At 50.2% G+C, this 51,522-nt stretch carries 39 protein-coding genes and 10 tRNA genes; 43 read left to right on the forward strand and 6 right to left on the reverse strand.

Annotation, left to right across the window (positions count from 1 at the left end):
- The first annotated feature begins 54 nt into the window (after window positions 1-54).
- The 17 genes from ACI48K_RS24430 (at window position 55) to glmS (ending at window position 12,073) form a co-directional block, all read left to right on the forward strand.
- Window positions 55-127 (forward strand) — tRNA-Thr (locus ACI48K_RS24430).
- A 9-nt stretch (window positions 128-136) separates the two neighbouring features.
- Window positions 137-211, forward strand: a tRNA-Glu gene (locus ACI48K_RS24435).
- Window positions 212-218: 7 nt separating this feature from the next.
- Window positions 219-294 (forward strand) — tRNA-Val (locus ACI48K_RS24440).
- Window positions 295-310: 16 nt separating this feature from the next.
- Window positions 311-385, forward strand: a tRNA-Gln gene (locus tag ACI48K_RS24445).
- 9 nt (window positions 386-394) lie between these two features.
- Window positions 395-470, forward strand: a tRNA-Lys gene (locus tag ACI48K_RS24450).
- Window positions 471-526: 56 nt separating this feature from the next.
- Window positions 527-610: transfer RNA gene (locus tag ACI48K_RS24455), tRNA-Leu, on the forward strand.
- Between the two features lie 5 nt (window positions 611-615).
- Window positions 616-690 (forward strand) — tRNA-Gly (locus ACI48K_RS24460).
- Between the two features lie 6 nt (window positions 691-696).
- Window positions 697-773: transfer RNA gene (locus ACI48K_RS24465), tRNA-Arg, on the forward strand.
- 27 nt (window positions 774-800) lie between these two features.
- Window positions 801-874, forward strand: a tRNA-Pro gene (locus ACI48K_RS24470).
- Window positions 875-886: 12 nt separating this feature from the next.
- Window positions 887-960 (forward strand) — tRNA-Gly (locus ACI48K_RS24475).
- A gap of 434 nt (window positions 961-1,394) precedes the next feature.
- The gene (gene ppc, locus ACI48K_RS24480; RefSeq protein ID WP_475030251.1) at window positions 1,395-4,190 is read left to right on the forward strand and encodes a phosphoenolpyruvate carboxylase; all 2,796 of its coding nucleotides are present in this window, start codon (window positions 1,395-1,397) and stop codon (window positions 4,188-4,190) included.
- Window positions 4,191-4,409: 219 nt separating this feature from the next.
- On the forward strand, window positions 4,410-4,985 hold the full coding sequence (gene sigW / locus ACI48K_RS24485) for an RNA polymerase sigma factor SigW (RefSeq protein ID WP_475030286.1): 576 nt from the start codon (window positions 4,410-4,412) through the stop codon (window positions 4,983-4,985).
- A 99-nt stretch (window positions 4,986-5,084) separates the two neighbouring features.
- Window positions 5,085-5,705 (forward strand): zf-HC2 domain-containing protein, encoded by a 621-nt coding sequence (locus ACI48K_RS24490; protein WP_475030252.1) that lies wholly within the window; start codon window positions 5,085-5,087, stop codon window positions 5,703-5,705.
- A gap of 249 nt (window positions 5,706-5,954) precedes the next feature.
- Window positions 5,955-6,785, forward strand: coding sequence for a diadenylate cyclase CdaA (cdaA, locus tag ACI48K_RS24495; protein ID WP_475030253.1), 831 nt, complete (start codon window positions 5,955-5,957; stop codon window positions 6,783-6,785).
- A complete protein-coding gene (locus ACI48K_RS24500) occupies window positions 6,778-8,115 on the forward strand; it encodes a CdaR family protein (protein ID WP_475030254.1) in 1,338 nt (445 codons plus the stop codon). The genes cdaA and ACI48K_RS24500 overlap by 8 nt, the downstream gene beginning before the upstream one ends.
- A 95-nt stretch (window positions 8,116-8,210) precedes the next feature.
- Window positions 8,211-9,551: a phosphoglucosamine mutase gene (glmM, locus tag ACI48K_RS24505; protein WP_475030255.1), complete on the forward strand. Its 1,341-nt coding sequence runs from the start codon at window positions 8,211-8,213 to the stop codon at window positions 9,549-9,551.
- A 689-nt stretch (window positions 9,552-10,240) separates the two neighbouring features.
- A complete protein-coding gene (gene glmS, locus ACI48K_RS24510; protein WP_475030256.1) occupies window positions 10,241-12,073 on the forward strand; it encodes a glutamine--fructose-6-phosphate transaminase (isomerizing) in 1,833 nt (610 codons plus the stop codon).
- A gap of 279 nt (window positions 12,074-12,352) precedes the next feature.
- On the opposite strand, the gene ACI48K_RS24515 is transcribed toward glmS, so the two are convergent.
- Entirely contained in the window at window positions 12,353-12,904 is a 552-nt protein-coding gene (locus ACI48K_RS24515) for a TetR/AcrR family transcriptional regulator (RefSeq protein ID WP_475030257.1), read from the reverse strand.
- 149 nt (window positions 12,905-13,053) lie between these two features.
- Between ACI48K_RS24515 and ACI48K_RS24520 the strand changes: the two genes are divergently transcribed.
- The 5 genes from ACI48K_RS24520 to ACI48K_RS24540 all read left to right on the forward strand — a co-directional run bounded on the left by ACI48K_RS24520 (window position 13,054) and on the right by ACI48K_RS24540 (window position 18,775).
- Window positions 13,054-13,959, forward strand: coding sequence for a ketopantoate reductase family protein (locus ACI48K_RS24520; RefSeq protein WP_475030258.1), 906 nt, complete (start codon window positions 13,054-13,056; stop codon window positions 13,957-13,959).
- Between the two features lie 140 nt (window positions 13,960-14,099).
- Window positions 14,100-15,134: a hypothetical protein gene (locus tag ACI48K_RS24525; protein ID WP_475030259.1), complete on the forward strand. Its 1,035-nt coding sequence runs from the start codon at window positions 14,100-14,102 to the stop codon at window positions 15,132-15,134.
- Window positions 15,135-15,461: 327 nt separating this feature from the next.
- Entirely contained in the window at window positions 15,462-16,877 is a 1,416-nt protein-coding gene (locus ACI48K_RS24530) for an ABC transporter substrate-binding protein (protein WP_475030260.1), read from the forward strand.
- Window positions 16,878-16,941: 64 nt separating this feature from the next.
- Entirely contained in the window at window positions 16,942-17,928 is a 987-nt protein-coding gene (locus tag ACI48K_RS24535) for a carbohydrate ABC transporter permease (RefSeq protein WP_475030261.1), read from the forward strand.
- Window positions 17,921-18,775 carry a carbohydrate ABC transporter permease gene (locus ACI48K_RS24540; RefSeq protein WP_475030262.1) on the forward strand — a complete coding sequence of 285 codons (855 nt, stop codon included), beginning with the start codon at window positions 17,921-17,923 and terminating at the stop codon, window positions 18,773-18,775. Before ACI48K_RS24535 ends, ACI48K_RS24540 begins: the two co-directional genes overlap by 8 nt.
- Window positions 18,776-18,993: 218 nt before the next feature.
- Here the strand turns inward: ACI48K_RS24540 and ACI48K_RS24545 are convergent, their stop codons facing one another.
- The 3 genes from ACI48K_RS24545 to ACI48K_RS24555 form a co-directional block, all read right to left on the reverse strand.
- Window positions 18,994-19,746 carry an SDR family oxidoreductase gene (locus tag ACI48K_RS24545; protein ID WP_475030263.1) on the reverse strand — a complete coding sequence of 251 codons (753 nt, stop codon included), beginning with the start codon at window positions 19,744-19,746 and terminating at the stop codon, window positions 18,994-18,996.
- A 131-nt stretch (window positions 19,747-19,877) separates the two neighbouring features.
- Window positions 19,878-20,429: a TetR/AcrR family transcriptional regulator gene (locus tag ACI48K_RS24550; RefSeq protein WP_475030287.1), complete on the reverse strand. Its 552-nt coding sequence runs from the start codon at window positions 20,427-20,429 to the stop codon at window positions 19,878-19,880.
- A gap of 85 nt (window positions 20,430-20,514) precedes the next feature.
- Window positions 20,515-21,153 carry a TetR/AcrR family transcriptional regulator gene (locus ACI48K_RS24555; protein WP_475030264.1) on the reverse strand — a complete coding sequence of 213 codons (639 nt, stop codon included), beginning with the start codon at window positions 21,151-21,153 and terminating at the stop codon, window positions 20,515-20,517.
- Between the two features lie 163 nt (window positions 21,154-21,316).
- On the opposite strand from ACI48K_RS24555, the gene ACI48K_RS24560 reads away from it, so the two are divergent.
- Entirely contained in the window at window positions 21,317-23,995 is a 2,679-nt protein-coding gene (locus tag ACI48K_RS24560) for an MFS transporter (protein ID WP_475030265.1), read from the forward strand.
- 204 nt (window positions 23,996-24,199) lie between these two features.
- The gene (gene bioB, locus ACI48K_RS24565) at window positions 24,200-25,204 is read left to right on the forward strand and encodes a biotin synthase BioB (RefSeq protein WP_475030266.1); all 1,005 of its coding nucleotides are present in this window, start codon (window positions 24,200-24,202) and stop codon (window positions 25,202-25,204) included.
- Window positions 25,205-25,258: 54 nt separating this feature from the next.
- Here the strand turns inward: bioB and ACI48K_RS24570 are convergent, their stop codons facing one another.
- Window positions 25,259-26,155 (reverse strand): carotenoid biosynthesis protein, encoded by an 897-nt coding sequence (locus ACI48K_RS24570; protein WP_475030267.1) that lies wholly within the window; start codon window positions 26,153-26,155, stop codon window positions 25,259-25,261.
- A gap of 260 nt (window positions 26,156-26,415) precedes the next feature.
- Between ACI48K_RS24570 and ACI48K_RS24575 the strand changes: the two genes are divergently transcribed.
- On the forward strand, window positions 26,416-27,021 hold the full coding sequence (locus ACI48K_RS24575; RefSeq protein ID WP_475030268.1) for a TetR/AcrR family transcriptional regulator: 606 nt from the start codon (window positions 26,416-26,418) through the stop codon (window positions 27,019-27,021).
- A 3-nt stretch (window positions 27,022-27,024) separates the two neighbouring features.
- On the opposite strand, the gene pdxR is transcribed toward ACI48K_RS24575, so the two are convergent.
- Window positions 27,025-28,440, reverse strand: a complete 1,416-nt coding sequence (gene pdxR, locus ACI48K_RS24580; RefSeq protein ID WP_475030269.1) for a MocR-like pyridoxine biosynthesis transcription factor PdxR — start codon at window positions 28,438-28,440, stop codon at window positions 27,025-27,027.
- Between the two features lie 118 nt (window positions 28,441-28,558).
- Between pdxR and ACI48K_RS24585 the strand changes: the two genes are divergently transcribed.
- The 18 genes from ACI48K_RS24585 to ACI48K_RS24670 all read left to right on the forward strand — a co-directional run bounded on the left by ACI48K_RS24585 (window position 28,559) and on the right by ACI48K_RS24670 (window position 51,035).
- Window positions 28,559-29,554, forward strand: coding sequence for an aldo/keto reductase (locus ACI48K_RS24585; RefSeq protein ID WP_475030270.1), 996 nt, complete (start codon window positions 28,559-28,561; stop codon window positions 29,552-29,554).
- Between the two features lie 203 nt (window positions 29,555-29,757).
- On the forward strand, window positions 29,758-30,108 hold the full coding sequence (locus ACI48K_RS24590; RefSeq protein ID WP_475030271.1) for a DUF805 domain-containing protein: 351 nt from the start codon (window positions 29,758-29,760) through the stop codon (window positions 30,106-30,108).
- A gap of 274 nt (window positions 30,109-30,382) precedes the next feature.
- Window positions 30,383-30,979 (forward strand): DUF1349 domain-containing protein, encoded by a 597-nt coding sequence (locus tag ACI48K_RS24595; protein WP_475030272.1) that lies wholly within the window; start codon window positions 30,383-30,385, stop codon window positions 30,977-30,979.
- A gap of 111 nt (window positions 30,980-31,090) precedes the next feature.
- Window positions 31,091-31,633 (forward strand): HAD family hydrolase, encoded by a 543-nt coding sequence (locus tag ACI48K_RS24600; protein ID WP_475030273.1) that lies wholly within the window; start codon window positions 31,091-31,093, stop codon window positions 31,631-31,633.
- A 197-nt stretch (window positions 31,634-31,830) separates the two neighbouring features.
- Window positions 31,831-33,552, forward strand: coding sequence for a sensor histidine kinase (locus ACI48K_RS24605; RefSeq protein WP_475030274.1), 1,722 nt, complete (start codon window positions 31,831-31,833; stop codon window positions 33,550-33,552).
- Window positions 33,545-35,167, forward strand: a complete 1,623-nt coding sequence (locus tag ACI48K_RS24610) for a response regulator transcription factor (protein ID WP_475030275.1) — start codon at window positions 33,545-33,547, stop codon at window positions 35,165-35,167. The genes ACI48K_RS24605 and ACI48K_RS24610 overlap by 8 nt, the downstream gene beginning before the upstream one ends.
- A gap of 140 nt (window positions 35,168-35,307) precedes the next feature.
- Window positions 35,308-36,930, forward strand: a complete 1,623-nt coding sequence (locus ACI48K_RS24615; RefSeq protein ID WP_475030288.1) for an extracellular solute-binding protein — start codon at window positions 35,308-35,310, stop codon at window positions 36,928-36,930.
- A gap of 120 nt (window positions 36,931-37,050) precedes the next feature.
- Window positions 37,051-37,953 (forward strand): ABC transporter permease, encoded by a 903-nt coding sequence (locus ACI48K_RS24620; RefSeq protein WP_475030276.1) that lies wholly within the window; start codon window positions 37,051-37,053, stop codon window positions 37,951-37,953.
- A gap of 12 nt (window positions 37,954-37,965) precedes the next feature.
- On the forward strand, window positions 37,966-38,832 hold the full coding sequence (locus ACI48K_RS24625; RefSeq protein WP_475030277.1) for a carbohydrate ABC transporter permease: 867 nt from the start codon (window positions 37,966-37,968) through the stop codon (window positions 38,830-38,832).
- 36 nt (window positions 38,833-38,868) lie between these two features.
- Window positions 38,869-41,457 (forward strand): glycoside hydrolase family 97 N-terminal domain-containing protein, encoded by a 2,589-nt coding sequence (locus ACI48K_RS24630; RefSeq protein ID WP_475030278.1) that lies wholly within the window; start codon window positions 38,869-38,871, stop codon window positions 41,455-41,457.
- Window positions 41,458-41,707: 250 nt separating this feature from the next.
- Window positions 41,708-42,814 carry a glycosyltransferase gene (locus ACI48K_RS24635; RefSeq protein WP_475030279.1) on the forward strand — a complete coding sequence of 369 codons (1,107 nt, stop codon included), beginning with the start codon at window positions 41,708-41,710 and terminating at the stop codon, window positions 42,812-42,814.
- Entirely contained in the window at window positions 42,811-43,449 is a 639-nt protein-coding gene (locus ACI48K_RS24640; protein ID WP_475030280.1) for a glycerol-3-phosphate acyltransferase, read from the forward strand. Before ACI48K_RS24635 ends, ACI48K_RS24640 begins: the two co-directional genes overlap by 4 nt.
- An 80-nt stretch (window positions 43,450-43,529) precedes the next feature.
- Window positions 43,530-43,703 (forward strand): hypothetical protein, encoded by a 174-nt coding sequence (locus ACI48K_RS24645; RefSeq protein ID WP_475030281.1) that lies wholly within the window; start codon window positions 43,530-43,532, stop codon window positions 43,701-43,703.
- Between the two features lie 162 nt (window positions 43,704-43,865).
- On the forward strand, window positions 43,866-45,584 hold the full coding sequence (locus ACI48K_RS24650; RefSeq protein WP_475030282.1) for a sensor histidine kinase: 1,719 nt from the start codon (window positions 43,866-43,868) through the stop codon (window positions 45,582-45,584).
- A 145-nt stretch (window positions 45,585-45,729) separates the two neighbouring features.
- Window positions 45,730-47,304, forward strand: coding sequence for a response regulator (locus tag ACI48K_RS24655; RefSeq protein ID WP_475030283.1), 1,575 nt, complete (start codon window positions 45,730-45,732; stop codon window positions 47,302-47,304).
- A 115-nt stretch (window positions 47,305-47,419) separates the two neighbouring features.
- Complete coding sequence (locus ACI48K_RS24660; protein ID WP_475030284.1) at window positions 47,420-48,340, forward strand: ABC transporter permease; 921 nt, start codon at window positions 47,420-47,422, stop codon at window positions 48,338-48,340.
- A gap of 91 nt (window positions 48,341-48,431) precedes the next feature.
- Window positions 48,432-49,376: a carbohydrate ABC transporter permease gene (locus tag ACI48K_RS24665; protein ID WP_475030289.1), complete on the forward strand. Its 945-nt coding sequence runs from the start codon at window positions 48,432-48,434 to the stop codon at window positions 49,374-49,376.
- Between the two features lie 66 nt (window positions 49,377-49,442).
- Window positions 49,443-51,035: an ABC transporter substrate-binding protein gene (locus tag ACI48K_RS24670; RefSeq protein ID WP_475030285.1), complete on the forward strand. Its 1,593-nt coding sequence runs from the start codon at window positions 49,443-49,445 to the stop codon at window positions 51,033-51,035.
- The last annotated feature ends 487 nt before the right edge of the window (window positions 51,036-51,522 follow it).

Below are 51,522 nucleotides of genomic sequence, written 5' to 3' on the forward strand. Positions count from 1 at the left end.
ACTCGACTGTTAATCGAGTTGTCACAGGTTCGAGTCCTGTTCGGGGAGCCACTTGCTCTCATAGCTCAGTAGGTAGAGTGCATCCATGGTAAGGATGAGGTCACCGGTTCGATCCCGGTTGAGAGCTTTGTATTACGGCCCGTTGGTCAAGTGGTTAAGACACCTCCCTTTCACGGAGGTAACAGGGGTTCGAGTCCCCTACGGGTCACCATACATACGGAGGCTTAGCTCAGCTGGGAGAGCATCTGCCTTACAAGCAGAGGGTCGGGGGTTCGAACCCCTCAGCCTCCACCATTGTTTCTTCCATTATTGGGGATTAGCCAAGCGGTAAGGCAACGGACTTTGACTCCGTCATCCATAGGTTCGAATCCTATATCCCCAGCCATTTTATTGAGAGCCATTAGCTCAGTTGGTAGAGCACCTGACTTTTAATCAGGGTGTCGAAGGTTCGAGTCCTTCATGGCTCACCATTTAACCTTTAGCAATTAGTTGCTTGACATTGCTTAGGTAAATGAAGTATGATTGTGCGCGTGTGGCGGAATTGGCAGACGCACTAGACTTAGGATCTAGCGTCTTTGACGTGGGGGTTCAAGTCCCTCCACGCGCACCATGTTTGCGGACGTGGCTCAGCGGTAGAGCATCGCCTTGCCAAGGCGAGGGTCGCGGGTTCGATTCCCGTCGTCCGCTCCATAATACGCGCCCTTAGCTCAGCTGGATAGAGCGTTTGACTACGAATCAAAAGGTCAGGAGTTCGAATCTCTTAGGGCGCGCCATCTTTAAATTTAAGCTTCACCTTACGTCGGGACGTAGCTCAGCTTGGTAGAGCACCTGGTTTGGGACCAGGGGGTCGCATGTTCGAATCGTGTCGTCCCGATTCTTATAAGGTGCGGGTGTAGTTCAATGGTAGAACTCCAGCCTTCCAAGCTGGTAGCGTGGGTTCGATTCCCATCACCCGCTCCATACATAACGCAACATCATCTATCCGATGATGTTTTTTGTTATAATTTTTCCTTTCTCGTTACTGCAGACGGATGTGCTTTCCAGAAAATGAGTGTGTCCGTTATTATTTTTCTTCTTGCATTTTACTGCTTCACCGTGGTAGGGTGAGAGGATAGGGATTGGCCGGTCTCCAAGCGATTTTTAGAGTGACTGCATAATTATAAGTTGAATTGTATATGTTTGTTTTGGGTTTTCGCCCTATAACGAGATTTTATTGCAGGTACCTATAATTTCTATCATACGGTGTAATGGATAATAAACCATTGGTATCCGTGGTTTTGCGGAATTTGAACTGCGATTGCTTACAAATAAAGTGAAGATTTTCAGGGAAGTTTATTGTATTATGTTAGGAAGGCTCTAGATAGACGGAACCAGGGAAGAAATGGGGGAAAAACATGACTGAATTAGCGGTAACCGCAGGCAGAAGCAATTCAAACAACCTACTTCGGCGCGACATCCGTTTTTTGGGCAATATTCTAGGAGAGGTCCTTGTCCATCAAGGCGGTAATGAGCTCTTGGATATTGTCGAGAAGATTCGTGAAGCCAGTAAGTCGCTGCGGGCTGTTTTTTTACCGGAACTGCATGAAGAGTTTAAAGATATGATTAATTCTCTTGAACCCGAGATTCGACACCAGGTTATACGTGCATTTGCCATCTATTTTCAATTGGTGAATATTGCCGAGCAGAACCACCGCATTCGCCGCAAACGGGATTATGAGCGCTCCGCCGGAGAAAGCGTCCAGGTCGGAACGATCGAAGCTTCCGTTAAGGATCTTAAGGAGCAGGGCTTCACCTATACGGAGGCTGAGGAAATCCTCCAAGGCATGTCGCTTGAGCTCGTAATGACCGCCCATCCGACGGAAGCCATGCGGCGCGCAATTTTGGATATCCATAAACGCATTGCCGACGATGTGATGCAGCTTGATAACCCGACCCTTACATTCCGCGAACGCGAGCAAATGCGTGAAAAGCTTCTGAACGAAGTGATCACACTGTGGCAAACCGACGAGCTCCGCGACCGTAAACCAACGGTACTCGATGAAGTGAGAAACGGGATGTATTATTTTCATGAGACTTTGTTTCATGTTCTGCCTGAGGTTTATCAAGAACTGGAGCGATGTTTGGCCAAATACTACCCTGAGCATCACTGGCATGTGCCGACATATCTTCGCTTTGGTTCATGGATCGGTGGGGATCGGGACGGTAATCCGTCCGTAACTTCGGATGTGACCTGGGACACGCTGCGGATGCAGCGTAAACTGGCCGTACGCGAATACCAGCGCATTTTATCCGAGCTGTTCAAGCATCTGAGCTTCAGCACGTCCATTGTGGACGTCACCGATGAGCTTAAGGCTTCAATTCAGAGGGACCGGCTGCAGGTGTCGCTGAACAAAACGCCTCAGTGGAACAATGAGAAGGAGCCTTACCGGATCAAACTGACCTATATGACGGAAAAGCTGCAAAACATGCTCGACGATTCGAAAAGAAATACGTCGCAGCGTTATAGCAGCGTTGAAAGCTTGATCGAAGATTTAAAGATCATCGACCGCAGTTTGCGCCACCATTACGCCGATTATGTAGCGGATACGCATATCAATAAGCTGATCCGGCAGGTTGAGTTGTTCGGGTTCCATACAGCGACCCTGGATATTCGGCAGCATAGCAAAGAGCATGAAAATGCAATGACGGAAATTTTGGCGAGCATGAATATCGTCTCGAATTACGCCGAGCTCCAGGAAGAGGAGAAAATCAAGCTGCTTGAGCGCCTGCTGAACGATCCTCGCCCGCTGACTTCCCCGTATCAGGAATACAGCGAGAGCACCAAAGAGTGCCTTGAGGTGTACCGCACGGTATTTCTTGCGCAAAAAGAGTACGGACCGCAGTGCATTACGAGCTACCTGATCAGTATGACGGAGGCCGCCAGCGATATTTTGGAGGTTATGGTGTTCTCCAAAGAAGTCGGTTTGTTCCGCAAAGAGATCGACGGTAAGGTCACCTGCACCTTACAATCGGTTCCGCTGTTCGAAACCATCGAGGACCTTCATGCCGCGCCGGGAATCATGCATCAGCTTTTCAGCATGCCGATCTATCGGCAGTCGGTTGCAGCGATGAATGATCTTCAGGAGATCATGCTTGGCTACTCCGATAGCAATAAGGACGGCGGCGTGGTTACCGCGAACTGGGAGCTACGCGTAGCGCTTAAGCAAATTACCGCGGCGGCCAAGCAATACGGCGTGAAGCTGAAATTTTTCCACGGCCGCGGGGGAGCGCTCGGCCGGGGCGGCATGCCGCTGAATCGCAGCATTTTGGTGCAACCTCCCGAAACGATCGGCGGCGGCATCAAAATCACCGAACAGGGTGAAGTCATTTCTTCGCGTTATTCGCTGCGAGGGATTGCTTATCGAAGCCTGGAACAAGCCACTTCCGCCTTGATTACGGCCGCGATTCACGCGAAGCTTCATCAGGACCATAATCCGGATGAAGAGAGATGGGAAGAAATCATGGCCGGCATTTCGGAAGCTTCCTTGAGGAAGTATCAGGACTTGGTATTCCGCGAACCGGACTTCCTGAAATTTTTCAGGGAATCGACGCCGCTTCTCGAAGTAGGCGAACTGAATATCGGTTCCCGTCCGTCGAAACGCAAGAATAGCGACCGCTTCGAAGACTTGCGGGCCATTCCTTGGGTTTTTGCCTGGACGCAAAGCCGTTATCTGTTCCCGGCTTGGTATGCGGCAGGAACGGGACTATTGAGTTTTTATCAGAATAAAGAGGAGAACCTGAAGGTTCTGCAGGAAATGTACCATAAATTCTCCTTTTTCCAAACGGTCATCGATACGCTGCAGTTTGCGCTCATTAAAGCCGATCTGGTCATTGCAAGGGAATACGCGAAAATGTGCTCCGATGATGGGGCCAAAAATCGCGTGTTCGGGCAGATCGAAGAGGAGTTCAATCTGACGAGGGAGCTTGTTTTGAAAATCATTGGCGTTTCGGAAATCTTTGACAATGCGCCGGCTCTTCAGGAATCGATTCGTTTGCGTAATCCTTACGTTGATCCGCTAAGCTATTTGCAGGTTCAGCTGCTCTCCGAGCTGCGTTCGATTCGCGAGAGGGATCAGGACGATCCGATTTTACTGCGGGAAGTGCTGCTTACCATTAACGGCATTGCCGCAGGGCTCCGGAATACGGGCTGATACCCTTTCGTCAATTTCATACGATTGGCATCGACAAGCCGGCCTCGCCATAGAGACCGGCTTGTCCTTGTATCTATTGCATTTTACAGAAACATGCATTAACATTTGAATGAAGTGCCTGCGGACGAAGACGGCGTTCTCCAAGCAACGAGATGAAAGCCAAAAGACCGGACAGGCAGGGTGCAAGAATGAGGCCCGTCCATGAAGCTGGGGGAAATTATGGTGGTGGATCATTTTGATGCAAGACTGGTGAAGCTGGCCCGTAAGGGTGATCAGGGTGCTTTTGCCGAACTGGTCGATTTATATAAGGATAAAATATTCCACTTGGCTTACCGGATGTTGTCCAACCGGCATGAAGCCGAGGATATCGTACAGGAAACCTTTCTGCGCGTGTACAAAAACTGGAGCCGCTATGACGATAAACAGAAATTTTCGACTTGGATTTATCGGATTGCGACCAATTTATGTATTGACCGGCTGCGGAAACGGAAGCCGAGCTATTATCTGGATGCCGAAATGAACGATCAGGACGGTATGGATGGATACACGCTGGTCCCGGGTGACGACCGAACACCGGAAACCGAATATCTCCTGTCTGAAACGCAGCAGTTGATTCATCAAGCGATCGCAGGCTTGCCGGCGAAATATAAGTCTGTCATTATTTTGAGATATTTGCAGGAAATGTCGCTGCAGGAGATTAGCGAAGTGCTTGATATGCCCGTGACGACGGTAAAGACGCGCGTGCATCGGGGACGCGAGTTCCTGCGCAAAAAACTCGAGCACAAAATGTTTTAATGAAACGCTTTGCCTCGAGGTACGTATTGTATGGTAGGATTACGATTTCGCACCGTGGATTTTCTTTTCCATAGATTGATACTGAAAGGATTGGCTGATATGGATTGCAAACAAGCCTCCACATTGATGCATGATTATTTGGACGGCGATTTGACCAGCGAACAGGCCTCTGAACTGAAACGCCATCTTCAGGAATGTCCGTCTTGCCATATGCAATTTGAACAACTGGAGCAAACGGAAATGATGCTGTTTGCCTCCATTAAACATACGACCGTATCGGCACCGGACGAATTGGTGAACCGGATTATCAGTCAAATCCCGATCAAGCCGAAGCAGCAAGCTTGGCTGCAGTGGATCAAACGCCATCCGGCTCTGACGGCGGCGGCCATGTTCCTGCTGGTTATGCTGTTCAGCGCTCTTTCTCTCTGGGATAGCGACAACCAGCTCATCGTAAAAGGCGCAAATCTGGATCAGGTCATTATCAATGGCGATACCGTGACGGTTCCCAGCGGATCCAAGATTGCCGGCAACCTGACCGTAGAGAACGGAAAAGCAGAGATCTACGGCGAGGTTCAAGGCAATCTGACGGTGATTGACGGATCCTATTATCAGGCATCGACGGCTCATATCTCCGGTGAGGTAAAGAGCATCGATCAGGCACTGGACTGGATCTGGTACCGGATCACCAATACGTTTACGGAAGTCGCCTACGGTAATTAGCGGAATGTTCGGAAGACGATAAATATGGCGCCTCCCTTCTGGGATCAGGCGCTATTTTCATTTTTTTTGCACAGGTAATTATTTCTAAGAGATACGAATGCTCCTATTTTTAACCGGGTGCTTGCATATGTCAGGTGAACGTTATAACCTATAGTTTAGGGACACTATATAGAGAGAAGCATGATTGCGGTACATAACGTTTCCGGTTAGCGGCTATTGGTCCGCCGGAGGCTTTACGGGGGTTGCAGCATGAACTATTTTACAAGCTTAACATGGCAGGATTCGATCAAGGATATCATCGATATACTTATCGTAACCTATATCGTTTACCACCTCATTTTGCTTGTGCGGGGGACAAGGGCGGTTCAACTGCTCAAAGGGATCCTTGTGCTCGTTGTGATTTGGGCGGTAAGTACCTGGTTCGATTTATATACGCTGAAGTGGCTGATGAACCAGATGTTCACCTTCGGCGTTTTGGCGATATTCATTATTTTTCAGCCGGAGCTTAGACGTGCGCTGGAGCAGCTCGGACGCGGCAAATTGTTCGGGCGGAATTCCGCCGACGAGGAAGAATTCAGCAAGGTTATCGGCGAAATCATTAAGGCGGTTAATTATTTAGCACGTAGAAAAATCGGGGCGTTAATTGTTTTTGAACGGGATACGGGTCTAAATGAGTACACCGAATCGGGTATTCCGACGCAGGCGGTGATCAGCTCGCAGCTTCTCATCAACATCTTCATTCCGAATACGCCGCTTCATGACGGCGCGGTGATTATCCAGGGGAATCGGATATCGGCGGCCGCCTGTTATTTGCCGCTGTCGGAAAATCCGTTCATTAGCAAGGAACTTGGCACAAGACACCGGGCCGCTATAGGGATTAGCGAGGTCGGCGATGCCGTATCGATCGTCGTTTCCGAAGAAACCGGGCAAATTTCACTGGCCATTGATGGACAAGTCGTTCGCGACATCAAGGAAGAGTCGCTGATTTCCAAGCTGTATGAGGAGCTTGGCCCAAATTCACGCCAGCGGGACAAACGCGGTCCTTTCTGGAAGAAGAAGGAGGCCGACAACAATGGATAAATGGCTGACTCACAACAATTTTGCCAAGGTTATCGCGCTGGTATTCAGCATCATTTTATGGGCCATGGTGCACTTGGACAGCGGAACTCCCGTTGCTCCGACTACCATGGTGAACAATAAATTTATCGACAACGTCAAAATCCAGGTTACCGGGTTTGACGACAGCAAGTATGTGCTTTATGACCTGGATCCGGATATGGTGAATCTGGAAGTGAAAGGAAAACGCACCGATATTACGACTAACTTTTCCGATTATAAAGTGAAACTGAACCTGGACAATCTGGGACCCGGAACTTATACTTTGCCGCTTACTCATGAGCTCCCGCCCGGAGTTCAACTCATTTCCATGGATCCGTCCATCGTAAAAGTAACCATAGAAGCCAAAGAAACGCGGAAGATTCCCGCGACCATCGTGACCAAAGGAGAGCCGGCGGCCGGATTGCTGATGGGGACGCCGATCATCGATGGCGACGGATTGGTTGAGGTTACTTTGCCTGCAAGCGAGTTCGCCGAACTGGATAAAGTACAGGGAACGATCGATGTCGCCGGCCTAAAAGAGTCCGTCAAAGGCAAAACCGTCAAGCTCACGGCATACGATAAAAGGGGCAAGGCAATGGAGAATGCCGAGCTGTCGCCTAACGCAGTTGATGTGGATGTGCCTATTAATGAACAGTATAAGAACGTACCGCTCGTGATTAACCAAACCGGAGCGCTGCCTTCGGGATATACGCTCGCCGGGATATCGACCGACGTTGAAGGCGTCGCTATTTATGGAAAGAAGGATGATCTTGTAGGCATCGACTCTTATCCGATCACGGTGGATTTGGGGAAATTCAACGGATCCGCGGAGTCGAAATATTCGATTGAACTCACTCCGCCGGAAGGCTCCGACAAAATCGAGCCGGCCTCGGTTACGGTTACGCTGAATGTCGAACCCGTGACGCAAAAGCTAATCGAGAAGCTTCCGATTTTGCTGATCAATGAAGATCCGGCATTTACGGTCAAGTTTATCGATCCGCCCGAACAAAGTATTTCGCTGACTTTGATCGGAGCCGCCAAGCTGCTAAACAAGCTTGCGCCGAGCGATATTACGGTTACCGCCGATATGGCGAACCTGGAACCGGGACTTCACACGATTCCGCTTGATATTAAACTGCCAACTTATGTTAAACTATCAGAGCAGGATCAGTCCCGAAGCATTGACGTCGAGATTATACAAAAGGTGAATCCGACCACGACTCAGCCGGAGAATCCGCCTGCGGACGGGGATGCGACTGCCCCGAATGACGGTACGGGAACTAAAGATGAAACAACATCCGGAGGAACCTAAGCAGGTTCCTTTCTAAAGCAATACGGTGGTCGATATGCAGAGGGGATATGCAACAAGACAGCAAAAGACCCACCAATTTTTGAAGGAGTGGAATCATGGGGAAGTATTTTGGTACAGATGGAGTAAGAGGCATCGCAAATAAAGAATTAACGGCAGAGCTTGCTTATCAAATTGGACGCTGCGGAGGATACGTGCTTGCGGGTCAAGCGCCTAAACCCAAAGTCGTCATCGGTATGGATACGAGAATTTCCGGCGTTATGCTGGAATCGGCACTGGTTGCCGGCTTGCTGTCCATCGGTGCGGATGTAATCCGGCTTGGTGTTGTGACAACGCCTGCGGTTGCTTTTCTGACTCGTCTGCTTAAGGCGGATGCCGGTGTCATGATCTCGGCTTCGCATAATCCGGTCGAGGATAATGGGATTAAATTTTTCGGCAGCGACGGGTTCAAACTGTCTGACGAAACGGAGCTGCAAATCGAAGAACTGATCGATAAAAAAGTCGACGAACTGCCGCGTCCGGTGGGCGCAGGTTTGGGCAGCGTCACGGTAGATAATGAATCTAAGCATAAATACCTGGATCATTTGAAAACGACCATTAGCGCCTCGTTTAAAGGCCTTAAAGTCGTTCTGGACTGCGCGAACGGCGCGGCCTATGAGCTTGGACCGGAATTGTTCCGCGAATTGGGTGCCGAGGTGCATACGCTTGGAGCAGAGCCCAACGGATTGAATATCAACGATCATTGCGGTTCCACGCATCCCGAGAAGTTGAAAGAGGAAGTCGTTCGTCTGGGAGCCGATCTGGGCCTCGCTTTTGACGGTGACGCGGACAGACTTATTGCCATCGACGAAAACGGAGATGAGGTTGACGGCGATTACATTCTTTGCATTTGCGGGGATGCGATGAACCGGGCCGGCAAACTGAAGGACAGCACGGTCGTCTCGACGGTGATGAGCAACTTCGGCTTCTACAAAGCGACCAAGAAGCTGGCTCTGAACACGCAGCAAACGGCGGTTGGCGACCGATACGTTATGGCGGAAATGATCCGCGGCGGGTACAACTTGGGCGGAGAACAGTCCGGCCATGTGATTTTCCTCGATTACAATACGACCGGAGACGGCATTCTTACGGCGATCCAGCTGGTGGATACCTTACTGGCTTCCGGCAAGCCGTTAAGCGAGCTGAAGAAGGTTATGAAGCAATACCCTCAGGTGCTTGTGAATGTCCGGGTGCAGGACAAGAGCAAATATGCCGGCAACACGGCTATCGAGGCCGCAGTGAAAGACGTGGAAGGCCAGTTAGGCGATAACGGCCGGGTTCTCGTGCGCCCGTCGGGAACGGAATCGCTGATTCGCGTCATGGCGGAAGGGCCGGATAAAGCGGAGCTTGAGCAGCTCGTCGGGCAGATTGTGTCCGTCGTTGAGAAAGAACTGGTGTAATCCGTTAAGCTTCACAAAGTCGTGTTAAATATCTGGGGATAGGCCGCCGGTATAGGAGAACCTGTGCCGGCGGTTTTCTTATGCACGCGGAAAAACGGCATTTTCCTTCAATCGGAGCAAGTTGATCATTGCCAAATGATGTGAAGGTGCATATAATTAAGCATATTCGAGTAAAGAAAGCGAGGGTTGTATGGTATACCTGAAGTTAAGCGCCAGAGCTTCAATTTCGCGCGAGGAGTCAAGAAGTGAAGATGTTCCGCTACGGGCTTGCAGGCAGGCTGAGCATTGGCCTGGAGTAGCCGGAGCCTATGGACCGATTCACTTAGGGACTGGACGGCAAATCGAAGCTGACGAGGTGGAGGTGTTCGAAACATGTTCGGCGGGGGCCTCCCGGTGCTGCATCGCACCGTAACCGTAATGGCAAAAGGAATGGGCGACCGTTCTCACAAACCTTACGGGCAGATGAACCAGGAAAGTCTACATCAATTCATGAGTGTACGTAAGCATGAGACGCGGAAGAGCCGCGGTGGACGGAGTATCTTGGACATTCATGAAAACATTGTTGAAAACCGTAGTGTTGGATTTTTTCATCACAATTGAATAGTTCTGTCTCTGTGTACTGCGCGAAGGATCTTCCGCTCATCTTCTTACGTCCAAACTTTAAGAAAATGAACGGGGGATATATAAATATGTGTGGTATTGTTGGATATATTGGGAAGAGAGACACGCAGACGGTATTGATCGAAGGGCTTAAGAAGCTGGAGTATCGCGGATACGATTCGGCAGGGATTGCTGTATTTACTTCTAACGGTCTTCAAATCGCCAAGTCGCTTGGACGTTTGGCCAATCTGGAATCGAAGCTGGAGGACGCTCCGCTGGTAGGTTCCGCAGGGATTGGGCATACTCGCTGGGCAACGCACGGCAAACCATCTGATGTCAATTCTCATCCGCATACCGACCACAGCCAGAAATTTTCGGTCGTTCACAACGGCATTATCGAAAATTATCTGGATTTGAAGGAAGAATTGATCGGGCAAGGATACATTTTCGTGTCCGAGACAGACACCGAAGTCATTTCTCACCTCGTGGCTCGCGAGTATAAAGGCGATATCGCCAAAGCGGTTCAAAAAGCGATCAGCTACATGCGTGGCGCTTTTGCCCTAGGCGTGTTGACCGAGTACGAACCTGAGAAACTTGTGGCCGTTCGTCAAGCCAGCCCGTTGATCATCGGCATTGGCGAAGGGGAGAACTTCATCGGCTCCGACATTCCGGCGCTTTTGAACTATACGCGGAATGTGTATATCTTGAACGACGGTGAAATGGCGGTGCTGACCAAGGATACTGTCGAATTGATGACCATTGAGGGGAATTTTATTTCTCGGGAAATGATTCGTGTCGACTGGGATGCGGTGACTGCGGAAAAAGGCGGCTTTGATCATTTTATGCTCAAAGAAATCCACGAGCAGCCAAAAGCATACCGTGATACGATGCTGGGACGGATTGACGAAAGCGGACGTAAAGTCGTGTTCCCTGGACTGAATCTGTCGAACGAGAAAATCCGCAGCATCAACGCTATCCACGTGATTGCCTGCGGTACGGCTTATAACGCCGGTCTTGTCGGCGGGACGGCGCTGGAGCAGCTGGTACGCATTCCGGTGATGAACGACGTGGCTTCGGAGTATCGCTACCGCTCGCCGCTGATTACACCGGAAACGCTCGTTATCGTTGTCAGCCAGTCCGGCGAAACGGCGGATACGCTGGCGGCGCTGCGTGAAGCTCAAGCGAACGGCGCGCATGTGCTGGCCATCACCAATGTGGTAGGCAGCTCGATTGCCCGCGACGCGGACGATGTTATCGCCACGCTGGCAGGTCCGGAAATCGCCGTTGCTTCGACCAAAGCGTATACTTCGCAATTGATCGCTTTCTATCTGCTCGGCCTGCACATGGGTCAAGTGCGCGGCGTACTGGCCGAAGACGAAGTGGCTCATATCATTGCCGCGATGCACGCTTTGCCGGAACAAGTGGAAAGCATGCTGGCACAAGCCGACGTGATCAAAAATTACGCCGAACAAATCGCCGATCGCGAGCATCTGTTCTTTATCGGCCGCGGTCTCGATTACTCGGTCGTACAGGAAGGTTCGCTGAAGCTGAAAGAAATCTCCTACATTCACTCGGAAGCTTATGCCGCCGGTGAATTGAAACACGGCACGCTCGCTCTGATCGAAGAAGGCGTTCCGGTGATCGCGCTGGCGACGCAGGAAACCGTGCTCGAGAAAACCGTCAGCAACATCAAAGAAGTGAAAGCCCGCGGCGCTGACGTGATGGCGATCACGCACGAAGAGCATGTCGCCGGTTTGCTGAAATCCGTCGATCAAGCGCTCGCCATTCCGAAGACGCTGCCGCTGCTTACTCCGGCGTTGTCCGTCGTACCGCTCCAGTTGCTCGCTTACTACGCAGCCCTGGCCCGCGGCAACGACGTCGACAAGCCAAGAAACCTGGCGAAGAGCGTGACGGTGGAGTAAGAGGGGAGATAGCTGTTCGGTAGTTGTCTGATGACAATAAACTTAGTATCTAGACATTTTAATTGGTGTTTTAACAGCGCAAAGTTAGTATCTTTTTAAAATAGTTAGTCCTAGAGACGGGTAGTCCATTGAGAACGACATAAAAGGTCCCGATGATGTTTAATTCATCGGGACTCTTTTTATGGTTAGGTTAGTTGAGCAATTGGCTTAGGTAAATAAAGTGGATAGATTAGGATAAGGCATTTTTTAAGCAATACATGCTCGGTTTGAATGACAGACTCATTCTTGACAATAGGGCGTAATCCCTCTTGAATATAGGTTTTCCACTAACTTGAAAAATTCTTCTGAAGATAAATCCTTTTGACGCTGGATCCAAAGACGAAATAACGAAAGGGACGTTGCCAGATAAAACTCAATAAAGTATGGCGTTAAGGAATGGTTTTGCGGAACGTTTAATTCTAATTGATCCAAAGTGATTTCTTTTTTTAAGCGGTTTAAAAAACGGGCACTTCCATAATCACCCAGAAGGGCATTAAGAACCAGGAGATGTTCTCTTTTGTCCAGACAATAGAGCGTATCTTGAACCGTATGCATCGATAGCTCTTTATTCGCCAATTCTTTTTTCATGTCATTCAATAAGTCATTTTCAACAAAGTCTAACAATTCGTAAATGTCAGTAAAGTATTGATAAAAGGTGCTGCGGTTATATCCTGACTTATTGGCAATTTCCTGAACGGAAATTTTCTCAATCGGCTTTTGGCTGTATAACTCACAAAAAACTTCTACAAACTGTTGTCTTGTTTTCTCCGTTATTTGGGGTTGCTTTTTCATGTTTCCCTCCTACTAGCGAATAAGAATATCATCCGACAAATACTAAAATACTGATGGTTGATCAAGGAATAATAAAGATTTACAATCACATCATACAACATGTTGTCTGATAATCAAAAAGGAAATGTTAATAAGTAGGGGTGGTTTTAATGTCAGCAAAACAAGATCGAATTTTAATTTTTGGTGCAGGTGTCATCGGGAGCATGTACGCAATTAAGTTTACTGAAGCAGGGTTTGACGTTACCCTGTTTGCACATTCCAATAGATTTAAATCATTAAGAGAAAATGGCCTGCAATATAAAGACAAAGGTACCGTTAGATCGATACGAGTGAATGTCATTGATACGCTCGAAAATGACGATGTATACGATTTTATTTTCGTTACCGTTCGTTATGATCGGTCCGAATCGGCGTTGTCAGCGCTAAAAGATAACCAAAGTAAAAATATAGTTACGATGACCAGTAATTCAATTGGATTTTCTTCGTGGCTGGATATCGTAGGGGATAGACTTTTAACCGCTTTTCCAGGCTTCGGCGGACAGATTAAAGATGGAATATTGCATGCTCGATTTCTACCAAAGATTATAGCGGCAACTGCATTTGGAGAAATGAATGGTGTAGTGACGGAACGCATCGAAACCCTCGCAAAATTATTTAAAACAGCAAAGCTTCCCTACGTTATTAAAAAGGATATGCAAGCGTATCTAATCACACATTCCGTATCAGACATTGCCATGTTGAGCGTTTTGCATTCTGAGAATAAGGCCAGAACCAGAAAGACGGCACGCAAAATAACAGTCACTTTAAAAACGTATTTAAGGGCAATACAAAAAGCTGGCGTTTCAATTGATCCGCCAGTGCTTAAAATGGTGCTTAAATTTCCAAACTTATTTTTGGATCTTTTCTTTATGACATGGCTACGAACTAAAATGGTTAGGGATATGATGTTGCCGGATTATGCGAATAATGCCAATAATGAGATTGTGCAGCTGAATAATGATTTACTGAAATTTTTAAGTCAAAATGATATCAAATCGGAAATACATGTTCAGTAATTGGGCACTAATCTGAATATGGAAATGACTTAAGTTGAATTATCATTGTATTCATAGTGAGCTTATGGAGAGAACAATGCCATATGATTGTCCGAATTTTATGCTAAGCTCTTGGCTGAATAGGAACGGAGGGATCATCCATGAAAATAGGGACGGCTCGAGCGGCGGCAACGGAGTGGGTAGTGCAGTGTATTCGTCAGGAAGCATGGTTCATGGGGGCGTATTTCAGCGGCTCGACGGTGGGGCAGCCGGATGATGCGATGATGTCAGCGGGTTCCGACATTGATGTTGCCGTTGTTACCTCAGAAGCAAAGCCACCTCTGAAACTGGGGAAGTTCATCTACCGGGATGTGCTGATCGAAATAACGTTCATATCGTGGAATCAGCTCGCCTCTGCCGAGGAGGTTCTAACATCTTATCACTTAGCCGGGAGCTTCCGCGTGGATACCATCATTGCAGATCCTACCGGACAGCTGCGCAGCTTGCAGCAGAAGGTGTCGCGCCATTTTGCCGAGAGGGAATGGGTGCGGCTCCGCTGCGAAGACGTCAGGCAAAAGATAGAGCATGGGTTACGGAACATCGATCTGACTGCACCATGGCATGACCAGATTATGACATGGCTGTTCATGACCGGAGTAACCACACACGTCATTCTCGTCGCAGCCCTTCGCAATCCTACCGTGCGGCTTCGCTACCTGGCTGCGTACAACGTGCTCCAGGAGTTCGGGCGAACTGACATCTATCCGGAACTGTTGAGACTGCTGGGCTGCGAGCATTGGACCCCGCAGAGAACCAGCCATCATTTGAGCACGCTTGCCCGTACCTTCGATGTCGCCGCGGCGCATGCCAAGACCCCATTCTTCTTCAGCAGTGACATTACCGCCGATTCACGACCGATTGCGATTGACGGTAGCCATAACCTTATCCGCGACGGATATCACCGCGAGGCGGTATTTTGGATCGGGGCGACCTTTACCCGGTGCCACAAAATGCTCTCGATAGATGCTCCAAAACTACAAGCTGAGCTTGCTCCGGCGTTTGAGGAATTCGTCATCGATCTCGGCATCACCTCGCAAGGCACCCTTGAGCGCCGTGCCAAGGACGTGCTGCTGTTTCTACCGCGGCTCTGGGACGAAGCTGAAGCGATTATGCTGGCCAATAAGGAGATTTTGTAGTTTGGCAATAAAGGAGTAAGTTTAAAGATGCAGTAATGAAGAAGGTGTTATCTTGGATATCTAAAAACATCTTTTTATCCGATGGCTTTGTTCTTAATTTAAGGGCAAGGCCATTAGTCATTTTCATGGGAAAAATTAGGCGTGCCAGAAGCCACATGGAGAACGTTGGAGTGAGTAACATGGCGAATGTTCTTTGTTCGAACCAGAAACCAAAAATAGTAGAGTTTTTCCCAATCATCGGTTCCTTATGCCTAGTGGCTGTTGGTTTTATAATATGTATGCGGTTACAAAAAAGCCGAGGAATCAATAAAAAAGGGGAGGCAAAGTATGAAAAGAATGAAACGTGTTTTAGCAGGGATCTCTGCCACGCTTTTGATCACAACGGCTCTCGCGGCATGCGGCGGGAACTCAAATTCGAATGTGAATTCAAATTCCGGCTCCAATGGAAATCAAGCTCCAGCCACGAATTCGGCTGACGCTCCGGCAACAAACAGCGGCGAGAAAGTGACCATTAATCTCTGGAGCTTCACCGACGAGATTCCGAACATGACGACGAAGTATTTGGAAACGCATCCAGATGCGAATGTAGAATTCAAAACGACGGTTATCGCAACCACCGATGGCGCTTATCAGCCAGCTCTTGACCAGGCTCTTGCCGCTGGCGGCAAAGACGCTCCGGACATTTACGCGGCTGAAGCGGCGTTTGTGCTCAAGTATACGCAAGGCGACGCATCCAGCTATGCAGCCAACTACTCCGACCTTGGCCTTGATGACCAAAAGGTAAAGGACGCAGGCATCGCCCAATATTCGGTTGATATCGGCAGCAAGGACGGCCAGTTGAAAGGCCTCGGTTATCAAGCGACCGGCGGCGCCTTCATCTACCGCCGCTCGATTGCCAAGGATGTGTTTGGAACGGACGATCCGGCCACGATCAAAACTGAAATTGGTCCCGGCTGGGATAAGTTCTTCGATGCGGCTGCGAAGCTGAAAGCTAAAGGCTACGGTATTGTTTCCGGCGACGGCGATATTTGGCACCCGATCGAAAACAGCTCGGATCAAGGCTGGATTGTAGACGGCAAGCTTCATATCGATCCGAAACGCGAACAGTTCTTTGATCTCTCCAAAAAGCTGAAAGACAACGGTTATCATAACGATACAACGGACTGGGCGGAAGCATGGTTTGCGGATATGTCCGGTTCCGGCGCTCAACCCATCTTCGGATTCTTCGGACCTGCTTGGCTGATCAACTACACGATGAGCGAGCAAGTTAAAGATACCAATGGCGACTGGGCAGTTACCGAACCGCCAACAGGTTTCTTCTGGGGCGGCACTTGGCTGCTGGCCCACAAGGACGTAACCAAGGACGAAGCCAAGAAAAAGGCTGTTGCGGACTTTATCAATTGGGTTACGCTTGACACCTCCGAAACGGGCCTGCAATATTACTGGGCTAACGGCACGATGAAGGAAGGCGAACAAGGCACGAAGGACAGCGTTGCATCCTCCGTTGTCATGGCGAAATCGAACGGCGAAGTGCCGCTGCTTGGCGGACAAAACATGTACGACGTATTTGTTCCGGCCAACGCGAATGCTTCCGGTAAGAACCTGACCCAATTCGACGAAACGATCAATAAGCTCTGGCGTGATCAAGTACGCGAATACACGGCAGGCAATAAAGACAAAGACAGTGCGATCAAAACCTTCAAACAGCAAGTCAAAGACCAGCTTGGCATTGATAGCGAGTAAGAAGGAGAACGGAGGGGGCGGGGGAAGTTTCCCGCCCTTTCATATCAACAAATGAGGTGAGAGCATGCGCCGCAAAGGTGTCAACTATTCAAAATTTGGGTACATTTTTACCTTTCCGTTTGTCCTTGCATTTCTGATCTTCTCGCTGTATCCCATTTTATACACCGCGGTCATCGGGTTCACTGATATGCAGGGGATCATACCAAAGCCGGTTCATATGCTGGATGATCCATTTAAAAACTTCAAAGATCTCATTCTTGATAATCCTTCATTTAGGAAATCTCTGATTAACACGGGGCTGCTCTGGATTGTGAATTTTATACCCCAGATGGTTCTAGCGCTCTTGCTCACGGCATGGTTCACGAACAAGCGCCTTAACATCAAGGGACAAGGCGCATTCAAAGTTTTGCTTTATATGCCTAACATTATCACGGCAAGTACAATCGCCGTGCTTTTCAGTTCTTTATTTGCCTATCCGATGGGACCTTTAAACAGTTTATTTCAAATGATGGGCTGGTCTGACGCTCCAATTTTCTTCCTACAGGATAAGACGACAGCGCGAGGCATTGTGGCGTTCATTCAATTCTGGATGTGGTACGGTAACACCATGATCGTCCTAGTCGCAGGCGTTATGGGGATCAATCCCGCTCTCTTCGAATCTGCGGCAATTGACGGCGCAAACGGATTTCAAACCTTTTTCCGCATCACGCTGCCGAGTCTCCGTACAATATTGCTTTTCACATTGATTACATCGATGATCGGCGGTTTGACCATGTTCGATATTCCGCAGCTGTTCCTCATGGGCGGACCGGACGATTCCACGCTGACCACGTCTATGTTTATCTACGGGCAAGCGTTCAAGGGCAGCTATATGTATAATCGCGCTGCAGCCGCCAGTATGCTCATGTTCGTGATCGCAGCCATTTTGTCCGGATTGTTGTTCTACCTGATGCGCGACCGCGATGCGGCCAAATTGAAAAAAGCGGAAAAGAAATACAGAAGTGAACAAGCTGGGGCGAGCAAGCAAGCGGGAGGTGTGACGCATGGATAAAATGCAAAGAAGCGGAACTGTCAATCGGAGAATAAGCAAGACGATTATTTATATTGTCTGCATCTTGTTGGCGCTGCTCAGCATCCTTCCGTTTTGGATTATGTTTGTAAACGCCACGCGTTCTACGCCGGAAATCCAAAGCGGGATCTCGCTGCTTCCTTCGACCCACTTGATGAGCAACCTGCGGGTGCTGCTCGATAAGAGCTTCGATCCGATTCAAGGCTTCCTGAATTCGTTCATTATCTCCGGATCCGCAACGATTCTCACGGTCTACTTCTCGTCCTTGGCGGCTTATGGACTCGTGACTTATAACTGGAAGCTGCGCGGGCCGTTTTTTACCTTTATCATGTGCGTCATGATGATTCCTTCCCAGGCAAGCGCAATCGGGTTCTATCAGTTCATGTACAAACTGCATTGGACCAACAGTTTTCTTCCGCTGATTTTGCCCGCGATTGCGGCGCCGGCGGTGGTGTTCTTCATGCGCCAATATCTGCTCGCAACGCTATCGATTGAGATCGTGGAAGCTGCGCGTGTAGACGGCTCCGGTGAATTCAGAACGTTCAACCGAATTATCTTTCCGCTGATGATACCGGCGGTAGCGACGCAAGCCATCTTTGCTTTTGTAGCCAACTGGAACAATCTGTTCATGCCGTTGATCTTGCTGACACAGAAGGAAAAGTATACGATGCCGATCATGGTAAGCTTACTGCGCGGCGATATTTACAAAGCGGAGTTCGGCTCCATTTATATGGGACTCGCTTTGACAGCGTTGCCGTTGTTTGTGGTTTACTTCCTGTTGTCCCGGTATATTATCGCCGGCGTAGCGCTGGGCGGCGTCAAGGAATAATCATCTCTTCCATTCAAAAAATAAGTAAAAAAAAGTCCCGATGATGCATCTCAATCATTGGGATTTTTTTTGCTTCTGACGCAAAACGAATTATCTACTAAAATATAACTGGGACAAAACGCAGGCTTTAGCTCAAAAAAACCACGACAGCCGAAGACCATAGTGTCCGGGCTGCCGTGGTTTTCCATTTGACCGCGCAGAAAACATTCTTATGCGGTTTAAACTTGTTTCATACCGCCATCAACAAAGAGTTCGACGCCATTGACGAAGCTGCTGTCGTCCGAAGCGAGGAACAGAACGGCTTTGGCAATTTCTTCAGGTCTGCCGAGTCTTCCCAAAGGAACGGCATTTGCCAAGAATCCCAGCGCTTGCTTCTGTTGTTCTTCGTTGGAACCTACAGCGGCAGCCAGACCGAATGTGTCTATGGGGCCGGGACTTACTACGTTCACCCGGATTTGCCGATCCTTCAAGTCTACCAGCCAATTCCGCGCAAAGGATCGAACGGCCGCTTTGGTTGCTCCGTAAACACTTCCGCCAAACGAGCCGCTGGTGCCTTGAACCGAGCTGTTCAGAATAATCGAACCGCCGTCGCGAAGGAGCGGAAGAACCTTTTGAACAGCAAACAATACGCCTTTGACATTGATATTAAAGCTGTTATCAAAAATCTCCTCAGTAACTTGCCCCAGGGGAGCATGCTCCACGACACCGGCATTGGCAAAAACAACATCGACATGATTATGTTTTTCTACGATTACATCATACAGCCGATCCAAATCCGATAATTTCGAAACGTCGCTTTGAACCGCGGTCACGTTTCTTCCCATTTGATTGACCGCATCATCCAGGCTGCTTTGATTGCGTCCGGTAATGTATACATACGCGCCTTCTTCTACGAGTTGTTTTGCTGTCGCAAGACCAATCCCCGTGTTTCCGCCTGTTATTACCGCTACTTTTCCTGCGAATTTATTCATGAACAACACACTCCTGACATATTAAATGGTTTATTTTCAATTCAAACCTTGTTTATGTTTTCGACATCATCAGAGAAGAATATTTAACTTACTAGTAGATAAGTAAAGCTCATTTTTTTGTCGCCGTCTCTTTATAGGATCAGGCGACTCATTTGTGATGATAATTGCGGGATAGCCGCTTTGCCAAGAACTCTTTGGTATTGTAAAAGTCCTTTGCCGCAAGCAATAACCGTAGAGGCTAAAGACTCGGTGTCTGCAGAGTTCTCAATTAATCCCTCGGATTTCATTTCTATCAGAATGTCTGCCAGAACGGATATTTCCTTTTCACTCACCGATTGGATCTTCTTTCGCAGTTCCACCGGCAATGACTCATAGTCCGTTTGAAGAGAGGAGAGTGGGCAAATTTCATGTTCCCCGAATTGTTCAACTCTTTCTTCAAGAAACTTATTGAGTCTTGCTTGAACGGTCAGTGAAGCGTAACGCAATGGAAATTGTTCCAGATGATGCATCATTTTGTCGGCAATAGCTAAACCCAAATCCTCCTTTTTTTCAAAATGGTAGTGAATGCTGGCCTTGGTTACTCCGAGGGGCTTAGCCAAATCGTCATAGCTGAATGCTACGTAACCTTTTTCTCGAATCAGCTTGGACGCCAAATCAATAATTTGCTCTTTTCGATTGTCCATGGCCACATTTTAACTTACTAATTAGTAAGTGTCAATTATAAAACTAAAATTTTAGGGATTGAGCTTGTCCTCCAAATATGAGAGCTTAAATTTGGGGGATGGGGGGATCCCCGAGTTCCTCTTCTCTGGTAACCATCGAAGAAATAAGCCGTGCGCATTGATCGAGCAAAATGTCTTTACGCAGCTTATCGTCGGAGTTAAAGATCAATTGATCTTCAATGCTTCGGATCATCGAAAAAATTAAAAAGGTCTGTTCTTCTTCATACTGAAAATTAAACCCTGATTTTTGTATTTGCGCTACAAGCGCAGACATCATGGTCTTTTGCGCACGCTTAAAAAACCCCCGCACATCTTCATCTCTGAACTGCAATGACATCACGTCGTTATGGTAAACCAGCTCTCCGCTATGAAATGAAATGAAAACATGGAGCAGCGATTTAGAAATCTCCATAATATCGTCTGAAACGCGAATATCTTCAACGTTCTTAAGCAGCTGCAGCATAAGATCGTTCTCAAATTTCTCCAGGCAAGCTAATAAAATATCCTTCTTGTCTTTAAAGTAGGAGTAGACGCTGCCCGTGGCAAGATTGGCTTCCTTGGCGATTTCAGCCGTGTTGATCTCATAATATCCGCGCTCCAAAAACATGCGGTAGGCGACCTCAATGATTTTTTCTTTCTTTTCGATGGCTCGCTTTTGATTTGGAATACGCAAACTTTTCTCCATGGCTTCATGGCTCCTTACTAAACAATGAATACCCTCATTTTAATTTGAACGTCTTATAGTGTCAAATCGAACATGAAATCAATTTCAAGTTCCCGTTGACAAGCATATATGGCCTTCTTATAATGTGAATATGAAATCTATTTCATGTTAGGGGCGAACATCCTTGAAAAAACGAAAAAATGTCCTTGGATTTATCGCAATTGCTATCGCCATGTTCATGGGAACGCTCGATGGTACGATTATCAACATCGCGCTTCCCGACATCACCCGCAATTTCAATGCTACATTGGACGATACGAGCTGGATCAGCACCATATACGTGCTTTTTCTCGCCGTTTTTATGATCACGGCTTCCAAGCTTGCGGATCAATTCGGTCGGAAGAAGATCATGCTGATCGGTCTTCTTATTTTCGGTGCGAGTTCCGCCATGTGCGGAATGTCGGAGTCTTTATCTTTTCTCATTGCCATGCGTGCCTTGCAAGGCCTTGGCGGGGCCATCATTACTCCTCTAGTGGTTCCTATGGCGCTTAATATGTTCGGCAAAGAAAAGTCCCAGATTGTCGCGGGAGGGATCGGGGCAATTACGGCGTTGGCTGCCGCAGGAGGCCCGCCTATTGGCGGAGTGCTGTTGGAGTACGTCAACTGGCAGTCGATTTTCTTTATAAATGTTCCTTTTTCCGTGGTTGCGATCGTGTTGACTCTTTTTTGCGTGGACGAGTCTTACGATGATACCGTTTCGAAGCGGATCGATTGGTTTGGCATGATTTTACTAAGTATGACTCTGTTCCTTCTGACCTTTGCCTTATTGAAAGGAAATGATTACGGCTGGGACTCGATTTCCATCGTATCCATGTTCGTCGGCGCTGCCGTTTCGTTCTTACTGCTGATTGTCGTCGAGATGAAGGTGCCGGAACCGATGCTGGAGCTCTCTTTGTTCCGCGAGATGACGTTCACAGCCTCAACGATCTGCTATCTGATCACCGGATTCGCCATTGTAGCTCCGGGACTCATTTTCAGTTACTTTTTGCAAAATGCGATGGGCTATGCACCATTGGACGCTTCTCTGATCATTACTCCAATGGCCTTGGTTGTTATTATCGCTATGCCTTTAGGAAGCTTGATCGTCAAAACCACCGGAGCGAAGCCGGTCAATTTTGTCGGGATTCTCATCATGGGAGCCGGGGCTTGGATGCTGTCGCGCGCCGACGTGAACACTTCCAAGGATATGATGATTGCGGACATGATCGTATTCGGCTTCGGATTAGGCTTTTCCGTTCAATCGCTCATTTCATCCATTAAGTACCTGCCGGAGGAAAAGAGCGGCGTAGGTTCGGGAATTGTTAACGCGGCGAGACAAATCGGCACTTGCCTGGGCATCGCCCTTCTTGTTGGAGTGCTTAACATTCACGTATCGAGCGCTAAAGATAACATTACCGCATCGGCTACGAGTCTGATTCAAAGCAGCCCCGTGATTGATGGCGACATCAAAACCGTCATGATCCGAGACATTACCGATTCCGTACAAGAAGAAGATAATAATAACAGCGGCAAGGCCGACGCACTTCGCTCCAGGATCGAGCAAGACGTGAAGAAGTTGATGGAAGCCGAGACCCACTCTGAGCGTCCGGAGAACGACACTGACTTGGGTGAACTGTACGACGGCGTCGATTCGCTTCATAATGGAGCCGCAAAAACGGCAGACGCGGCGGGGCAATTGGAGGAGGGGGCCACTTCTTTGGATGCGGGTCTTGCCACCCTGCATGACGGAGGAAGCTCCCTTCATTCCGGCATTGGCGAGCTGGACGGCGCGTTAACGAAAACGATCGCAGGATCTCAAAGGCTGCAGTCGGCAAGCCGGCAGGGGTATGATAAACTCTCTTTCGGATCCAAACAGCTTCAAACCGGAGCGGATCAATTATTGGCGCAGTTTGCGGCGGGAAGTGGCTCCGGGCATTCAACGGTCTATGACGGGGTTACCGGAGTATCCGACGGTATGCAAACTCTTTCTGCTCAAACGAACCAATACGTCAGCTCCGTAAATGAAACGATCTATCTGATGGCTAAAAACGATCCGCTCGCCCCTAAATTGCTGGAAACTTATCAGGGAAGCCTGGAGCAGGCTAAAAAAGCATATGCCGGGGCGCCTGCGGAATTGAAGGGGACATACCTGCAGCAAGTTAAAATGCTCCAAAACCTGGTCAGTATTTACACGGTTGCCGTTGACCCGGCGGTTACGACTTCCGATCAATTTAAGGCGAAGCTCATAGCATTGGGGCAACAAAGCGAGGTAGGCCAAACGGTTATATCCGGCGGAGCGGAACTGAAACAAGGAGCCGACCAACTGGCAAACGCATCTCAGAAAGTGGCCGAACAGTTTGGAACTTCCGGCTCGTTTAAGAAAGGGATGGTTCAACTGACGGAAGGGGCCAATCAGCTGGCTGCGGGAGTAGACAATCTGAATGAACTGAATACAGGCATCGGACAATTATCGGACTCGCTTATCCAGGTACAATCAGGGGCCAATCAACTCGAAAAAGGTTCCCAATCCCTTCTCACCGGAATTGAATCGACCCAAGACGGGAGCGGCAAGCTGTACACAGGCTCAAAGCAGCTCGCGGATGCGACTCGTCAAATGAACGATGGAAGCGAAAAACTGCTTCTCGGCGTGGGAAAAAGCGACCAAAAGAATGAAATCACCCGTATTATGGATGAGATCGGCGCAGATAAGGATCATGAAACGTCGCAAGCCTTTAGCCGGACCTTTATTCTGACGGCGTTCATACTCATTGCCTCATCGATCTTCGGAATTTTCACCGATAAAAGGAAAGAAAAAACGGCATAACAGCTGGGGCCCCGTAATGAAGAAATTTATTACGGGGCATCTTTATGGGCAATCGAAATTTCCCTTTACCGCATAGCTGTTGTCTGCTAAACTAACCCTTGTTGATTGTTAACCAAATAATAAAATATGGGTTGACAATCAGGACTTGAATAAGCTTGTCCTCATCACACTGATAGGCGGCTTAAGTTCAATGAATAGGGGATGATGACCATTCAATCGCAGGAAATCGAACTACAATGGCAATCGTTTGCGGACAAGGCTCGGAACGGGAAAAGTTTAACGATAGAGGAGGCATTGGCCGTTCTTGAATCGGAGGATGATGCGATCTTGCCGCTGATGCAAGCTGCTTTTGAGGTGAGAAAGTATTTCTTCGGCAAAAAAGTGAAGCTGAACATGATCATCAACGCCAAAAGCGGACTTTGTCCCGAGGATTGCGGGTACTGCTCACAATCCAGTATATCGACCGCGCCGGTAGACCAATACGCGCTGCTGGACAAGGACACGCTTCTTGCCGGAGCCCGCGAAGCGGTAGCCCGTAAAGCAGGAACCTACTGTATCGTAGCTTCCGGAAGGGGGCCGACGGATAAGGAGCTTGACCAAGTGGTATCCGCGGTTCAGGAGATCCGCGAAACGATGCCGCTTAAAATTTGTACGTGTCTCGGCATTTTGAAGGATCAGCAAGCCGAGCGGCTCGTTCAAGCCGGCGTTCATCGATATAATCACAATCTGAATACGAGCGAGGCCCATTATTCATCCATTGCTTCAACCCACACTTATGATCAACGCGTAGAAACGGTGGAAAAGGTAAAGGCCAGCGGCATGTCTCCTTGCTCGGGTGTTATTATCGGAATGGGCGAGACGGACCGGGAAATCGTTGAAATGGCTTTTGCGTTAAGGGAGCTCGATGTGGATTCCATTCCGATTAATTTTCTCCATGCAATCCCGGGAACCCCGCTTGAGCAGGAACGACGCACGCCGGCGCTGAAGGCGCTCAAGGTGCTCGCGTTATTCCGGTTCGTTTGTCCGAGCAAAGAAATCCGCGTGGCGGGCGGACGGGAAGTCAATCTTCGAACCTTGCAGCCGCTGTCCCTGTATGCGGCGAACTCGATTTTTGTAGGGGATTATTTAACGACATCAGGTCAAGAGATATCAGCCGATCATCAGATGATCGAAGATTTGGGCTTTGAGATTGAATTGAACGCATTGTAAGTAACGGTTGACACGAATGAAAACAGCCGGCCGATTTGGCCGGCTGTTCATTTGTTAGCGTTGAATTGCGGAGCGGGTTCCGCCGGATGTCCGGCTGAGCGCATCGCGATTTACCGTAATCGCCGACAGAAGCGTGACGAAGACCATCGTAAATACGCAAACCAGGCCCATGGAGCTGTAGATCTCTCTGTATCCGTCGCCGGTGATGCAGAGAAGCAGATAGTTCATGCTTTGGATACCGTAAACGGCTACCGCTTCGAACCAATAGGATTTGCCGAACGATTCGTCATCTTTCCCTTTGGTATCGTATTTGGAAATAAAGAGGGCGAAGATTTGCATGAATACATAAACCACGAAAAACCAGCCCAAATAATTGGAGATCGGAACTCCGAAGTATTTTCCTCCGTCCTCCCAGATCCATTCCTTGCCGATGGTTGCCGTCAGCGGATCCATAACGACATCCCACATGACCATGATAAACGAAGCGACGAACGGAATCAGGAAGATCTGCAAGCCGCGCAGTTTTTTGCTGTATTGTCCGTTCAGGACATGAGCCAACGTCCAAGCCATATAACCCATTCCGAAATAGGCGATCATAATGACGAACGGTACATCAAAGACCCGTGGAATATCCGATGTATAGTGGTAATTCCCGAAAGGAAAACCTTTGGCAATACTTAAGCTTTCAAAAAAATTGCTGATTACCCAGGTTATGACGAAGAATATAGTCATATTTTTAAGCCCGTAACGCTTGGTTCCGTGAAAGAATGCTACACCGGGAATAATGGGAAACAACACAATTTCCATAATATCTTTGGCCGAAGATGGCAATAGAATTTTAATAACCGATGCCGCAAACAGCAATGCAATGAACGACCATCTGGCCGTGCTGACTGTATTTTGTTCTTTTAGTCCTGCACGAACCGCAGCCGGCTGAGTGAATTGTGACATATTGCAGCCTCCTTAGTAAATGTTTTTGGTGATTTCTTCTTGGATTGTGCCATAAGTCTTCTACCCGGGAAAGAAGCTCAGGAATAAGATGCCGGAAGGTTTCCGATCTCCGTGACATGCTGTTGTATTTCCGCCACGAGTACAATATACTGTACACGGTGTTGGTCTTCAACCATCAATAAATTCACAAGTGTATATAAACCGACATAGGCAAATCCGAGTGTCGGGTTATCATCTTTTTGCGAAAAAGTGGAGGAACTATGGAGAACGAAAAAGCAAACCGGCGCACCAAAATGACCAAAATGATCCTGAAAGACACGCTTTTGGAGTTGATCCGCCAAAAGCCCGTTTCAAAAGTGACGATCAAGGAAATCTGCGAACTGGCCGATATGAACCGCAGCACTTTTTACGCGCATTACGCAGATCAATACGATCTGATGCAGCAGGCGGAGGAGGAGATTATCCAAGATCTCCATACCTATGTGAATGAGGCGGCAGAGGGGCAAAATGCGACCGGTGAATATTTCGTCATAGAAAGAATACTGGAGTATATGCTGCAGAATAAAGAGGTTTTCATAGCGCTCCTGAACGGAAACGGCAGCAAGGATTTTGCGAATCACCTCGCGGGGATGGTTCGCCGTCACACCATTGAAGAATGGCTGAGAAGCGGCGCATTGGAGCCGGAAATCGCCGAGTATCTGTATACTTTTGCGGAAGCGGGGGGAACGGGTCTCATGATCAAGTGGGTGAATGACGGCTATATCAAACCTCCCGGCGAAATGGCGGCGCTAATAATCCGGATCATCCGGGGCGGGGTGGCTTCGTTTACGGGAGCGATAAGTAGCGAAATGAAAAGAGACTCATAGCGCTTATGAGCCTGCCTGGTCCTGCATAAACCGCGATAGCCTTTCGATCCCCGGTTCAATGTCCTCCTCGCGGATATTTCCGTAGCCGAGCAGGATCTGATGAATGCGGGTTCCTTTGACCATACAGTAGTCTTCGACACGGTGAACCCTGACTCCGTATTCGGTTGAACGGCTCCAGTCTAAGGGGGAAGCGACTTTAAGCATTTCCACCAGAATATGCATTCCGGCTTCATCTCCTTGAATGATAATCCGATCCTCGAAATGACGCGTTAGGGCTTCGATAAGCAGATTCCTCCGTGTCCGGTAAATGCCTTTCATTTTGTGGATATGGCGGTCCAGGCGACCGTCCCGGATGAATTCGGCCAGCGCGATCTGCGGAATTGTCGGAGTGCGGAGGTTCAGTTCTTCTCTAAGATTCGAGAAAGGGCCGACCAAGTGACGCGGAAGCACGAGAAACCCCATACGGAGTCCGGGGACAAGCGTTTTGCTGAATGTTCCTACGTAGATTACCCTGTCCGGATTCAAGGTTTGCAGCGGCGGGATGGGTACCCCCCTCAGGCGGAAATCCCCATCGTAATCGTCCTCGATGATATAGGATTCTGCTTCCTCCGCGAGCCTTACGGCATGCTGTCGACGTTGAATCGACAAAATGCTCCCGTTCGGAAACTGGTGGGACGGGGTAAGCAACAGAAGATGGCCGCCGGGGAGTTTTGCGAATTCGTGTATCCTTATGCCGGACGCATCAACTTCCACGGGCGTGATTTGGTAATGCTGCCGCTTGAAAATATGCTGCGTGAATTCGATCGTCGGGTCTTCCAGGCAAACGGAATGGTAACTTGGGCGCAGCGCTTGCGCGGCCAGCGAGATTCCATCCGAGGAACCGGACACGATCATGATCTGTTCCGGCTTGCACAGCATGCCTCGGGTCCGGTACAAATAGGCCGAAATTTCGCTTCTCAGCGCTTTTTCTCCTCGTATATCTCCATAGTCCAAAAGTCCGCTAGGCGATTCTTCGGCGGCAGCCTTCAAATACTTGGCCCACCGCTGCTGCGGAAAGCTCCGCAAATCGGGGGTCCCCGTCGCGAAGTCGATGATTCCTCCATCATTTGAATCCGTTTGAGTGCCAGCGTCGGACATCTCCTTGTTCTCGCTCTTTCCCGAAGCGTCCTGTACAATTCCCTCCGCCACAAAGGTGCCCGAACCCACTTGACCGATGAGGTATCCTTCCGCAGTCAACTGTTCATAAGTGTCGATCACCACGTTACGGGCAATGCCGAATTCCTTTGCCAGCTTCCTTGAGGAGGGAAGGCGCATTCCCTGCGACAGCTCGCCCTTTTCAACCTTTTGCCGGATTTGGCGGCAAAGTTGGGCCGTAATTGACATATCTCCAGAAGGATCCAAATGAATACCGAACACCATAATTTAACGCCCTCCTGTAAAGTGGTTCCTCAAAATAAACTGAAAGTGGCTCTAAAATAAACCATTTCCTCTCATTATAATGAAGATGAATCAAAATGGGAAAGGGAGGAAACGAAGGATGGAACGCAAAAATTTAGGCGCCTCCGAAATCAAGGTAAGTCCCGTAGGATTCGGCTGCTGGGCGATAGGCGGATCGTTTTGGCTGGACGGGCTGCCGGATGGATGGGGCGAGGTCGACGACAGGGAATCGGTTCGAGCGATCGGGGCCGCTCTGGAGCGGGGGATCAACTTCTTTGACACGGCGGACGTATACGGAACGGGGCATAGCGAGGAGGTGCTTGGAAGAGCATTAAAAGGACGCCGGCAGGAGGCGGTAATCGCCACCAAATTCGGGTTCACTTACGATGCGGCAACCCGCAGCGTCTTTACGAAGGTCGATATGTCTCCAAATTATATCCGGTTGGCCTGCCGGGCTTCTTTAAAAAGACTGGGAACCGATTATATCGATTTGTACCAAATTCATGATGGAGGCATTCCTTTCGAGCAGCTTGATTCGGTCATCGAATCGCTGGAACGATTGAAGGAGGAGGGCTGGATCCGCGCTTATGGCTGGAGTACGGGGGATGCGGAGCGGGCCGAAGCGTTCGCCCAAAAATCCTCCGCGGTCGCCATCCAGCATCCATTCAACGTGCTGATCGGCGACTCGGATATGGTTCGGCTGTGCGAGAAATATCAGCTCAGCAGCATCAACAACGCTCCGCTAGCCATGGGCCTGCTGAGCGGAAAGTTCGGTCAGGGCTCCAGCCTGCCGGCCGAAGACGTACGGGGCAGCAAGCACGAGTGGGTCCTTTATTTCACGGATGGCAAGCCGCGGGCGGAGTATTTGGCGAGACTCGAAGCCGTCAGAGAGATATTGATCTCCGGCGGACGCAGCCCGGTGCAGGGAGCGCTTGCCTGGATTTGGGGCAGAAGCGGTCAAACGATTCCGATCCCGGGTTTAAAATCGGTGAAGCAGGTGGAAGAAGCGGCGGGGGCCATGAACTTCGGACCTTTAACAACGGGGCAGATGAGGGAAATACAGAAAGTATTGAAGGACGCGGATTCCCCTGTATGAGCGCTATTATTACATGGCTGGCAGATTTAAGAGGCTTCGCCCATCTTTTTGGGGCGAAGCCTTTCGCCGGACCAAAACATTGCGAGTCCCACTCGATTAATGCACATTCGACACTTTTAGAGTTTAACGCAACATAGGATATATTTTTATATTGAAAGGAAGATGAAGGCGATTCAGTCATTTAAAGAAGGTGGGATAAGCAGATGCAATGGTATTTAAAAGTATTAAAAAATTACGTGGGATTTAGCGGAAGAGCCAGACGAACGGAGTATTGGATGTATTTCTTGTTCAATCTTATTATTTCGATCGTCCTGGAAGTCCTGGGTTTGGCCATCGGGATCGGGCTGATCTTGGCTATCATCTATGGAGTGGTAGTCCTGCTGCCGTCTCTGGCTGTATTTATTCGGCGCTTGCACGATACGGGAAGAAGCGGCTGGATGATTCTGCTGGGATTAATACCGCTGGTTGGCACCATTATCATCATTGTCTTTTTGTGCCAGGACAGCAATGAAAGCGCAAATCACTACGGAGAAAGTCCGAAGCTCAGCGCGTAATCATACATATCGAAACAATTTTATTTTTGGATTAGTACATAGACAGGAGCTTTGATTTCTTACATAGCCATCGTCAAAGCAAAAAATCTTCCTTTCATCGGAACAACCTAAGCCGAATCGTTCTCAAAACCATTCGTTTGAGAATAATTCGGCTTTTGGGCTTTTCTCTAAAGTATGTCTGGCCTTAGTCTAGTGTTTTTCGGTAGAATAGACGGTAGACACAATGTTGAATATGGAACGCTTATGTGAAAAGAAACGATGGAGGGGAATGAACGTGTTTACTTTTGACGTTGACCGTACATTTTGGATTCATGAGCCGAAGCAATACGATATCGGCAAGGAGCGGATAACGTTTCAAACGGAGGCGGGCACCGATTTTTGGCAAAGAACGTATTACGGCTTTCGGAACGATAACGCGCCTGCGCTTCTTCTGACAACGAGCGAGTCTTATTTTTCGTTTACGTTGAAAACGGAATTTGACAGCAAGGCGCAGTTTGACCAATGCGGCGTGGTGATCTATCAGGACAGCGACAATTGGTTCAAGGCTTCGATCGAATACGAGAATGAAACGTTCCAGCGGCTGGGGAGCGTCGTGACCAATCATGGGTATTCGGATTGGGCGACCACGGATCTCGAAGGCGGCGTCAAATCGATGTATTACCGGCTAAGCCGCCGGGAAAGCGACTATTGCATTGAAAGCTCGCATGATGGCGTTCATTTCGAACAAATGCGGATTTTCCACTTGTTTGAGGGAGGCGGGGAGATCCATTTCGGCGTTTATGCCTGCAGTCCCTCGGCATCCTCTTTCCAAGCCGTATTTTCCGAGCTTCGTATCACCGAATGCCTATGGGAGGCCCATACGCCGGCTTAATGTTGGTGTGAATGTTCTCAAATTTACTGACCCTACAGTCAAGGATTCTGATATTATACCGGTGATATATCGGCAACAAGATTCGCAAGGGAAGGGAGCTAGACCGAAGTTATGGATAAGAAACAGCTCATTATTTTTATGGACAGCGGCGATACGATCATCGACGAGTCGACGGAAATCCGGGACGAGGAAGGAATTGTCGTCAGCGCGAACGTCATACCGGGTGCAGACGAGACGGTAAAAGCCTTGTACGAAAGAGGCTACACGCTGGTTTTGGTCGCCGACGGCGATGCCCAGTCCTTCAAAAACGTGTTTAAGCAAAACAACTTGTACGACTATTTTACCGCCATGATCATTTCCGAAAATATTAAAGCGACCAAGCCAAGCGCGCGCATGTTTAAGGCCGCCGCGGGGGCGATTGAGCTCAAAGAAGAGGATTTCCGCCGGGTCGTGATGGTCGGCAACAATTTGAGCCGCGACATGAAAGGGGCCAACGCACTCGGGATCACCAGCGTCTTTCAGAGCTGGACGACGCGTTATCCGCATGAGCCTGCGGACGAAAGCGAACGTCCGGATTATACGATCGGCCAGCCGCTGGAGCTGTTGGAATTAGCGGAACGGCTCAACGCGCGGCTGGAAGGCGTACTGAAATAAAGGCCTTGTCCAGCAGCATGAATCTGGCAGGCTTGTTTATATTGAACCGTCCGACGGCGAATCGGACGGTTTTTTACATTTTCCGAGTGTGATAAAGTAATATTCAAATTCGCCTGTCATTTTTATTAACGGTCAAGCACGGTTTGCTGTGGCGGCAGACCCTACCCTACGCTTGCCGACAAGGAAGGGACCCTAACATGAAGCGGCTAGGAAGCTCCAAAGGTTCGGTTTTTACGAGATTCGTCGCGTTTTTTATGCTCACGATCACACCGATATGCGTAATTGCCATGATTCTTTACAATTGGCAGATCCGCCTGCTTGACGGCACAACGGTGGACGCTTTTAATTCATCGGCCCTCCACGGGTTTAACAATATCGAAAATGAATTGACAAAAGTGAAGGCGCTTTCATATTCCAATTTGCTGGACGAGGATTTGCTGATGCTTTCGAACTCCAGCGCGATCATGAGCAATTATCAGAAAACCGTGTCCATCAATCGGTATATCCGCCGCATGGAAACCCTGAAGGACAGCAGCGGCTATATCCAGGAGCTCAAAACCTATATTCCGAGCCTGCATCGGGTCATCGACGTCGAAGGCAATTTGACCCCGGACACCGGCGAAATCTTGCAGATTTACGAGACTTCAAAGCGGCAAACCGGCTGGCATTTTACGGTCTGGGACGAGCGCCTGTTTTACGTATTCCTTCCCCCGGGGACCCCAAGCGGATCGGACAACTTCACCTACTTGTTCGTTGTCGAGATCTCAGGGAGCCGGATCAAAGAAGAGCTTGCCAATATCTCCAATGCGGAGAATATCGTTCTGTACGACGCCAATCATTCTTATGTCGCTTATGAGCAGAAACCGGGCGTAAACCCCGTAGATCTTCAAAGCCTGGTCGCGCGGCAGCCGGGTAACGGCCCGCACAAGATCAAAGCAAAGGGGGGGCCGGCCTGGGTCGTCAACCAGGCTTCCGAATATCTTGGACTGAATCTGGCGGCCAACTTGCCCGTCCATCAAATCAACCCGCAAATTCGGGAGCTTCGCGGCTATTTCATCGTATTCAGCTTGGTCATTATTTTGACGGTGCTTATTTTGACGTACCTGACGGCCAAGCTGATCAAAAATCCGCTGGGGATTTTGGTGAAAGCGTTCGGCGAGGTGCAGCGGGGCAATTTGGGGCTGCAGCTGGAGCATCGCAAAAACGATGAGTTCCGTTACATTTACCGTTCCTTCAACGCGATGGTCGCCAGGATCAAGGATCTGTTGGAGCAGGTCTACGAGCAGAAAATTCTGGCACAACGCGCCGAACTTAAACAACTTCAATCGCAGATTAACCCGCATTTTCTTTACAATAGCTTTTTCGTTATCCGGAATATGGCCCGGCTGAACGATTTCGAGAGCATCAAGCAGTTTTCGGAGTATTTGGCCAAATACTACCAGTTTATTACCCAGAAGCAATCCGGCGATATTCCGCTTGCCGAGGAAGTGGAGCACTCCAGAATTTACGCCGATATTCAGAAGATGCGTTTTGGCGAGCGGGTGGACATCCGTTTCGACGAGATTCCGCCCGAGGCCGCAGGCAGGCTTGTTCCGAGATTGATTCTGCAGCCGCTGGTCGAAAATGTGTTCGAGCACGGCATCGGCAATTTCACCGAGGAAGGAATTTTGCGGGTCAGCTTTAGCAGCGATCGGGACAACCTTGTGATCGCGGTGGAGGATAACGGCGAAATAACCGACGAAGGATTGGAAAAAATGAGAGCAAGCTTGCGGCAGAACGCCGGAGAAATTAGCGGCCTGACCAACATCCATAAGCGTCTCCAGCTGTTATACGGCAAGGATAGCGGCGTCAAGGTGGGGAAAAGCGCGCTTGGCGGACTAAGAGTGGCTCTAACGATAGGCGAGGTGGAACATGTATAAACTGTTGATTGTTGATGATGAACCCTATATTCTCGATGGTTTGATCGATTTGTTTCAGGAGAACGAAGAACTGGATGTATACAGTGCTCCCTCGGGGAACAAGGCTCTGGAATTGCTGCACCGGACCCGAATGGATATCGTTTTGACCGACATAAGGATGCCGGGAACAAGCGGCTTGGAACTGCAAAAGGAAATTCGGAAGCAATGGCCTTATTGCAAGCTGGTTGTTCTTACTGCGTACAGCGAGTTCACCTACGCCTATCAGGCTATGAAAAATAACGCCGTAGGTTATGTCCTTAAGAGTGAAGGAGAGGACGCCATTGTCGCGGCCGTAAACGAATGTATCCGGCAAATCCGGCAGGAAAGACAAGCGCAGGAGTTTATCGAGGAAAACGAGCAGTATATCGCCTCCGCGCTCCCGATGCTGCAAAGCGCTTGCCTCCTCAAGCTGTTGGAGGGAGAGCCGATCGGGGAGTACCGGGACGATCTCGCCAAATACCGGATGGAGATCGATCCGGAGAAACCAAGCCTTTTGGTGGCGCTCCGACTGGATAAAAGCTCGCTTCGCGGCACTTCCGACAGCCAGCTTGATTTTTTCATGCAGGTCAAGGCGGTATTCCAGAAATATCTTTTGGAGATGTATGCCGGGTATGAAGCCACCTTTGAGGGCAAAAACATGATCTGGGTGCTTCAGCAAAAAGACGCCGCCCGCAGCCTGCTTTACTTGAAAGAAACGCTGGAAATTGTCCAATCGCATTGCCTGCAGGCCCTGAACGCGTCGGTGTCCGTGATTTACGACGATTACGCGGATTGGGAAGAGCTGCCGGCCAGATTCGGCGCCGTTAAACTGATCCTCAGCCAAATGACGGTGAACAACGACGAGCAAATCCTTGCCAATTCCCGCTTCTACTTGGAACAAAAGGACGGCGACTATGAGCGGCCGGAGCAGGATCTGAAGCAGTTCAAGCATCTGACCGCGCTTCAGGCTTGTCTGGAAGAAGAGGAGGATGAGCAGCATTTCTCCGAAACTCTGAAACTGCTGCTGAGCGATGATGAGGGGCCAAGAGATGCGCTTTTGACCAATCTGGAGACGTATCACGCGCTGACCAATATGCTGCTCACCTATATCAACAGCCGGAAGCTTTCGAAGGAGCTTTTTGCCGATCGGGACAACTTCGAACTGTTTTACCGTTTCTGCGACAAGGCGACTCTGGAAAAAAACATCACCAAGCTGGTCAAGCAAATTTTTGAGCTTCGGCAAAAGAAACAGGCTACGCACAGCCAAAATTTCGCGGCCAAAATCAAACGCTACGTTGCGGGGAATCTGGCCGACGATCTTTCCCTCTCCGCGCTTGCCGAGCGTTTCTATATCAATCCCGTATACATGTCGCGCTTATTCAAGCAGACGACGGGCGACAACCTGACCGACTACATTACCCGAAAACGGATCGAGTATTCGGAAATACTTTTGAAGGACACGGAATTCAAAATCCACCGTATCGCCAAAGAGGCCGGCTACGACTCGGCCGCTTACTTCACCCGGGTTTTTAAAAAGCAAAAGGGGCTTACCCCTGTGGAATATCGGGATCGTTACGGCCCGGCCGGCCCGGAATGAGCGACTTAAGGAACACTGGTTGAGAGAAGACAAGAGAAGTAGATATCTTATTATGTTCAACGCATCATCCGCAGGACTACACTTATTACATGGATGCAGCCATTAGACTGAAATTGAGGATGGTGTTTCGCTTGAGAAAAATGAAGCTTCTGTCGCTCCTGCTTACGATCGCGGCGGTATCTTTCTCCGCCCTTTCCGGGTGCTCGAACAACAACGATGCCGCGGCTCCTTCGCCTGCGGACTCGGACGGTCAAAACGGCAATAAAATGATAACGGTTACAGCGGTTCGCCCGGTTCCCGACGACTTGAAATTCAGCGGTTCCGATACGCTGGACAACAACGTGTGGACCCGGTTATACGACTCCGAGCTTGGTATCAAGTTGAATTACGAGTGGATGGTTCCGGTCGCCCAATACGAGCAAAAGCTGAACATTTCCATTGCGTCCAATGACCTGCCGGACATTTTTCAGGTAAGCGCATCGCAGCTGAAACAGCTGGTGGAAGACGATCAATTGGCGGATCTCACTTCGATTTACGACCAGCAGGCCAGCGATTATACCAAGGACGTCTTGAGTCAGGATGGCGGCAACGCGCTCGCTTCGGCGACCTTCGACGGCAAACTGCTGGCCCTGCCGAAGATGGCTTCGGGGCTAGGGCAAGCCAACGTGCTGTGGATTCGGACCGATTGGCTGAAAAAGCTGAATCTGCAGCCGCCCAAAACGATTGAAGACGTGAACAAAATCGCCGAAGCTTTTACCCGAAACGATCCGGACGGGAACAAAGCGAATGATACCTTCGGTTTGGGGCTCAACAAGGATTTATGGGGCATGTTCGCTTCTTTGGAAGGTTATTTCAACGGATACGGCGCCCATCCGAACATTTGGGTCAAGAACTCCGCCGGAGAACTGGAGTCGGGCAACATCCAGCCGGAGGTCAAGACGGCGCTTCAAAGCTTGCAGACGCTGTTTAAGAACGGATTTATCGATCCGGAGTTCGGCGTCAAGGATTCCTTTAAAGTCAGCTCGGATGTAGGCGCCGGCAAAATCGGCATGTTCTACGGGCAGTTCTGGAATATGGGCTGGCTGTCCGACGCCAAGGTCGCCAACCCTGATATGGAATGGCAGCCGTACGCGCTTGTAGGCACGCAGGAGGGCGGAGCTTTTGTCCAGGTGCCTTTCCCGATCAATACCTATTACGTGGTCAGCAAGAACGCGAAGCATCCCGAAGCTATCATTCAAATGCTCAATCTGCAGCTTGAAAAATGCTTCGGTAAGACGGCGGAGCCGGAGGTTTACAACGTCGATACGGCAGGAAATCCGATCTTCGAATATCCGCTCGTCTATTCTGAGCCGCCGATGAAAAATCCCGATGCCCAGGTCAAAGTGACCGCCGCTTTGGAGAAGGACGACACCGGCGCCCTTAACGCGGAGGAACTGAGCTATTACAACACCATCAAGGCCTACAGAGGCGGCGACATGGCCGGATGGGGAACGGAAATGATGTATGGTCCCGGCGGTTCGCTGAAGGTCATCAACGATTACGCTTCCGGCAGCAAGGTGCTGAACGACGAATATTTCGGGCCGCCGACGGATGAAATGACGCAAAAAGGCGCCGTTTTGTCCCAGACCCAGCTGCAGACCTTCACCGAAATCATCATGGGCGGAGATATCGGCAAGTTCGACAAATACGTATCCGACTGGAAAACGCTAGGCGGAGATCAAGTCACGAAAGAAGTCAACGACTGGTACGCCCAAAGGAAATAAGGCGCCGAAGATTCTGAAACAAGCGGCTTCGGGTTTGCCTGCCTGACGGGAACCGCCCAAAGGGCAGGCAACCCATTCACCCCAATGAATCCTTTGCCGCAGAGAAAGGAGCTGTTGAACATGGCGCGCTTCAAAAGAGATATCCCCCTGCATCTCATGATGCTGCCGGGCGTTATCCTCGTACTGGTCTATTCTTACGGCCCCATGCTCGGGCTGGTCATGGCTTTTCAAAAGTTCTCGCCGAGCAAAGGCTTTTTCCGTTCCGAGTGGATCGGATGGGACAATTTCAAATATATTCTGAGCATCCCGACCTTTCCGGAGGTCATCCGCAATACGCTTGTCATCTCGATCGTGAAAATCGTGCTCGGCATCATTGTTCCGGTGATCGTGACGCTGATGCTGAACGAACTGAGGCTGCGCAAGCTGAAAAGAAGCATGCAGACAATCATCTATTTCCCGCACTTTCTCTCATGGATCATTCTTGCGGGCATTTTCATCGACATCCTGTCCCCGTCCGAGGGGATCGTCAACAAAATCATCACGGCCTTCGGCTTTAAGCCCATTTATTTCCTAGGCGACCAGACTTGGTTTCCGATCAGTATGATTCTGACCGATACCTGGAAGGAATTCGGTTACGGTACGATCATTTATCTCGCGGCCCTTTCCGGCATCAACCCGACGCTTTACGAAGCGGCCCAAATCGACGGGGCGGGGCGGTGGAAACAGATGTGGAATATCACGCTCCCGGGGCTTATGCCGATGATCCTGCTGATGTCCGTGCTGGCTTTGGGGAATATCCTTAACGCGGGAACCAACGGGTTCGAGCAAATTTTCAATATGTACAGCTCGCAGGTATACAAGACGGGCGATATTCTGGATACGCTGGTCTACCGGATTGGCATGGAGAACGCCCAGTTCAGCGTCGCAACGGCGATGGGGTTGTTCAAAGCGGTGATCACATTCCTCTTCATGACTACGGGATATTACGTTGCGAACAAGAGACTGGACTATAAAATTCTGTAGAGAAGGGATAACGTGGGTAGAAAAATATTCAATGCGGCCAATATCGTCATCTTGTCGCTGCTGGCCCTTTCCTGCCTGGTTCCGTTCATCAACGTGCTGGCCGTATCCCTAAGCTCCAGCGCGGCGGTTTCTACAGGCAAAGTGTTTCTGATCCCGATCGATTTCACGCTGAAATCATATAAATTCGTGATCGAGAAGCCGGAGTTTTTTCAGGCCTTTTCGATCTCCGTACTGAAAGTGCTCGTTGGGGTTCCCGTCAATATGCTTCTGACGATCATGCTGTCCTATCCGCTGTCCAAAACGGCGAGAGAGTTCAAGGCACGCGACGTGTACATGTGGTTTTTCGTGGTCACCATGGTATTCAGCGGCGGGCTGGTGCCCTGGTATATGATCATCAAATCGACCCATCTGATCAACAGCTTCTGGGCGCTGATCATCCCATCGGCGGTTCAGGTGTTCAACTTGGTCATTTTGACCAATTTCTTCAAAGCGCTCCCGAAGGGAATCGAAGAGGCGGCCTATATGGATGGGGCTACCCATTGGACCATCCTGTGGAAGGTGTTCGTGCCGCTCTCCAAGCCCGCTTTGGCGACGCTGGTGCTGTTTTGCGTGGTTACGCACTGGAATTCCTGGTTCGAGGGCCTCATTCTGATGAATACTCCGAACAAATATCCGCTGCAAAGTTACTTGCAAACCGTGATCGTCAACCGCGACGTGAAGCTGATGACCTTGCAAGACTTGCAGATGCTGAGCATGGTTTCCGAGCGGACTTCGCGGGCGGCGCAAGTGTTCGTGGCGACATTGCCGGTCCTGTGCGTGTACCCGTTTTTGCAGAAATATTTTACCACGGGGATCGTCCTCGGCAGCGTCAAGGAATAGACAACAGAAATTTCAATTGGAATGGAGCAAACATCTATGTGGAAAATCGCCTCGCCTAATCAAGCACTTCATCTATCCGTTTATCAGGACAGCGACAAAGGACTCCGCTACACCTTAAAAGCAGGCGCTTTTACGATTCTGGAGCCGTCCAGGCTGGGAATGGCCACCAGCCGCGGCGATCTGTTGACCGGTTACGAGTTTGTCGACAGCGCAGAAGACAGCTTCTCGGAAAGCTATTCTCTTCCCGTCAGTAAAAAGGCCATATACCATAACGAGTATCGCGAGCTTACGCTGCATTTCAAGGTCCGGCAGCTGGCGGTGTCCCTTTGCTTCCGTTTGTTTGACGACGCGCTCGCTTTTCGTTACGCGTTTCCCGGCGAAAGCGGCGAGCCGCTGCAGGTTTATCGGGAATATACCGATTTCGCCTTTCCGGACAGCTTTGGCGACATGTGGCTGCAGGATTGGGTAAATACGTACGAAGGTCTCTATAACCGGTGCGACTGGCAAACGGCGGGGAACCGGGATTACGGGATGCCGGCGCTGCTGCGCGGCGAGGAAGGCGGCCATTGGGTCATGCTGACTGAAGCGGGCATTCTGAACACGGAAGGAGCTTACTGCTCCAGCCATCTGCAAAGCGAGGCCGGGCGGCGGATGAAGATTGCCTTTGCTCCTGAGCAAATGGGACCGGTTCAAGCGGGGCTTCCTCTGGAGACGCCATGGCGGATCGCCATCGTTTGCGAAACGCTGGACGCTCTGGTGAACAGCACAGTCAATTACAACCTTAATCCGGCTTGCTCTTGGGAGGATATTTCCTGGATCAAACCGGCCCGCAGCGTGTGGTCTTGGTGGTCCTTTGAAAACGGGGCCCAATTGTACAGCGAGCAAAAGAAATACGTGGATTTCGCCGCGGCCATGGGTTTTGAAGCCATTACCGTGGATGCCGGTTGGGACGACAGTTGGGTGAAGGATCTGTGCGATTACGCCCGCGATAAAAACGTGGACGTATGGCTGTGGTCGGATATGCAGGCCATCGATACACCGGAAAAGGCGAACGAGAAAATTCCCCGTTGGGCCGCGTGGGGCGTGGTGGGTCTCAAGGTAGACTTCTTCATGAACGATTCCCAGCATACGATGGGTCAGTATAACATGATCGCGGATATTATGACCAAGCATAAGCTGATGATCAATTTTCACGGCAGCACGAAACCGTCCGGCGAAGGAAGGACTTATCCGAATCTCATGACGGCGGAAGGCATCATGGGGCTCGAGCATTACAAGTGGAGCGGACTGCCGCATGCCGTGCATAACTGCACCGTTCCGTTCACCCGAAACGTGGTCGGCCCGATGGATTACACGGTGACCGGCTTCTCCAATCCGAACCGGAACACGACCCAGGCGCACCAATTGGCGCTTTCGGTCGTATTCGACTCCGGCGTGCAGCATTTCGCCGACTCGATTTACAGCTTCGAGCCGTGGACCGGGTTGGAGTTCATGCGCCGTCTGCCCGTCAAGTTCGAAGAGGTCAAGCTGCTTTCCGGCTTCCCGGGCGATCATGCGGTGATGATGCGGCGCAGCAGCCGGGAGTGGTTCGTCGGCGGCATCGTCACATCCGCCCGCGGCCTGACGGTATCGCTGGATTTCCTTCCGAAAGGCCGATATACCGTTGAAATTTACAAAGACGGGCGCAACGGCGATATTCTGAAGAAAGAGACGCGCGTCTGCTCGGCCGGGGACAGCCTGCTCGTAGAATCGCTGGAAAACGGCGGCTTCGCCATCTATATCAGCGATGGCGCGGTTCCTCTCAAAACGGGAACCTGCGGCGGATATATGGATGCCGATTTTCGGGTGTACGGAGCGGGCGAGGCCGAGCTGAAAGGCGGCGCGAACCGGGTGGCACGCGAGAACGCGCTGGACGGCAGGGCCGCAAGCTTGGGAAGCGATGGCGAAGTCAGCTTCTCCAAGGTTACGGCAGAGCGGGAAGGCCGTTATACCTTACGGCTGTTCTATCTCTCGGCGCTGCCGAGCGGCCTGAACGTCAGCGTCAATCAAGGCCGGGCGCAGCGGCTGTCGCTTGAATCCTCCGGCGGGGACGAGGTGCTGCGGACGACGGATATCGCGGTCAGCCTGAAGCGGGGCGAGAATACGATTACGCTGCGCAAGGCCGGCAAGGATGAATCCGCTCCTCTGATCGATCGCATCAAGGTCATTGGCAGCGCGCCGGCCGAAGATGTCTTTTACGCGGCGGAAGACGGGGTGCTGTCCGGCGGAGCGGCTTTATGCCACGCCGATTCGGCGGGCGTCAAGAAGGTTGTCGGCATCGGTCGAGGCGGCGCGATTACGTTCGAGCAAATCACTGCGGAAGCGGACGGCGAATATATCCTGACCCTCGATTATTACTCGGGCGAAAACCGGCCGCTGCTTATTGCGGTGAACGGGGCTGCGCCGCTTCGCTCCGTGCTGTTCAACAGCGGGGGCTGGGGACCGTCCCGCTGGGATATTGTCGGAACCAAAGAGGTCAAAATCACGCTGAAGCAAGGGGGAAACACGATTAAGCTGTACAATGACGAGGAGGCCGCTCCGGAAATCGGGCGCATCGGCATCCGTCCGGAATCGGCCAATCACTAAAATTTATTGCGTTATACGGCTTCCGTACCGGCCCGGTACGGAGGCCGTTTTGCTGTTGGAGGACCATTTTCAAGCCTTCCGTTTTGAAGAGCATGCTTTTTCTTTCCGGAGTCCGTTGAAAAATCTGGAATATGCGACTACACTAGCGGTAGCCTCCAATTCTTTCTAACATATGTGGTTTAACAATCATAGAATATTCATATATATTAATTCTCTTATTAATCCGTACTCGGAAGAGGTGGGGCAAGCGATGGGAATTTACATGGTACTCGCAGTACTCGCAATCGGATGTCTTTCAGGTTTTGTGCTGTTTCGCAGACGGTTTCTTCCCGGCCATGGCGGAGAAGCGGACGCTTACGGCGAAAGGCTGTCGGTGATTATTCCGGCAAGAAACGAAGAGAAGAATTTGCCGTATATTCTTGATTCCTTGTTGGCCCAAAGCATACAGCCCTACGAGATTATCGTCGTAGATGATTTCTCGGAGGATCGGACCCGGGAGATTGCCGCCGGTTATGGCGTAAAAGTGATTCAAAACGAGGCGCTGCCTCCGGGATGGACGGGGAAAACCTGGGCGGTATGGAACGGATTCCTGCATTCGACGGGCGATTTGATCGCTTTTCTCGATGCCGACATCCGGCTGGCGCCGCGGGCGCTGGAATCGCTGCTCAAAGCCCGGGCCAAGTCGGGCGGAGTCATTTCGGTCGTGCCGTTCCACTATACGGAGAAATTTTACGAACGGCTCGCGCTGATCGCCAACGTGCTGGGCGTGTTTGCGTTTACGTCTCCTTTTGAACGGAGCAATTCGCAAAAGGGTCTTTACGGCTCCTGCATTTTGACGACCCGGCGGGACTACGAAGCGATAAACGGCCATGACAGCATCCGCTCCGAGCTGCTCGACGACCTTAATCTCGGCGCCAAATACCGGGAAGCGGGGATTGATGTAACCAATTTTATCGGCTGCGGTTTGGTGTCCTTCCGGATGTACCCGAACGGAATCAAAAGCGAGCTGCAGGGGTTCGGCAAAGGCGCCGTATTAAGCACGTCGAAATTGAGCCTTCCAACCGTTATTTTGGTCGCCGTTTGGCTGATCGGGCTCATCGTATCGGAGAGCGCCCTGTTCCTTTGGTACACGCCATGGGCGTATCCGTTGTTGTTTGGATTCATTTTGTATACGCTTCAAATGTATTACTTTGTCAGATATGTCGGTGATTTCGGCAGGATCATGCCCTTATTCCACATTTTATCCACGTTGTTCTTTCTGTTTATCTACCTTTATTCGGCTTACCAGGTCGCATTCCTCGGGCATGTGTCATGGAAAGGAAGAGACATCCAGGTAGGGGGCAGAGGCGGAAAATGATCATCGTGTTTTCTATCATAGGTTTTTTGTGCGGGTCGTTGATGTTTTCGTATTGGCTTGGACGGATGGCCAAAAAGGATTTGAAGGAGATCGGCGACGGCAATCCGGGAGCGTTTAATTTGTGGCGGGCGGCCGGATTCAAATGGGGACTGACCGGAATCCTGCTCGATTTTTTGAAAGGGTATCTGCCGCTTGCCCTGATCCTTTGGAGCGGCTGGATTCAGGGATACGGCATCGTTCCAATTGCGATCGCTCCGATATTGGGGCATGTGTTTTCGCCGTTTTTGAGATTTAAAGGCGGCAAGGCGATTGCCGTAACGTTTGGCGTGTGGAGCGCTTTAACGGCGTTTGAAGTTTCTCTGGCTTATGCGATTATTTTGGCGATGCTGCTCGCGGCTTTTATGCTGATCAAAAAATACAGGGAAGTCCCGAAGGAAGCGGATGGATTCCAGGTCGTGTTCGGCATGCTGCTGCTTTCGGCCGTTTTGTATCTGGGTCACTACCCGCTGCCGACCTTCGGCTGCTGGCTGGCGAATTTCCTGATCCTGACCTATACGAACAGACATGAGCTATACGTGCTGATTACGGGAAGAGCGGATGAAGTCAGCAAACCGGATGATCATGTGACGTTATAAATGCTTATGGGAAATGTATAAAAATGCATAAAGTTAGAAATGGATAATGGTAGATTTCGATTTGAAAGGAGCAAAGCCGATTGGACGCGACTTTTGGAGCAGATGAGGTTGTTCGCCGGATCAAGCAATTGCAGGTAGATGGCGGATCGATGAGCAAGAAGCAAATTAAGCAATCCGATCCGGAGTTGATGCGAAACGCTTTGTTTTATTTTCCCAGCTGGGAACATGCCGTGAAATCGGCAGACACTTTTTAATCAGCAATCGCCAAAAAATCCAATAAACGATCATATGGCCGTTTCCGCTCGCTTATTGCGCAGCCGGGAGCGGCCGTTTTTTGTTCCGACAAACCTGTTTATTTTATTGGAGCGGGCCGCTAAGATGGGGGTATAGTCCAAGAAGAAAAGGATGCCGAACCGATGAAGAAATATATTCCTTTTACTTACAAAATGCTTATTCCTTATCTGCTCCTAGTTTTGCTAACCGACGTGACGATCGGCTACATTTCCTATACGATGCTGGTCCAGTCCCGTACGGAGATGGCGGAGACGAACATAAGAACGGGGATGGAGCAGGCTCGAAACAACATAAGGTACCAGATGGACGAAATTCAGCGGATGTCGGATACGCTGTTCGGCAGCTTGACGTTTCAGCGAGCCTTGCAGACGAGAGGAGAGCCCTATGACATCTACCTGACGATGCTGGACGAAATCGTACCGCAGATCACGGCGCCGCTGAAGCTTTTCGGAAACGACATCCGGCTGATGCTGTATACGCTGAACAGCGATTTGAATATCGTGTCCGGAGATAATCTGGAGGAACCGATCAAAGACAGCGATTATTACATACTTCCTTTTGAGGAAATCAAGAACAGCGCGTGGTACCGCGAGTTCAAGGATTCCGAACGCGATAACATCTGGCTGCAGATCGACACGGATCGACGGCTTAGGAACATTTCCCATATTCGCAGGCTGGTGTCGTACAGCGGGAACATGACGGTGATCGGCTACGTCCGGATTACGGCATCGCTCGACGACCTGTTCGGCGACTTTTCCACGTTTCCGGTGGAAGAAGGCATCACGCTCCGGCTGCTCGATACCTCCGCTTCCGGCGAAGGCTTGCTGTACCAAAGGGGAGAGACGGCCGGGACGGGGAAAGATCAATCGGTTCTTAGCCTGCACGAACCGATTCCAGGGACGGACTTCATGATCGAAACGCTGGTGCCAAGGGATTATTTGACGAAAGACGCGGGAACCTTGCGAAGGGTCATATCTACCGTTTGCGCCATCAGCTTTCTTGTCATGGCGTTAATCGGCCTGCTCGTAGCCAGGCTTTCCGGGCGGAAAATGTCCCGGATCGTCATGCTGGTGAGGGCGTTTCAGGACGGGAACTTCCAGAAACGAATCCGTTTCTCGGGCAATGATGAATTCGTGCATATCGCCGACGCTTTTAATGTTATGGCAGCCAATATCCAAGGTCTCATCAACCGGGTTTACGTCCAGGGAATCCAGAAGAAACAGGCGGAGCTGGAAGCGCTGCAGGCCCAGATCAATCCCCATTTTCTGTACAACACGCTATCCACGATAGGCAGTTTGGCCAATTTGGGCGAAACGGGGAAAGTCACGGAGATGGTTCAGGGATTGTCCCGTTTTTACCGGCTTACCTTGAATCAGGGAAACGTATTTACCGCGCTCGAAAATGAGCTGATGCAGGTGCAGACGTATTTGGAAATCCAAAGGGTGAAATACGCGGGCGCATTTACCGTCCATATCGATGTGGACCCGGATATCTTAAACGTCCGGGTCATGAAATTGATTTTGCAGCCGTTCGTGGAGAACAGCTTCAAGCACGCCTGGTTTGGGGAAACGATCGCGATCCGGATTAGCGGAAGAAGAGTGGGAGAACACATAGAGCTAAAGGTAATCGACAACGGGATCGGGATGAGGCCGGAAACGGTGAAGCGGCTCCTGATCGGGCCAAGCCAGACGGGCGGTTACGGCGTGAAGAACGTGGATGACAGGATCAAGCTCAGATACGGCGGGAAATACGGCGTGAACATCGCCAGCATTTATGGCGGAGGGACAACGGTGCAAGTGCTGCTGCCGGGCAGCGGCGAGACTTTAAGCGAAAGCGAGTAATGAGTAGGTCATACTTCGGGTCAGCTTATCAAACCGAAAATCGGTGAATTTGTATGTATTTTCATTGAACAGCGCGATGTTCAATAGCAAGGGGCGGCGAGTATGCTCAAGATAAGGAGCAAAAACTTCCTGGAGGTTGACGAACATGAGTATCAATGTGTTGCTGGTGGATGACGAAGCGGTGGATCTCGAATGGCTCCGCCGCCGGGTGAGCGGCAGCGGAATCGGCTTGCAGGTGGCGGCTACGGCCAATAACGGGTTTACGGCGCTGAAATTCATGGAGCAGGGCCGAATCGACCTGATTTTGTCCGATATCCGCATGCCGATCATGTCGGGCATTGAATTTGCGCGGCGCGCCAAAGAGCTGAACCCTCAGGTGAAAATCATATTTATCAGTGGCCACGAAGATTTCGGTTACGCCAAAGAGGCGATTCAGGTCAATGCCTCCGGATATCTGCTCAAACCTGTGGAAGACCGGGAACTGATTAAAATGCTGGGAGACATGAGCGCAGCCATCGAGCGGGAACGCGACCAGGATCGTTCGTTTTCGGAAGCGCTTACCCTGGTAAATGAGGAACTGCTTCTGCGCTGGCTGAACGAATATTCTCCGCAGCTTATCGAACCTCATATTCGCGGATTTCTTACCCCGCTGCTGCTTGCGGGAACGGCGGCGGCTCTGGTGGAGATCGACGATCTTGAATGGAAAACCTGCGAACTGCCGGAAACGGAGCGGCGGGAGCAGATTGACCAAATCATGAGCTTTATCCGGCAATTTGTGAAAGGGAGAAAACTAGGAACGTTGCTGTTCAGTCAACAGAATCGATTCGTTATATTGACGGCCGTCCCGGAGGGGGCGTTTCTGGACTGGCTCGAAGAACTGGTCTCCACCGTTCGCCGCGACTCCCCGTTCACCCTGACGGTTGGAGCCGGCAAATACGCCCATGACGCGGATCAATTGCGGGAGTCTTACCGGCAAGCCCAGGCAGCGCTCAGCGCCAAATGGCTGCTGGGCAAAGACCGGGTTATCCGCGAGGCGGGGATGGCTTCTCCGGCGGGAAGATTTGCGGCAAGACGCAGCGATGAAGTTGTGGAACGAATGCAGCAGGCGATCCTGAACTATGACCTGGTTGCGATCGATGACGCTTTGCTGGAGTTGTTTTATAAAGAGACGCCGCTCTCCCAAAAGAACGAGATTTACGATCTCATCATCCGGATTACGGCCAAGCTCCACGCCGATCTGCGGGAAATGGGCGAGAATTTGTACGAGCTGCTGAAGTGGGATTCGCATCAGCCCGAGCTGTTATTCCGGTTCGAAACGGTCCACGATATCGCGTCATGGCTGCGGAAAAGATTTTTCGAATTATCGGAGCTGCTGTATGTGAAGAAACAGCGGCAAAAACGCAAGCTCATTGAGGAAATCATGGCTTACGTGGAAAGCATGCTCGACCGGAAAGTCACGCTCAAGGAGGTTGCCGCCCGCTTTGACTTTACGCCGAACTATTTGGGCTATCTTTTCAAAGAAGAAACGGGGCTTCATTTCAGCGAATACCTGAATGATGTGAAGACGAAACGCGTATGCGAACTGCTGTCCGACCCGACGCTCAAAATCTATGAAATCGCCGAAATCATGGGCTACAAGAACATCATTTATTTTAACCGGCAGTTTAAGCAATCCACCGGCATGACGCCGGGCGAATATCGCAAGAGCCATAAAATTTGATCTTAGTCCCGATCGTGGAATTAGTATTAGTTTTAGTTGTTTTCCTGAATCCCCTCGGCGCAAGGCCCCATTTATAATACGAATATAGAGACAACCAGAGGGGAGTTTGATTCAGATGGCGAGATCCGGCTTTTGGAAAGACGTTAAAAAGTACAAAATCCTGCTGCTTATGCTCACACCGGCGGTATTGTTTTTTCTCCTCTTCGCCTACATTCCCATGGCGGGCATCGTATTGGCTTTCAAGCAGTTCAACTATAACGGCGGTATTTTCGGCAGCCCTTGGAACGGTCTCGATAACTTCCGGTTCTTTTTCGATTCCGGGGATGCCTGGCGAGTGACCCGAAACACGGCGCTTTATAATATCGCCTTCATCATCGTCAACAATGCGGTACAGATTTTCGCCGCGATTTTGCTGTTCGAGGTCGCCGGCAAATGGTTCCGCAAAGTGACGCAAACCCTTCTTTTTCTTCCCTATTTTATTTCCTGGGTCGTCGTTGGCGCCATTGCCTACAACCTATTCAACTACGATGTAGGCACGCTGAATGTGCTGCTGAACGGGCTTGGATTCGAGTCCGTCGATATTTACAACACAGCCGCCTACTGGCCGCTCATCCTTGTCGTCGTGTCGGCATGGAAAGCGCTGGGGTATGGGACCGTCATGTATCTCGCCGCCATCACCAACATTGATACCGAAATGTACGAAGCGGCCGAGATCGACGGCGCCAATGTGTTTCAACGGATTCGAAAAATTACGATCCCCAATCTCTACCCGACGGTGATCATTTTATTTTTGCTGGCGATCGGCAACATTTTCCGGGGAGACTTCGGCATGTTCTACAACATGGTCGGAAATAACGGCTTGCTGTTCGCTTCGACCGACGTCATCGACACGTTTGTCTTTCGGATGCTGACGACTTCCAACGAGATCGGCATGTCCGCCGCCGCCGGATTTTATCAGTCGATCCTCGGCTTTGCCACGATTTTGCTGGCGAATTACGCCGTTCGCAGGTACGACAAGGATCGGGCGTTGTTTTAGATATGTAACTAAAAGGAACGAAAGTCAGGCAAGGAACATTTCGCACGGCTGCCTGCCAAACGTTCATTAGGCATCGAATGGAGGTTTCATGATGAATCCGATTGTCTCGAAATACGCAAATCCGGGTCCGGCGCTTAAGGCGCGAAGGAACAAAGGGAGAACGGGCGACCGCCTGGTGCTCATGATTATCGGTTACTTATCGCTTACGCTGTTAGCCGTCTTTTGCATATTCCCGTTTATTCTGGTCATCTCTTCGTCGCTGACGGAGGAAAGCAAAATCATCGAGGACGGCTTTCAAATTTTCCCGACGGCATTTTCTGTAGAAGCCTACAGCATCCTGTTTAAATACCCGGCCGAAATGCTTAAGGCGTATGGGGTCACCTTGACGGTCACGGCCGTCGGCACGCTGGCGGGGCTCTTTATGACCTCCATGACCGCTTATGTGCTTTCGCGAAAAGATTTCAAATGGCGCGGACCGTTTTCCTTTTTCTTCTTTTTCACCACGTTGTTCAGCGGCGGCCTGGTTCCGTGGTATTTGCTGATCGTCAACCATCTTCAATTGAAGGATAAGCTGATTGTTCTGATTTTGCCGATGCTGATGAACGTGTTCTATATCATCGTCATGAAAACCTTCATGAGCAGTATCCCGGAAGCGATTACGGAATCGGCCAAAATGGACGGGGCGGGCGACTTTCAGATTTTCATCCGTTTTATCCTTCCGCTCTCCAAGCCGGCCTTAGCGACGATTGGGCTGTTCATCGCTTTGGGCTATTGGAATGACTGGTATAACGCGTTATTGTTCATCACCGATTCCGATTTAATGCCGCTCCAGTATTACCTGTACCGGATGCTGGGGAATATGGACGGGATGCGCAGGGCCATTGCCGAATCGGGGGCGGTCATCGCCGTCAACCTGCCGACCGAAAGCCTGAAAATGGCCATGACCATCGTGGCTACGGGACCGATTATGATCGCGTATCCGTTCATTCAGCGTTATTTTGTTCAGGGACTGACGATCGGCGCAGTGAAAGGATGACCACAGGGCAACCTGGTTATCGATATGTTCTCATTATTATCATGAAATCAAGGGGGAACTTCTGTCATGAAGCAGTTGAAAAGAAAGGCCGCATTATTACTGGCCATGGTTTTCGCATTGGCAACCCTGTTGAGCGCCTGCGGGGGCAATAACAACGCCGGCAGCGGGGGCGACTCGAACGCGGGAACGGGAAAGGCGAACAATGGGGCAACCGCAACGCAAAACGATGCGAACGCGACAACAAATGCGGATACTTCGCAAGAGGTGAAGCTTAAAATGCTGATGATCGGCGGGAAACCGGCGGATTACGACGAGGTTTTCGGCAAGCTGAACGAGCTGCTGAAGGCCAAAATCAACGCCACCGTGGAAGCCGAATTCCTGGATTGGGCGGATTGGACCCAAAAGTATCCGCTGAAGTTTGCCGCCAACGAAGATTTTGATATCGCTTACACGGCGAACTGGGCGTTTTATAACGATCAGTCTCTGAAGGGCGGTTTTCTGGAGTTGACGGACGAAATGCTGTCCAAATACGCGCCGAAAACCTGGGAGGCGATGCCGAAGGTCGCCTGGGAGCAAGCCAAGGTTGGCGGCAAGCTGTACATGATTCCGAACAACAATGAGGAAGTCACGGATAAGGTCGTGCTGATCCGGGAGGACCTGCGGAAGAAATACAATCTTCAGCCCGTGAACAGCCCGGAGACCTTTGCGGCCTACGTGAAGACGATCGGCGCCAATGAGAAGGGCATCAGCGCGTATGGAGCTAAACCGGCGGACGGCTGGAAATGGCATGAACTGGATCAAATTTTGCTGGAGCAGCAAAACGAATGGAACCTGGTGGATTATAATTTCCCGCTCGCTTATAAGCTGTCGGACGATTCCGGCAAAGTGTTCAACGTGTACGATACGCCCGAGTTCAAACAATTGATCGCCTATTATAAAGATTTGGCCGACAACAAGGCATGGTCCAGAAATATTGTCAGCAATAAAAACGACGTCTGGCAGGACATGAAGGCGGGAAAAACGGGCTCCTACGCGCAAAACCTCGGAACCGTCGCCTTCAATATGGCGGAAATGCGCCGCGACAAACCGGAGTACGAAGCGGCCATTGCCGATCTGACGCCGGACAAAATGAAAATCGGTTCGATCTCGACGCAAAACGGTATGGCGATCCACGCCACCTCCAAAAATGTGGAGCGCTCTCTCATGCTGATCGATCTGCTGCAAAACGATAAAGAGATTCACGATCTCACGATGTACGGAGTCGCCGGAGAACATTACAATCCGGTAGGCGACGATAAATACACGCCGGGTCCCAAAGCGGCCAACTTCACGAACTTCTCCAACTGGGGCTGGAACTCGCCGCTGAACCGGACGGACGCCTCCTATCCGGAAGAAGCCAATGCGATTCTGGATGATTGGCTGACGAAGGTTCATCATTTCCCGCTGGAAACCTTCGTTTTCGACGATTCCAAGGTGAAGAACGAGGTGGCGAACGTTGGCAACGTGATGCTTCGCTATGCGATTCCGCTGGAATACGGACTCATTAAGGATTTGGATAAAGGCCAGGCGGATCTGATCAAGCAGTTGGATGCCGCAGGCTTGGGTACGATTCAGACGGAATTGCAGAGCCAAATCGACGCATTCCTTGCCGCTCAATAAGCCCGGCACTCCGGAGGGGACGCCCGTCCCCTCCGTTTTATTATGGCTTCAGCCGGTTGAACGTGCGAAGCGTGGGAATAGAAAACCGCCGACAACAAACCATTGGAATGCAGTTCATATGCGGGCGGTGAAATCGAGGCTTATAGCAAAAAACCACCCGATGCAGACGCAATAAGAGAGTGTTCAAGCTGCTGTGTGTAACGAAAGGAAAAGTGGGTTTAATAGCCGGTACCTCGTCAACTCAAAATAGGCTCTTAATGCCACTTTTCAACGATGGAACGACACGAGCCAACTAGGGAGCGACATTAGCTGGAAATTCCCCTGTTAATTGGCCCCTTTTTGAGCCTGGTCGAACAATAACTGGAAATCCTCCAGCTAAATCATCGATTTAGGCGATAAACTACCTCGTTTGCCGAAATTAGTTAAGATGAACGAAAGGCAGCCCCTGTTCGCACACCGTAGGTTAAAATGGAAGTGATAGACCACC

The sequence above is a fragment of the Paenibacillus terrisolis genome, assembly GCF_056171975.1.

Coding starts and splice junctions, on each gene's coding strand:
- ppc (WP_475030251.1), top strand. CDS start 1,395: ATGACTGAATTAGCGGTAACCGCAGGCAGAAGCAATTCAAACAACCTA.
- sigW (WP_475030286.1), top strand. CDS start 4,410: ATGGTGGTGGATCATTTTGATGCAAGACTGGTGAAGCTGGCCCGTAAG.
- ACI48K_RS24490 (WP_475030252.1), top strand. CDS start 5,085: ATGGATTGCAAACAAGCCTCCACATTGATGCATGATTATTTGGACGGC.
- cdaA (WP_475030253.1), top strand. CDS start 5,955: ATGAACTATTTTACAAGCTTAACATGGCAGGATTCGATCAAGGATATC.
- ACI48K_RS24500 (WP_475030254.1), top strand. CDS start 6,778: ATGGATAAATGGCTGACTCACAACAATTTTGCCAAGGTTATCGCGCTG.
- glmM (WP_475030255.1), top strand. CDS start 8,211: ATGGGGAAGTATTTTGGTACAGATGGAGTAAGAGGCATCGCAAATAAA.
- glmS (WP_475030256.1), top strand. CDS start 10,241: ATGTGTGGTATTGTTGGATATATTGGGAAGAGAGACACGCAGACGGTA.
- ACI48K_RS24515 (WP_475030257.1), bottom strand. CDS start 12,904: ATGAAAAAGCAACCCCAAATAACGGAGAAAACAAGACAACAGTTTGTA.
- ACI48K_RS24520 (WP_475030258.1), top strand. CDS start 13,054: ATGTCAGCAAAACAAGATCGAATTTTAATTTTTGGTGCAGGTGTCATC.
- ACI48K_RS24525 (WP_475030259.1), top strand. CDS start 14,100: ATGAAAATAGGGACGGCTCGAGCGGCGGCAACGGAGTGGGTAGTGCAG.
- ACI48K_RS24530 (WP_475030260.1), top strand. CDS start 15,462: ATGAAAAGAATGAAACGTGTTTTAGCAGGGATCTCTGCCACGCTTTTG.
- ACI48K_RS24535 (WP_475030261.1), top strand. CDS start 16,942: ATGCGCCGCAAAGGTGTCAACTATTCAAAATTTGGGTACATTTTTACC.
- ACI48K_RS24540 (WP_475030262.1), top strand. CDS start 17,921: ATGGATAAAATGCAAAGAAGCGGAACTGTCAATCGGAGAATAAGCAAG.
- ACI48K_RS24545 (WP_475030263.1), bottom strand. CDS start 19,746: ATGAATAAATTCGCAGGAAAAGTAGCGGTAATAACAGGCGGAAACACG.
- ACI48K_RS24550 (WP_475030287.1), bottom strand. CDS start 20,429: ATGGACAATCGAAAAGAGCAAATTATTGATTTGGCGTCCAAGCTGATT.
- ACI48K_RS24555 (WP_475030264.1), bottom strand. CDS start 21,153: ATGGAGAAAAGTTTGCGTATTCCAAATCAAAAGCGAGCCATCGAAAAG.
- bioB (WP_475030266.1), top strand. CDS start 24,200: ATGACCATTCAATCGCAGGAAATCGAACTACAATGGCAATCGTTTGCG.
- ACI48K_RS24570 (WP_475030267.1), bottom strand. CDS start 26,155: ATGTCACAATTCACTCAGCCGGCTGCGGTTCGTGCAGGACTAAAAGAA.
- ACI48K_RS24575 (WP_475030268.1), top strand. CDS start 26,416: ATGGAGAACGAAAAAGCAAACCGGCGCACCAAAATGACCAAAATGATC.
- pdxR (WP_475030269.1), bottom strand. CDS start 28,440: ATGGTGTTCGGTATTCATTTGGATCCTTCTGGAGATATGTCAATTACG.
- ACI48K_RS24585 (WP_475030270.1), top strand. CDS start 28,559: ATGGAACGCAAAAATTTAGGCGCCTCCGAAATCAAGGTAAGTCCCGTA.
- ACI48K_RS24590 (WP_475030271.1), top strand. CDS start 29,758: ATGCAATGGTATTTAAAAGTATTAAAAAATTACGTGGGATTTAGCGGA.
- ACI48K_RS24600 (WP_475030273.1), top strand. CDS start 31,091: ATGGATAAGAAACAGCTCATTATTTTTATGGACAGCGGCGATACGATC.
- ACI48K_RS24605 (WP_475030274.1), top strand. CDS start 31,831: ATGAAGCGGCTAGGAAGCTCCAAAGGTTCGGTTTTTACGAGATTCGTC.
- ACI48K_RS24610 (WP_475030275.1), top strand. CDS start 33,545: ATGTATAAACTGTTGATTGTTGATGATGAACCCTATATTCTCGATGGT.
- ACI48K_RS24615 (WP_475030288.1), top strand. CDS start 35,308: ATGAAGCTTCTGTCGCTCCTGCTTACGATCGCGGCGGTATCTTTCTCC.
- ACI48K_RS24620 (WP_475030276.1), top strand. CDS start 37,051: ATGGCGCGCTTCAAAAGAGATATCCCCCTGCATCTCATGATGCTGCCG.
- ACI48K_RS24630 (WP_475030278.1), top strand. CDS start 38,869: ATGTGGAAAATCGCCTCGCCTAATCAAGCACTTCATCTATCCGTTTAT.
- ACI48K_RS24635 (WP_475030279.1), top strand. CDS start 41,708: ATGGGAATTTACATGGTACTCGCAGTACTCGCAATCGGATGTCTTTCA.
- ACI48K_RS24640 (WP_475030280.1), top strand. CDS start 42,811: ATGATCATCGTGTTTTCTATCATAGGTTTTTTGTGCGGGTCGTTGATG.
- ACI48K_RS24650 (WP_475030282.1), top strand. CDS start 43,866: ATGAAGAAATATATTCCTTTTACTTACAAAATGCTTATTCCTTATCTG.
- ACI48K_RS24655 (WP_475030283.1), top strand. CDS start 45,730: ATGAGTATCAATGTGTTGCTGGTGGATGACGAAGCGGTGGATCTCGAA.
- ACI48K_RS24660 (WP_475030284.1), top strand. CDS start 47,420: ATGGCGAGATCCGGCTTTTGGAAAGACGTTAAAAAGTACAAAATCCTG.
- ACI48K_RS24665 (WP_475030289.1), top strand. CDS start 48,432: ATGAATCCGATTGTCTCGAAATACGCAAATCCGGGTCCGGCGCTTAAG.
- ACI48K_RS24670 (WP_475030285.1), top strand. CDS start 49,443: ATGAAGCAGTTGAAAAGAAAGGCCGCATTATTACTGGCCATGGTTTTC.